This is a genomic window from Haloechinothrix alba, assembly GCF_900188115.1.
Classification (GTDB): Bacteria; Actinomycetota; Actinomycetes; order Mycobacteriales; family Pseudonocardiaceae; genus Haloechinothrix; species Haloechinothrix alba.
This window is the reverse complement of sequence record NZ_FZNW01000011.1, coordinates 114,056-171,726: the sequence shown is the minus strand read 5'-3', so window position 1 is coordinate 171,726 and position 57,671 is coordinate 114,056. Positions and strand designations below refer to the sequence as shown.

The following is a 57,671-nucleotide window of genomic DNA, read 5'->3' as shown; positions in this document are numbered from 1 at the left end:
GACCGGGAAGTATCGCGCGGAACATGCGCTGCCTGCGATGGATACGCTACGAGCGCAGGATCGCTCCGGAAACGGACCGTCCTGCATATCAGGACGTGAGCATGAGTGCGCTCGGCAGACTCCACGTCATGAGGAGCGGATGACGCGGTGTGGAGCACGACTGCAGGGAGCGGCACGCAGAATGCAGACGGACGCAGCATCCGGGAGTCGGTTCCGGTGTCATCGAAACGAACCGGACGTGACGAGCCTTCGTGACCGTATGAAAAGTCGATACGCTGAATACGGGTCGAAGGCTTGGTTGCATTTGATCGAATCCGGGTCGTACCGCGTATCGGCGTGGACGTTCGCCGGCGGCGTCGATACATGCTGCGCCGGGTCAGGCATTGCCGACCGGTGTCGACGGTCTCTGCGTCCTCCGGTCATTCGTTCGTAACCATATCGAGTACTGAGTCAGGGACTGTATATGAGGGTAAGGCAAGTCGACCAGCGAGAGCAGGGTGCGCGCGGCATCAGCCGGCGGGGCGTGGGCGGTGTTCCAGAACCGGTACGCTCCATCGTCGTACAGGTCGGGGAGATCATCCAACTCGCCGCGCGTGTATTACACAGTGCACTGCGATATCCACGCGGATACTGGCGGGATGTGGTCGACGAATGCTATGTACTCGTGAAGAAGGGGCTCGTACCGTCGTTCGCTACCGTGGGGTTCTTCACGTTTGTCGTATCGGCCGGTGCGTATGGAATCCTGTCGAGACTGGGTGCGGAACACCTGATGGCGCAGTTTACGCTGACTATTTCGATCAGAGAAGTAGTAGCATTCATGGCGGCCATGGTTGTCGCGGGAATCATGGGAACGGCTATAACCGCGGATCTCGGTTCACGGGTTATTCGGGAGGAGATCTCGGCGTTTCGCGTTCTGGGTTTGGATGCCGAACGGCTGCTGGTCGTTCCCAAAATGTTGGCCCTGGTTGTGATGACAGCCCTTCTGGCAGTCGTATCGGTTGCCGCGGTGGTTGCGTGTGGCGCACTGGTGGGAACCGTTGCGGGCGACGTGTCGTTCGCAGCGTACTGGGATAGTCTGCTCCGTAATATTACGGCACCGGACTTGGTGAATCTAGCTGTCAAGACAGCGCTGATGGGTTTCGTGATCGGTGTAGTGCACAGCTACAAAGGTCTGAACGTCAGCGCCGGACCGGAGGCCGTCGGGCGTGCGGTAAACCAGTCAGTCGTGATTACCTTCATAGGAATCTTTATCGTAAACCTCGGTATGAACGCGTTTAGTCTAGCAATGTATCCCGATATGAACGTGTTGCGGTGAGAGGCATGTGCCATGAGTAATTCACGGAGTGTGGGAGGCGCTTCGGCAGCAAGGGAGCGAATAAACCAGGAAGGCAATGCATCGGACCCGTTGGACAAATTGGCGGCGTCCACAGTATCTGGACTGGATACTCTCGGTAAAATAGCCATATTTGGCTTCGGAATGTTTGCGGATCTGCCGTTCGTAGTACGGCACTACTTTTCGGAGGCGATCAGGCAAGCGGGAATATTGGTAGTTTCCAGTAGCGTGGTGCTGTGGGTATTCACGCTGACCATAGGGCTGGAAGCGGCGCTGCTGGCGCACTATATCCTGGGCAATGTCGGTGCTCAGGATTACGCGGGAATGTTCATCGCGTTCGCGGTTATGCAGGCGACGAGCGCATCTACCTTCGGCTGGATATTTGCGGCGAAGGTAGGTTGTGGTTATGCCGCCGAGCTCGGAACCATGCGCATTACTGAGGAGGTGGATGCACTTCGGGTGATGGGGATGCACCCCCGCGCATATTTGGCCGGCACGCGGCTGCTGGCGTGTCTTTTGGCTGTACCGTTCATTTTTGTCGTCACATTGACAATGATGTTGGCCGGCGGGTGGGTTATGGCGGTGCAGATATTGGGTACGACATCTAGCGGTGGTTTTCTGGACGTTCTGTGGACATTTATGACACCGTTAGATGTGTTGTTGGCATTGGTATGGTCCATGGCCACTGTGGTCGCGATAGTCGTCGTCAGTTGCTACTTTGGTTATAACGCGTCCGGAGGGCCGGTCGGTGTCGGTACTAATACTGCACGTTCGATGGCGCTTAATCTGATCGTGGCGAGTGCGTTCACGGGATTATTTTACCAGGTGTTTTTCGGTATGAACGTAGCCTTTCCCATTGCGAACTAGAATGTCACATAAGAGCCGTTTCATCACGGTTGATGAAAATTCATACAGGATCAGGTGCGTGGTATGAGTACTAATTCGGGTTTCGGGGACGGGAACACGCTGCCGCTCGGACGGTCATCCGGGACATCCACGGTACACCGGGGAGAGCTTGATCGGGAGCGGAACGTCAGCGTGCGAGATCTTCGTAAATCGTTCGGCGATGCGACGGTGATGAATGGGTTGACACTCGAGTTCGAGGACAACGCTGTCACGACGGTGCTGGGCCCGTCGGGTACGGGTAAGAGCGTGTTGCTGAAGCACATCGTAGGGTTACTGGAGCCTGATTCGGGTCGTGTGGACGTGTTCGGCAAAAACATCTGGAGCATGAACGAGAACGCTCGTGCGGAAATGCGGAAACGGTTCGGTGTCCTGTTTCAGGACGGGGCATTGTTCGGTTCCATGAACGTGTTCGATAACGTGGCGTTTCCCTTGCGTAAGCATACCGAGATGATGGAAGAGGATGTTCGGGATGTGGTGTGGAACAGTCTGCGGGAGGTAGGTCTGGAGGCGGCGGCGAATCGGGAGCCGGGCGCTTTATCTGGGGGAATGCGCAAGCGGGCGGGTTTTGCGCGGGCACTGGTGATGCAGCCGGAGGTGGTCATGTTCGACGAGCCGGATTCCGGGCTGGACCCTGTTCGTACAAGTCTGCTGAATGATTTGATCTTGCAGGTGCATGAGCAGCATCAGGGAACATACATACTGGTTACGCACGACATCGAGACAGCGCGGAAAGTCAGCGACTACGTCGCGTTGGTGTGGCAGGGAACGGTCATACACTACGGACCCACGGCGGAGGCGTTTGAATCGGACGATCCGTTCGTGCAGCAGTTTCTGACGGGATCGTCCGCTGGACCGTTAGGAATGGATTGAAGATGGCGCTGACGAAGTGGGCTGCGAGCGCGGCCGTATCGGCATTGGTACTGGTCGGTGGCGGGGTGGTGCTGGCCACGGGTGTCGGGGACGAGAGTTACGAGCTCCGGACGGTTATGGGCAACGCAGCCACACTCAAGAAGGGGACTCCGGTACGGATCGATGGATTCGATTCCGGGATGGTGACCTCGGTATCCACCAAGGATGGCGAGGCCGTCGTTGATCTTGCTGTGGACGACGAGCACGCGCCGGTGCCGAGTGGTACGGAAGTCGAGGTTCGCTGGAAGGCCGCATTAGGGGAGCGGGTCGTGGAGTTGGTGCCGGGCCCGGAGGGGAATGCGGAAATGCCTTCTGGGTCGATGGTTCCGGTCGCACGGGAACAGGTGGACGTCGATGACGTGCTGGCGACGTTGGACCCTGAGACGCGTGAGCACGTGGCCTCCATGGTGCAAGGTCTCGATGAGACGACGGGTGGCCGGGCGGAGGAAGTCAACTCGCTACTGGAAGAAGGCGGTCCGGCGGTGGACGCCTTGGGTGAGGTGCTTAAGGCGGTCGGTGAGGACGGTCATGCGATTCGGGAGCTTGTGTCGAACGTGCGAGACATGATGGAGCCACTGACGGAGCGTCAGGACGAGCTGCGCACGACGGTTACGGATCTGGCGAGCACTACGGACGCGATGGCCGTGCACCACGAGCAATTGGGCGAGGGTCTGGAACAGTTGCCCGCCACCATGGAGGAGGCATCGCGCACGCTGGATGCGGTTCCTTCCGCGGTGGACGAGACGGTTCCGCTTCTTGAGGACCTGCAAGCGGCAACGGCACAGTTGCCGTCGGCCGCGCAGCAGCTCAGTCCGTTGCTCGAGGAGCTGCGACCGGCGGTAGGCGAGCTCCGCCCCACGTTGGAGTCGGCCAGTTCGCTTTTGCAGCGGACTCCGACGCTGTTGGATAGCTCGCATGACGTGCTGCCGGGTCTGAACGAGACGGTCGATCAGGCGAACCCGGCTGTCGACTTCGTTCGGCCGTACACACCGGACCTGATGGGATGGCTGAGCAACTGGGCGGGCGCCTTCGGAAACTATGACGCCAACGGCAATGTCGCTGCGGCCGTGATTCGTGCCGGGGTGAGTAGCTTCGATGAGAATCCCGGTTTGGGACTGACGATGAATCTGGATCCCGCCCCGCCGCCAGGCAAGGCGTCGGATGAACCTTGGACGGACGCGCACGGAAGTGAGATGCGATGACCGTGTCAGTATCGAGCGGGTGGCGAAAGACGATCGGTACGGGTGTGTTGGTGGCGCTCGTCGTTGCGACAACTTTTGCCGTCGTGAGTACGAACGGCGACGATCAGGTTATGGTGACGGCAACATTCGCGGACGCGAACCCGCTCGTCGAGCAGAATCGTGTGCAGATGGATGGCGTGGTGGTTGGTGAGATCTCGTCCATCGATCTGGTGGATGAGGTCGCGGAAGTCCGGATGACCGTCGAGGACTCGGTTCTGCCACTGCACGCGGACGCCGGCGCCAAGATCAAGCCGCGAACACTGCTCGGTGAGCGATATGTCGAGCTGGATCGCGGTAGTGAGAGTGCCCCGCGCTTGGACGAGCCCTACGCGATTCCGGAGAAGTCCACGAGCAGGTCGGTTGATCTGGAGGATGTTCTCAACGAGGTCGATGATCCGACGGGCACGGCGCTGGCATCTCTACTGACGACGCTGGGAGAAGGTACCGCGGGACAGGGCGAGAATGTCGATGCTGCGTTGCAGGCACTGGAACCTGCGATGCGGGACACCGAGAAGCTTGGCAGTGTCCTGGACGAGCAGAACGAGGTGCTTGGCGAGCTCGTCGACAAGACCGCTCCGGTAGCCGAGTCGCTGGCCGGCGACCGAGGTGAGCATCTGGACCAGCTGGTCGAATCGACGGAAACGTCCTTGTCGGCCGTGGCGTCGGAACACGCCGCGGTGGACAGCACACTGCGTCAGCTTCCTGAGACTCTGCGGCAAGCTCAGAAGACGCTGGCAGAGCTCTCCGGAATGAGCGAGGAGACGACCGAGACCCTGCGAGATGTCCGTCCGGTTACGGGCAATCTGGAGGAGATCACAGCCGAGCTGGACCGGTTTGCGGAAGCCGCTGATCCCGCCCTGGCGGCGCTACCACCGGTGCTGGACCGGGCGGAGACGTTGTTCGAGCAGGCACGGCCGCTGGTGGAAGACCTACGCCCCGGTGGACAGGCGTTGGAGAGCGTGAGTGGCTCCACGGACGAGTTGACCGCGGCACTGACACCAGAGATCACTACCGTGCTCGATTTCGTCAAGTTCTGGGCGCTGAGCACGAATGGGCGCGATGGTGTCGGGCACTATTTCCGTGGCGTTGTTGCGAATACGCCCCAAGTGCTGCAGCAGATTCCCGGCACGCCGCTCGGCTTGGGTAGCTCGGGTGAAGATGCTCAGCACACCGCGGCAGGAGCGACAGACAGCGAGAGTTTCTCCGCCGAAGATGCGGGTCAGGACCGTTCCGACCATCAGTCGGCAGATCGTGACAAGGAAGACGCGGATAGTGCGACCGGGCTGGGTGAAAAGCAGGAAGAGGCCCTGCTGGAACAGTTCCTGGGAGGTAACTGATGGCGGCGGTTACGGGGCGAACGACGCGGTCGTTCATGGTCGGCGCTCTGGGCTTGGTGGCTGTACTGGTCCTCGTGTACGTGGCGGGATCGGCGCAATCAGGACTGCCCTGGCAGGAGACCAGCAACGTCGAAGCCGAGTTCGACGACGTGGCCACACTCGAACCAGGGTCCGAGGTCCGAGAGAACGGTGTGCGTATCGGGCAGGTCAGTGATGTGTTCCAAGATGAGGTCACAGTGGCAACGCTCCAGCTTGACGGGGATGTGCCGGTCTACAAGGACGCCCGCGCGATCATTGCCGACGAGTCCGCCCTGGCGAACCGCTTTGTCGAGCTTCATCGCGGCAGCGAACAGGCCGGCGAGCTCGGGAACCATCGGATCCCGGTCGACCAGACCGTGGGTGCGACGGATCTCGCCGATCTCCTGGACGTTTTCGATAAGCAGACGCGGGACCAGATGACCAGCGCATTGCGCGAGCTCGGCGGCGGCGCGGCAGGGCATAGCGAGAACCTGCACGACCTGCTCAGCGCGGCACCCGACCTGCTCGAAGACGGCGGGGAAGTGACCGCAGCGCTGGCAAGTCCCGAAGCGGAGTTGCCAGCGCTGCTGCACAACGTGGAAAACCTGGCGAATGAGTTTCACGGGCGCGAGCACCAGATATCCGGAATGGTCACGCAGCTCGACGACACGCTCCGTGCGGTCAACGTCGACAGTACTGAACCCTTGCGGGACACACTGACGGAGCTCCCGGACACCCTCGAAGACGTGCGCACCGAGGTGAGTACGCTCGACCAGCCGCTGACTGATGCCCGGGTGGCGGTGAGCGGAATGCGCGAGGGTACCGAGTCGCTCGGGCACGCAACACCGGATCTTCGGGGCTTGTTGACAGAGTCGATCGAACCGCTGGACAAGATCCCCGGTGTGGCCAGCAAGGCGACACCCGCAGTCGAGGATCTCACCCAGACAGTGGCAGACCTGCGACCGCTGGCGCCGCGACTGTCCGAAGGACTGCTCGACGCGGCACCACCGCTGGAAATCCTAGCGCCGTACAGCCAAGACATCGTTACGTTCTTCCAGCGTATCAAGAGTTTCGTATCGCAGTCTGTCGGCGACGGTCGGCACGTCGCACGGTTGGGTCTCGGGTTCTCTCATCTCTCGACGGTAGCCGGGGGTGCCATCGAGGATCCCACGTTGCGGCGCAACGTCTACCCCGAGCCGGGCGAAGTCGACCACAACCAAGCCGAATCGCTCGTCGAATCGGAGACAGGAGGATCCAATTGATGCGTGGCCTCCGACAGCCAACGTTGCCCCGGTCGTCCTTAACGCTCGGCGTCGTACTCGTCGTTGCGCTGGCTGCTGCGTACGTTCTGGCCTACTCGAAAGACCAAATAGGGATGACGTTACGTACAGGCGAGACTGTGACCGCCGAGTTCGACGGTGCTCCGGGCCTCGATCCGGGCGTGAGCGACGTGAAGGTGGCCGACGTCATCGTCGGGACGGTCGGGGACGTCGACCAGACCGAGCAAGGCGGGGCCCTGGTGTCGATGGACGTGGATGCCGGAGTGGTGGAGAAGCTCGGGCGTGCGCCGTCGGCGCGCATCCGTGCGACAACCTTGCTCGGCGGCAGACATTACGTGGACCTGCAACCGAGTGGCGACGGCGAGGTGTTCACCGGGGAGACGATCCCGTCAGAGCGCACCAAGCTCCCCGTCGCACTCGACGACGTACTGAGTGCTGTGCCGCCACCGGCGCAAGACGGTGTGCGGACAACGGCGCGACAGCTGGACCGGACGTTGGAGCAGGGCGGTACGGAGGCCATGCAGCGGGCGTTCGACGAGGCGCCTGAGGTGCTGAGCCCAGCGGGTTCGGTGCTGTCCGCGGCTCAAGGCCGGCGACCAGGACGGGACTTGAGTGAACTGGTCACCAACACCAACGCCATGGCCGACGTGCTGACCCAACACGATGGGCAACTCGGGGAGATCGTCGACTCGTTCGCCGGCGTGAGCTCTTCGCTGACAAGCGAGAGTGAATCGTTGGCCGAGGTCACGCGAGGCATGCCGGACACCTTGTCGAGCACGAGGGCTGGACTCCGCTCGCTACGTGGGACACTCGGCCGCCTCACCGACACGGCAGGCAAGGTGCGGCCGGCGGCGCGGGAACTAGAACCGTTCCTGCGTGAGCTGGACAGTGTGTCCCGGCAAGCTCGTCCGGTCGTCAACGATCTCGTGCCGGTACTGGAGCGAGCACGCCCGGTCGTAGATGAGCTCGTACCGACATCCGAACATGCGACGGAAACCTTCGATAACATCAGCGGACCGGTTCTGGAACGGGTACGAGGACCGATCATGGACGCGACGACCTCGTCATGGCAGGGAACCGGCCACTATGAGGGTGGTGGCAACGGGCACAAGTTCTACGAGGAACTCGGCTACCTTGCCGCGCGGACCGCACACCTGTCGCACTATGGGGACAACAACAGCCAGATAATCGCGCTGGGCGGTGGCACCGGAATCAGTGGTGTCGGTGGCACAGGCCTCGGACTCCAGGACTTCCTTCAACTCACGGGGTCGATGCCTGTCGCCGGTGATGAAGGTGTCGCGGAACAGGACGTCGCCGGCGACGCTGTCCCGCGCCCGGACGAATCATCATTGCCCCTTCCGGACGGTACCTCACCGCTGCTGGGCGGCGAAGGCGGAGCGAGTGAATAGGAGATGGCATCATGAAGACGAGATTCTCACTTCGCCGCAGCTGGCAACGCCTTCGCACCATTCCCGGTCTGGGCCGCAATGTGACTGCATTGGCGAGCCTCGTGGTGTTGGGGCTGGCGGCACTGACGTTCCTTCTGGGAAATCTGAGCTTCATACCCCCCGGGGCGGACAGGTACGAGTTCTCGGCTGACTTCGCGAAGGCATCTGCCGTCAACGTGTCCCACGACCCGCCGGTACGTATCGCCGGAGTCGAAGTCGGCGTCGTGACAAACAGTGAGGTGACGTCCGACGGGAACGCACGATTGACATTCTCGCTGGAGCCGGGGCACGAGATACACGCCAACGCGCGGGCTGTACTGCGTTCTAAGAATCCGGTCAACGAAATGTATGTCAATATCGACCCAGGCGGGCCGCCGGCTGAGTCGCTCGAGCAGGGCGAAGTCATACCGGTCGGGCAAACTGAGCGACCAGTGCAGCCGGACGAGGTACTCGAGCATCTCGATACCAGAACACGCGACGCGGTAACCAACCTGCTGGCGACATCAGATGTCGCTCTTGCCAACGCACCGGAAACCCTTCCGGACGGCGTGAACGCGACGACAGACGCCATGATCTCGTTCAAGCCCGTGGTGGCGAAACTCGACGAGCGGCGGGACAAGATCAGTAAGCTCGTCACCGCGTTGTCGCGTATCAGTACCGCGGTCGGTGGCAACAACGAACGGCTGACGGAACTGGCGAACTCGTTGCAACGGACGTTGGGAACATTATCGGAACGCGACCAGGAACTGCGGAAGACGCTCGCGGAGCTTCCGGGAACGACGGACGAGCTGTCCCGTGCCATGACGAGTGTGGACAGCTTGGCGGGAGAACTCGATCCGACATTGGAAAGCATTGATGATGTCGCCGATGAGCTTCCGAATACCCTGGGACGGGTCCGGGAAACGTTGGATACGGCGGGCAACACGGCCGAAGCCGCCGGGCCGGCGATCGACCAGGCAGAGCCGCTGCTAGAGGATCTCGATCCGCTGGTCCGTGACGTTCACGGTGCTCTTGACCACTTGGAGCCGGTATCGGGCAACCTCGACCCGGTCACGGAAGCGGTCGTTCCCTATCTCAATGACCTGCAAGCCTTCGTGTACAACACCTCGTCGGTGTTCAAGTATGCGGACGGCCAGGGTGGTTTGGTTCGCGGCCACGTGACGGTCCCGCTGCCGGATGGAGGGGTCATTCCCGGATCGCAGGGTGGCGAGCCCGGGCCGGACGCCGAGGAAGGGGGTCAATGATGGACGATAGTCGAGCGAGCCTGGCGTGGAAGAGCGGAGCCCTGGTGGCCTTCGTCATTGGCTGCGCACTCGTGTTCGGGTTCCTGTTGTCCGGTACCGGCTCCAAGTTGCCCCTCACCGGAGACGATTATCGTGCCTCGTTCGTGACCGAGGATGTTCTGAATCTGGTTCCTGCCGGCGAAGTCCGGCTGGCCGGCGTCGATGTCGGCCAGGTCGAGGAGGTTGAGAACCTTAGCGACGGCGGAGCCCGCGTAGAGTTCAGCCTGGACTCTGAGGCAGCACCGTTGCATGAGGGTGTTGAGGTGCGTGTGGGCGAGCGATCGCTCGTCGGCGAGGGCTACGTCAAGGTGACGGCGGGGGACGGGGCGGAATTGGATTCCGGCACGCAACTTCCTCCGTCGGCCGTGCAGCCGAGCGTACAGCTGCACGACGTGCTCCGTAGCCTGGATTCCGAGACGCGCGAATCCTTGGGCGGTCTGTTCCGGACGTTAGGTGAGGCAACTGACGGCTCGCACGGGGATGTTGCGAAGATGCTTGAAGGCATGGGCGATCTCGGCAGAGAAGGGCACACGGCGATCGATGCGATCGCTGCACAGTCCGAGGACCTGACGGCTCTCACGCGTGAAACCTCGGCGGTACTGGAGGCGCTGAATACGGGTGAGGGGCAGATACAGACTCTGGTGGAGAGTGCTGACCGGCTGACCTCGGCGACCAGTGGGCATTCGGAGCAGCTTGAGCAGACCATGCGGAGATTGCCTGGTGTTCTGGAACGAACACAGGTCGCGTCGACGGAACTGGCTGATCTTTCCGGAGCGCTCGTGCCGGTGGCCGCGGACTTGAGGTCAGCGGCTCCGGACGTCAATACGGCGCTGAAGCAGCTCCCGGAAACGACGGAGGACTTGCGGGGCTTGCTTCCAAGTCTCGATTCGACGTTGGTGGATGCGCCGGCGACACTCGAACGTCTACCGCGGTTCAATCAGGATCTGCGTTCGATGGTGCCCCAGCTGGAGACGATGCTGTCGCACGTGAACCCGATGCTGGACTACATCGAACCGTACGGCCATGAGCTAGCCGCCTTCTTCACCAACTTCAGTGGGATCCTTGCGCATACGGACGAAGAAGGTATCAACTATCTCAAGATTCAACCGTTCGCAGGCCACGCTCAAGCGCCAGTAGGAAGTCCTTTCACGCTCCCCGATCCTCTCAGTGACCACACACCGTACCCGGCCCCCGGGACGCTTGAGGAGCCAGGAACGGGACAGGGTTTCGAAAAGGTGCGTTCGCAGTCCGACGAAGAGTGACGCAATCAAGAGGACGATTGATCTCCGGTGAAGAAGCGCGGCCTGCTTCCGACGATCTCCTGCGCTCGAGGCCGGGCTATGGGTAGTGGAGGCACGTTGGTGGAGCCTCGTGATTCGAGAGCGTAAGGACCCAGACACGGTCGTGGGCCGGGGTCCGCGTACAAGGGGCCGGTTAGTGGCCGTGGTGGCACTCGTGTTGTTGGTTTCCGGCACAGGGTTGGCCGGCCTGCTGCGCTTCCAGGTGGATACTGACGCGAAGTCGTTTCTCCCGGCGGGTGACCCATCGGTTGAGGCTCTGGAGGAGCACGCGAGGTCGTTCGGTGGTGAACCGATCGTGGTTATCCTCGAGTCGGGTAACGCGCGGGAGCTGTTGCTCGACCAGGAGCGGATCGGTGCGTTACTCGGTCTGGAAGGTCAGCTGTCGGAGCTGCCAAACGCTGCGGCCGTGTACGGTCCCGCGACAGTGCTGAATCAGACGGCTGTCTCGGCGCAGCAGATGCTCGCGCGGATAGCGGGACGACGGGATGTGATCCGTGTCGAGGCAGAGGAGGAGGCGCGTTCGGAGGGACTTGGTGCCGAGGAGGCGGGCGAGCGGGCGGATCGTGCTGTGGCCGATTTCGAGGCCCGTTACGGCTCGCTGCTGCTGAAGGGCTTGCCCGCCGGTCTCCCGACGCTGCACAATGCTCAGTTCGTCGACAACGTCGTCTATAACGATTCGGGTGAGCCGCGTTCGCAGTGGCGGTTCGTCGTTCCTGGTGCGGACAACCTGGCTGTGTCGATTCGCCCTCGCGAGAATCTGGATCAGGGCAGTACGCAGGAGCTTGTCTCCCGGGTCCGGTCGGCCGTCGAGGATTCGGACCTGGAGTTCTCCGACGTCACGGTCACCGGAACGCCCGCTGTGACGGCGGGTGTGGCTCACCAGGTCACGCGGGAGCTGCCCTTACTCGGTGGGTTGGCTGTGGTCTTGTTGCTGGGACGGTTCCTGCTGGTTCCCACCCAGTCGGGCTGGATGCGCCGGCTGTGGCCTCTTGCCGCCGGGCTGATCGGTACCGCGGCCACGCTGTCCATCTTCGGGTGGCTCGGGATTTCGATGTCGTTCGGAGCGATCGCGCTACTGCCACTTCTGCTGGGTGTTGGCACCTCGTTCCCGCTCTATCTCCAGACGCGCACCAGCCGACGCCGCGTACTCGTGACGGCGTGCGCGACCGCAGCCGCGTTCGCCTCCCTGCTCCTGTCGCCACTCCCGTTCGTCCGGGAGCTGGGCATGGCGTTGTCGGCCGGTGTGCTCTTGACGGCTCTCACGGGGCTTGCCGTCGGTCCGCAGCACGATGGCTCAACTGTCGATCGCGCCGGCGACGAACCTGCCCTGAGTCGGGCATCTTCGCTGCGAAAGTGGCGCAAGTGGTCGGTACTCGCCGGCGTGCTCGCCCTTGCGGGGGGTGGTTGGGCGACGCTGCCCGGAGCATCGATCGAGGCCGACCCTCGAGAGCTGGCGAAAGGAGTGCCCGCGATCGAGGATGCCCAGCACGCTGAGCAAGTCCTCGGCTCGTCCGGGGAGCTCAACGTGGTGTTGCGTGGCCCGGATGTGCTCAGTACCGAGGCGCTCGACTGGTCGAGGAAGGCCGAATCCGAGCTGCTCGCCGCGCACGGTGACAGTATCAGTCCCATACTCACGGTGTCCGGGCTGTTCCAGTTCCTCGGCGCCTCTCCGACTGCGGACGAGATCCGGGCGGGGATGGAGATCGTTCCGCAGTACCTTACCAGCGCGGTGGTTCGCGGCGACGGCAAGAAGTCCGTGATGAACTTCGGTATCAAGATCCAGGACCTCGGGCAGCAAGGAGAGTTGCTCGCCGATATGCGCGAGACGTTGCCGCCCCCACCACAGGATTACACCGTGGAGCTCGTGGGGTTGCCGGTCGCGGCCGACCGCGCGTACACGCTGTTGTCCGAGAATCGGTACATCTCCAATACCGCTGGTATCGCCGCTGCGGGTGTGGTGCTGCTGGTGGGTCTGCGTAGACGCGTCGACGGCTTGCGCGGTGTACTGGCAGCGACGATCGCCACGGGCTGGGCATTGGGAGCGCTGTCCGTAACGGGTATCGCACTCACCCCGCTGACGGTGATGCTTGGTGCGATCGCGGCGGTGTCGGCGTGCGAGTTCACGGTGTTGCTCGCGGCTGGGCGTCGACTCGCGTCGTCGAGGACGCGGCGGTTGGTGACGTGGGCCGCGGTGACCTCGGCGGTGGGCTTCCTGGCGTTGGTTCCGTCCTCACTGTGGTTGTTGCGGGAGTACGGGCTCGTGCTCACCGCAACTGTCCTGCTCTCCTACGTCGCTGCCAGCGCCGTTGTCCGGTTGCTGCCCGTATCCGTGGATCGGGGTCGTGCCACTACCGTGCCGGCGTTGGCACACAAGGAGGTTTCCGCATGAAGTTCCTGAGGGGTCCGCGTGGCCGTGCCGGTGGCGCCGAGGCATCGGAGCCGGAGAGGGTCGGAGATGACGGCATCCGTGGGCAGGAGACCGATGGCGCGGACACTGGCATCGACACTGCAGGGGTCACCGCCGGTCAGGAACGGACGGCTGCCTGGTGGCGGTCGACACTTCCGGGGTCCTTCCGCGTGCGCGTGGCTTTCTGCACGTTGCTCGTCCTGGTCATCGCTGCTGGGAGTGCCGTCGTCGTCCATGATGTCGTCAACCGGCTACCCGGCGACGCCGCGCTCCGGGTAGGCGAGGAGGTCGTCACCGAACAAGAGCTTCAGCAACGCGTTGAGGTCCTCGGTGGGCTGTATGGCGTCCAACCGCCCGAGGACCCGGACAAGCGCGACACGTTCAACCGAGACGCCGCCAAGTCCGTCGCGGTCAGCAAGATCCTGGACCGCACGGCCCAGCAGGAAGGTATCGAGGTCGGGGAGAAGGAAGCTCGCGACCAGTTGGCGACAGTCATCGACGAGAACTTCCAGGGCAAGCGGGAGGCCTTCACACAGATGCTCGGCGAGCAGGGAATCTCCGAACAGGATGTACTCGACGAGATCTCGCGGCAACTGCGCAATACGCGGATGTTCGCCAAGGTGACGGAGTCGGCGGAACAGGCAACGGACGAGGACGCGCGCACGTACTACGAGGAGAACGACAAGGAGATGGTCTCCCCGGAGCAGCGGCGCATCAGCAATATCGTACTCGAGTCACAGAAGGCTGCCGAGGACGTCGCGAAGCAGGCCAGAGGGGGAGCGGACTTTGCCGCGCTCGTCGAGGAATACACCATCGACGAACAAACCAGGAACGAGGGGGGCGACCTTGGTTGGGTGAAGAAGCAGGATCTCGAATCTGACTACGCCGGGGCCGCGTTCGGGGCCGAACCCGGCGACGTGTTCGGACCGGTCCAGAGCCAGGGCGGATGGAATGTCGGCAAGGTCACCGAGGTCGAGGAGGCCACACAGTTGTCTTTCGAGGAGGTCCAAGACGACCTCAAGGCGCGACTGGACAGGAATGCGCAGGTCGAGCTGTGGCGCGAGTGGCTGGGCGACAAGATCGCAGCCGCTGATGTCGAGTACGCATCGCAGTACCGCCCGGACGACCCCGAGGCACCCCCAGAGGATCTCACCAATCGCTGAGCGCGTGGATACGGACACGAGGAGAGAGCAGCCATGGTCATCGCTGTAGCATTCGTGCTGTCCCTGGCGGCTGTGACAGCCGCGATCCTGACTGGCACGACCGTGTTCGCCTACGTCGGCATCGCACTCGCGCTACTCGCCCTGCTGCCACTGGCGTGGCGAACCTGGCAGGACGCGGCGCGTCGACGTTCGTCGCAGCGACAGCAGAGGCCGAACGCGGATGACGATCAGGATGCCGACAACACTCACGACGTGCCCCAGGACAGCGAAGACCAGGCCTCGGCCGCAGCGGACATCGAGCCGACGTCCGATACGACCACGACGGCCCCGCCAGCCGCGGATACACAGGTCCAGATGCAGGGTGTCACGACCGTAACCGCCGGTGGCGTCGAGCCGGCAGACCCCGACGCTGCCACGCTCGTGCACGTCATACCGGGCCGCAAGAGATTCCACCGCGAAGGCTGCGCCCTTCTCGAAGGGCATTCTCGTGAAAAGCTCACCCTTGTGGAGGCGCGCGAAGAAGGATTCAGCCCGTGCAGCCGCTGCGCGACCGTGGGCGCCGCATCCGCCTCACCTGGGAACGAGGAAGGGTAGACCACGTACCCATTCCTCAATCCGGCCGAACAGCCACCCCCAGGCCTCCTGGATGAAAGTTGCCCACTGCACTGGGGCCACCAGGGCGAACACGACGGCCGACAACACGACAACCAGGTACATGCCGAACAGGACGTCCCAGCGATCGAAATAGATCCTCGTCGTTCCCGGAAACCGCACGCTTCGCAGGATACAACCTTCGTCACTTGTGTTCGTGACTGTCCGACGGCTGGCTCTGTCCCGTATTCGGTGGTTGCGGTGGGTAGGCGTTGGCCGAGCAGGATGCGGTGGAGGTGGGGAGGCCTGCGGTCCGTGCATCTGCCGTTTGATCATTCTCGTCTTGGTGTTCACTTCTCTGGTGCGTCTATTGTGGAGTGGTGAAGTGACTGCAGCGCGCAGGGAGTTCTGGTCGAACTCGAGCCCGCGGGTGAACGTGTGCAGGCGGGGGCGGATTCCCGAGCCAGGCGTGGTCGATCCAGTCCGTGAGGTGCTCGTTGTTGCTGGCGTCGGGGGTGAGTAGGGCGGCGAAGTTGCCGATGCGGGGCAGCGAGCCCCGTCAGCTCGGGCCAGGCAGTCGTAGATGCGTCGAGCCGTTCCCGCTGGTGGTCTGTGAGCTGGTCAAGTTGGGTGAGTAGGTCACGAGTGAGCCGCTCGGGAGAGATCGCTGCCAGTCGGACTCGATGCGTCCGTGGATGCTGTAGCGATACAGCAGGGTCTGACCACCGGTGTAGCCGCGCTGCTCAATCGCGTCCAGTAGCTGCAGCACAGGCACGGCTGGGTCTTGTTCGCGCCGGAGCCGTTTCGGCAGGCCACCTGCACGCCGCGATGCTCGCGGGCCACGCGGCTGACCTGCGTCCTCCGCCGGGCAGTGCGCCGCTGATGGCGCTCCAGTACTGCTACCAACTGCTCACGCACGGTCCGCCGAGAGCACACCGGCCTCGGGCAGCGCATTCGACGCACCCGCACCCCACCCCGTCGCCCATCCATCGAGCGCCGGCGACCCGGCGCTCGACATCGGCGTGCACCCGCCCCGATTCGACGGCGCCGCCCGGGCACGCCACCGGACAGCCCAGTTCCTGAGCCGCTGGGATGCCCTGGTACGAATCCGAGATTCGTACTGCATACGTCTCATCCATAGGTAGTAGCGCTTCGTTGCGTCATCCCTGGTCAAGCCAGTGCCCCCGGCAGGACTCGAACCTGCGACCTAGAGATTAGAAGGCTCTTGCTCTATCCAGCTGAGCTACGAGGGCATGACGTTGCGGCATCCGTGCCGCGACCAACAGCATTTTAACGTCCGGCCTGTGTGTGATCGTCACAGCTAGGGCGTTGCGTTAACCGCTGGTGGTCATCGGCGGGTGTGTCGCTACCGGGAACGCTGTGCTGGAGTGGGAGCGTCACGAAGGGAGCCATGAGATGAGTCGTTGGGCCGATCAGGTGGGGGAGGGGCACGGTGCCCGGTATGCGTCCCGGTTCGCCGACCTCGCCGAGTCCGGGGTCGATGTGCACGGCGAGGCCCGGTTGTGCGCGTCGCTGGTGCCGGAGGGGTCGCGGGTGCTCGACGCGGGATGCGGCACCGGCCGGGTGGCGGCGTGGCTCGCCGAGCACGGATACGACTGCGTGGGCGTGGACCTGGACGCCTCGATGCTGGCCCAGGCCGAGCGCAGCACGCCAGCAGTGCCGTGGGTGCGCGAGGACCTGGCGACCCTCGACCTCGCCGAGCACGGAATCGAGGCAGGCTTCGATCTGGTGGTGGCCGCGGGGAACGTGATCCCGCTCGTCGCGCAGGGCAGCGAGCACGTGGTGGTGCGCAGGCTGGCCGCGCACCTGCGCTCGGGCGGGCTACTCGTCGCCGGGTTCGGTCTCGACGCCGCGCACCTGCCGCTCGCCGAGCCCACCGTGACGCTGGCCGACTACGACACCTGGTGCCGCGACGCCGGTCTCGAGCTGCGGCAGCGCTACGCCACGTGGGAAGGTGACCCGTACGACGGGGGCGGGTACGCGGTCAGCGTCCACCTGTGCCGGTAGTAGCGCCGGTGCGCGGATGGCCAGTAGCGTCCGCTGGTACCGCGTCGAACCCGTCGCTCTGCCGACGACCGGACACCGCAGGAGGCCAGAATGTTCGTACCGTTCAGCGCTCGCGACTTCCTCGACCGTGCCGTCACCGTCTACGGCGGGCGAACCGGAGTCGTCGACGAACCCGACCAGCCTGCCGAGCCGCTCGGTGAGCTGACCTATGCCCGCCTCGGGGAGTACGCCCGGGCCCAGGCCGCCGGGCTGGACGCGCTGGGTATCGGGTTCGGTGAACGGGTAGCGATCGTCTCGCACAACAGCGCGCGGCTGCTCACCTCGTTCTTCGGCGTGACCGGGTACGGCAGGGTCCTCGTGCCGATCAACTTCCGGCTGACCACCGAGGAGATCAGCTACATCGTGGAGCACTGCCAGGCGAGCGCGCTGCTGGTCGACCCCGAGCTGGCCGACTCGCTGGCCGGTATCGACGTGCCGCACCGCTTCATCCTGGGCAGCGACAGCGACGCCCAGCTGTACCGCTTCGGAACCGAACCGGAGCCCTGGCAGCACGACGAGCACGCGGTGGCGACCATCAACTACACCAGCGGGACCACGGCCCGGCCCAAGGGCGTCGAGCTCACCCACCGCAGCATCTGGGTCAACGCCACGACGTTCGCGCTGCACGCCGGGGTGACCGACCGGGACGTCTACCTGCACACCCTGCCGATGTTCCACTGCAACGGCTGGGGCATGCCCTTCGCGATGGCCGGCATGGGCGTCCCCCAGATCGTGGTACGCAAGATCGACGGTGCGGAGATCCTGCGCCGGATCGACCGTTACGGGGTCACGGTGCTGTGCGCCGCCCCCGCCGTGGTCAACGCCGTGCTGGATGCCGCCAAGAACTGGGACGGCGAGATCCCCGGTCGCGACCGGGTCCGGGTGATCGTCGCGGGCGCCCCGCCACCCACCACGACGATCGAGCGGGTGGAGTCCGAGCTCGGGTGGGAGTTCATCCAGATCTACGGGCTCACCGAGACGTCACCGCTGCTGACGATCAACCGCGCGCCCGCGGAGTGGGACGGGTTGCCCGCCGAGCAGCGCGCGGCCAAGCTCGTGCGCGCGGGCGCCCCGGCGCTGGGGGTCACGCTGCGGACGTCGCAGTCCGGCGAGGTACTCGCCCGGTCGAACGTGGTGCTCGAGGGTTACTGGCGGCAGCCGGAGGAAACCGAGAAGGTGCTCGGCGACGGCTGGTTCCACACCGGGGACGGGGGCGTGCTCGACGACGAGGGCTACCTCACGATCAGCGACCGCAAGAAGGACGTGATCATCACCGGCGGCGAGAACGTCTCGTCGATCGAGGTCGAGGACACGCTGTTCAGTCACCCCGCCGTGGCCGAGGTCGCCGTGATCGGTGTGCCCCACGAGAAGTGGGGCGAGACGATCAAGGCTCTCGTCGTGCTCGAACCGGGCGCGCAGGTGACCGAGGACGAGCTCATCCGGCACTGCAAGCAGCGCATCGCCGGGTACAAGGCGCCGACCTCGGTCGAGGTTCGCTCGGAGCTGGCCCGCACCGCCACCGGCAAGCTGCAGAAGTTCAAGCTGCGCGAGCCGTACTGGCAGGATCGGTCCCGTAGCTGAGCCCTCGGACGAGGTGAGCGGGGCCAAAGTCGGGCCAACCCGCCGTACGCGGATGGTTGTCCCGGTTCTACGCTGCTGATGTGCCCCCTGAGCAGCCACGATCCGCCGAGGAAGCGCCCGCGCCGGCACGGCGCCCGTCCAGCGCCCTGCCGTTGCTCGCGGCGGGTGTGGTGCTCGCCACATTCGTGGCGATCGGCCTCGTCGCGCTGACCGGGGTCGCCGACTACTCCGTCCTCGGTATCGAAGGCCCGGAGGTGCTCACCGGCTACGGCACGGTCGTCACCCGGCTTCTCGCGGATATCGCGGCCGTGGTGTGTATCGGTTCGCTCCTGCTGGCGACGTTCCTCGTCCCGCCGCAGCGGACAGGCCTCGTCGGCGCCGACGGTTTCGCGGCGCTGCGCACGGCGGGGGTTGCGGCCTGGGCGTGGTTCATCGCGGCTGTGGCAGCCGCGCTGTACTCCGCGGCCGACGCAGGCGGGCGCGGTGCCCACGAGATGTTCGACCCGACGGTGCTCGTCGGGCTCGTCTCCGCGGTCGAGCAGCCGAAGGCGTGGCTGATCACCGCGTCCATCGCGCTGGTGCTTGCGCTCGGCTGCCGCCTGGTACTGAGCTGGCAGTGGACGGCGTTGCTGTTCCTGTTCTCCATCACCGGCGTGCTCCCCGTGGCGTTCACCGGGCACTCCGCCAGCGGCGGGGCGCACGACCTCGCCACCGACAGCCTGGTGTTCCATCTGGTGGCGGCAGCGCTGTGGGTGGGAGGGCTCATCGCGGTCGTGGCGCTCGGCTGGCGCCGCAGCCCGCACATCGGGTTGGCCGCCCGCCGCTTCTCCTCCGTCGCACTCGCCTGCTGGGTCGCCATGGCGCTGTCCGGGCTGGTCAACGCGTTCGTGCGGGTCTCACCCGCCAGCATCCTCGAAACGCAGTACGGCTTGCTGCTCGTCGGCAAGGCGACCGCTCTCGCCGTGCTGGGTGTGTTCGGCCACCAGCAGCGCAGCCGGGCCGTGCGTGCCGTGGTCGAACGTGGCGACCGGCGCCAGCTCCTGCAGCTCGGCGGGGTGGAAGTGCTGATCATGTTCGCCACCCTGGGTATCTCGGCGGCACTGTCCCGCACTCCCTACCCGGCCGAGGGCACGGAGGAACCGGGCACCGCCGAGGTGCTGATTGGTTACGACCTGGCCGGGCCACCTACGCTGGCGCGTCTGCTTTTCGACTGGCGCCCGGACCTGATCTACGGCACGGTCGCGATCGCGCTTGCCGTTCTCTACCTCGCAGGCGTGCGCAGGTTACGCAGACGTGGGGATCCCTGGCCGGTGGGTCGCACCGTGGCGTGGCTGAGCGGCTGCGCTTCCATCCTGATCGCCACCTCCTCGGGGATCGGCCGCTACGCCCCCGCAATGTTCAGTGTCCACATGGGCCTGCACATGATCATGTCCATGGTCGCTCCCATCCTGCTCGCGCTCGGCGGTGCGGTCACACTCGCGCTACGGGCATGGCGACCGGCGGGCAAGGACAACCCGCCCGGCCCACGGGAGTGGCTGCTCACCCTTGTCGAGTCGCGCCTGGCCAGGATACTGACGCAGCCCGTCGTGGCGCTGGTGCTGTTCGTCGGGTCGTTCTACCTGCTGTACTTCTCCGGCCTGTTCGGCTTCGCGCTGAACTACCATTCGGCGCATGTCGTGATGAACGCGCACTTCCTGCTTGTCGGCTACGCGTTCTTCTGGCCGCTGATCGGCATCGACCCCGCGCCCAGGCGGCTGCCGGCGCTCGGCCGGCTGGGTGTGATGTTCGTGTCGGTGCCGTTCCACGCCTTCTTCGGCGTGATCCTGATGAACGCGACCACCGTCGTCGGGCGCGAGTTCTACACCAACATCGGGCTGCCGTGGGTGACCGACCTGCTCACCGACCAGCAGCTCGGCGGCGGGATGGCGTGGGCACTCGGCGAGATACCGGTACTGCTGGTCTTCACGGCGCTGATGGTGCAGTGGGCACGCGCCGACGCCAGGGAGGCCAGGCGTATCGACCGGCGAGCCGATGCCACCGACGACGAGGACCTGGCCGCCTACAACGCGATGCTGCGACAGCTGGCCGAGCAGGAACAGCACCGGCAGCGGTAACGCGCCGGTGGCCGGGTGGTCAGCGGCAGGGTGGCGCGGTGCCGCTGACCACCCGGTGCTAGTGCGGGTCCAGCTCCCGGACCTCCTCGTCGGTCAGCAAGCGGGAGCGGATGAGAAAGCGCACTCCCTCCGGCGCCTCCAGTGAGAAGCCGCTGCCGCGCCCGCCGACCACGTCGATCGTCAGGTGCGTGTGTTTCCAGTACTCGAACTGCGATCCGGACATCCAGACCGGGATCGGCTCGAGCCCGTCCACCTCGAGGTCGCCCAGGTGTACATCGTTGCCGCCGACGCGGAACTCACCGAGCGGGTAGCACATCGGAGCGCTGCCGTCGCAGCAGCCGCCCGACTGGTGGAACATCAGGGGCCCGTGGGTGTCCCGAAGGCGGCGGAGCAGCTGTGCCGCCCCCGGGGAGACATCGACGCGTCCGGTCATCGTCAGAAGAACCCGAGCGCCTGCTCGGAGTAGCTCACCAGCAGGTTCTTCGTCTGCTGGTAGTGGTCGAGCATCATCTTGTGGTTCTCCCTGCCGATGCCCGACTGCTTGTAACCGCCGAACGCCGCGTGGGCGGGGTAGGCGTGGAAGTTGTTCACCCAGACCCGGCCGGCCTCGATGTCGCGTCCGGCGCGGTAGGTGGTGTTGCCGTCCCTCGACCACACCCCCGCGCCGAGGCCGTACAGGGTGTCGTTGGCGGTCTTCATCGCGTCCGCGTAGTCGTCGAAGCCGGTGACCGACACGACGGGCCCGAAGATCTCCTCCTGGAAGACACGCATCTTGTTGTCGCCTTCGAACACGGTGGGCTGCACGTAGTACCCGCCTGCCAGCTCGCCGCCGAGGTCGGCGCGCTCGCCACCGGTGAGCACGCGGGCACCCTCGGCCTTGCCGATGTCGATGTACGACAGGATCTTCTCCAGCTGGTCGTTGCTCGCCTGGGCCCCGATCATCGTTTCGGTGTCCAGCGGATGACCCTGCCGCACCGCCCTGGTCCGCTCGAGCGCGTCGGCAAGGAACGAGTCGTAGATGCTCGACTGGACCAGCGCGCGCGACGGGCAGGTACACACCTCGCCCTGGTTCAGGGCGAACAGGGTGAAGCCCTCGAGCGCCTTGTCGTAGTAGGCGTCGTTGCGCGCGCAGACGTCCTCGAAGAAGATGTTCGGGCTCTTGCCACCCAGCTCCAGCGTCACCGGGATCAGGTTCTCGCTGGCGTACTGCATGATCAGCCTGCCGGTTGTGGTCTCGCCGGTGAACGCGACCTTGCGCACCCTGCTGTTGGAGGCGAGCGGCTTGCCTGCCTCGACGCCGAAGCCGTTGACCACGTTGACCACGCCCGCCGGAAGCTCCTCGCCGATGATCGACATCAGCACGTGGATCGAGGCAGGGGTCTGCTCGGCGGGTTTGAGTACCACGGCGTTACCCGCGGCCAGTGCGGGCGCCAGCTTCCACGTCGCCATCAGGATCGGGAAGTTCCACGGGATGATCTGGCCGACCACCCCGAGTGGCTCGTGATAGTGGTAGGCGACCGTGTCGTCGTCGAGCTCGGAGATGCCGCCTTCCTGGCTGCGGATGGCGGCGGCGAAGTAGCGGAAGTGGTCGACGGCCAGCGGGATGTCGGCGTTGAGCGTCTCCCGGACGGGCTTGCCGTTCTCCCAGCTCTCGGCCACCGCGAGCGCCTCGAGGTTGGCCTCCATCCGGTCGGCGATCGCGTTGAGAACGTTCGCCCGCTCAGCGGCGGGTGTCTTGCCCCAGCCGGGCGCGGCCCCGTGCGCGGCGTCGATGGCCCGCTCGACGTCGGCCCCGGTGCCCCTGGCGATCTCCGTGAACGGCTGCCCGGTCACCGGTGTGGGGTTCTCGAAGTACTGCCCCTTGGCAGGCGGGACGTACTCGCCGCCGATGTAGTGGTCGTAGCGGGACCGGTAGCTGACCAGGCTACCGTCCGTGCCGGGTGCTTCGTATCGCGTCATCGCATGCTCCTTCGGTCGCTGCGTGCTCGACGGGTTCTGCGCCGTGACGCTAGGAACTGCGGCGTTGCAGCGACGTTGCACGCCTGTGACCGCCCTCACTAGTGTCAGCGGGTATGAACGGGCACGCCCTGTCCGAGCTCCTGCACGACCCGGACTCGTACACGAAGATGCTGCAGCGGGTGCGTGAGGCCGTGCTGTCGGGCTCACCCGCGCCGCACGCGCCGCGACCGGTGATCTCCGAGTCGTGGCAGCGGTCCCTGGCCGCGAGGGTCGACCCGGACGACCGGCTGCCGCCCGTGGTGTTCGCGCCCGATGAGCTCGACGAGGTCAGGCAGTGTCACCCGCTCTCGGCTGTACTGCCGTTGCTCCGCCAGAACCTCGTCAGCATCGCCGACGAAGCCGAGCACATCATGATCGTCACCGACGCCCAGGGGCACATCCTCTGGAGGGAGGGCGCGACGGGCGTGTGCCACCGGGCCGACGATGTCCTGCTGACCGAGGGCGTGCGGTGGTCCGAGGACGTGATCGGCACCAACGCGATGGGCACGGTGCTGGCCACGGACGAACCCGTGCAGATCCACTCCGCCGAGCACCTGGTTCGCACCTATCACGAGTGGACGTGCGCGGCCGCGCCGGTCCACGACCCGGACAGCGGGGAACTACTCGGCGCGGTCGACGTGAGCGGCCCCCTGCACACCGTGCATCCGGCGATGCTGGCGCTGGTCTCGGCGACGGCGAACCTCGCGGAGGGCCAGCTGCGGGCGCGGCTGGCCCTGCGGGAGGAGCAGCTGCGCCGCGCGCAGATGCCGCATCTGGACGCACTGCACGGCGAACCGGGTGCGTTGCTGTCCTCGCGAGGCCGGGTACTGGCCACACGGTCCTGCGATTCACTTCCCTCTACTGTGGACATTCAGGACAGTGCAGGGGATGTGGTCCTTCCGGACGGGCGGCACGGCACGCTGGAGCCTCTCGAGGAGGGCTTCCTGCTGCGTTTCGCCGATCGGGGAGCCCGGAGCCGAGTATCACCCCGGCGCCTGTCGCTGACGTTCCTGACCGACGGCGCGCCGAGTGTCACTGTGGACGGCCGGGAAGTTCCGGTCACACTGCGGCATGCGGAGATCTTGACGTTGCTCGCGCTCAACCCGGGTGGGATGAACGCGGAGAAGCTCGCGTTGCGCCTCTACGGTGAGACCGGGAACCCGGTCACGGTTCGTGCGGAGATCCACCGGCTGCGCACCTACCTCGGCGCCGACGTGATGGGGACCAAGCCGTACCGCATCCTTGCCGATGTCGATGCGGACTTTCTCACGGCGCGGCGTGCGTTGCGTGACGGCTCGGCCGCCGAGGTCGTCGCCGCGTTCGACGGACCGCTGTTGCCGGACTCGGAGTCTCCCAGCGTGCTCGAGGAACGGGAGTCACTGACGGCGCTCGTGCGCCGTACGGTCCTGCACGGCGGCGACGCGGACGCGCTGTGGGACTACTGGGCGACCTCCTGCGGAGCCGATGACGGGGAGATCGTCGACACGCTGTGCAGTCTGCTGGCGTGCGACGATCCCCGGTTCGGTGTCGCTCGGCATCATCAGCGGCGCCTGCGGCGGGCCTCGTCGTAGCGACCAGCCGATACCTGTGCCCGAACCCGGCCCGTGGGCGGGTCGAGCGCCGCCGGCGATCCCTCCACATGCGCAAGCGCTGTACACAGATTCGCGCCGGACCCCCGCGCACGGCCGCCGAGAGCGCAAGCTGGTCGCACCGGTACACCAGCGGCGAGCTGAGCGAGAGGTGAGCGAGATGGCGGTGGGTGAGACGATACTCGGCCTCAACGGCACGATCGGATCCGAGCTGCACAGGCGCGTGGCGGACGACGGTACCGAGTCGGTCGGCTTTCGCCTGGTCAGCGCCGAGCGCCGGTTCGACAAGGAACGTGGCGAGTGGGTCGACGGCAGGCGCTGCGTGATCTGGGTGACCTGCTGGCGCCGGTTGGCCGCCAACGTCTGCGCCTCCCTGCGCAAGGGCGACCCGGTCCTGGTTACCGGCAGGCTCTACACCCGTGAGCGGGACGCGGGCGACGTGCTGCACCAGAGTGTCGAGCTGGATGCCTTCGCGGTGGGGCCGAACCTGGCACGGGGAGCGGTGCAGCTCCGGCGGCGCCGGGACGTCGGTCCGGGCCGTGCACAGCTGCCCGCCGCGGCGTGAGGGGCCGTATCGCGGTCGGAAACGTGACTACACAGGGTTAGCCGGAGGCTTCGTTGGCGCGAGCGGGCACACCGCCGTCAGGTCGCTGAGGCGACGGCTCTACGATCGCGGGCATGGCCGAGTTCATCTACACCATGAAAAAGGTGCGTAAGACCGTCGGGGACAAGGTCATCCTCGACGACGTCAGCACCGCGTTCTACCCGGGCGCCAAGATCGGCGTCGTTGGGCCGAACGGAGCAGGCAAGTCCACCGTTCTCAAGATCATGGCAGGGCTCGACAAGCCCAGCAACGGGGAGGCTTTCATCCAACCGGGGGCGTCGGTCGGGATCCTGCAGCAGGAGCCACCGCTGAACGAGGCCAAGACCGTGCGGCAGAACGTCGAGGAAGGCCTCGGCGAGATCAAGGTCAAGCTCGACCGGTTCAACGAGATCGCCGAGCAGCTGGCGACCGACTACACCGACGAGCTCATGACCGAGATGGGCAAGCTCCAGGAGGAGCTGGACCACGCCGACGCCTGGGAGCTGGACTCCCAGCTCGAGCAGGCGATGGACGCCCTGCGCTGCCCTCCGGGCGAGGAGCCCGTCAACCACCTCTCCGGTGGGGAGCGTCGCCGGGTCGCGCTGTGCAAGTTGCTGCTGTCCAGGCCCGATCTGCTGCTGCTCGACGAGCCGACCAACCATCTCGACGCGGAGAGCGTGCTGTGGCTCGAACAGTTCCTGGCGAACTATCCGGGAGCGGTACTCGCGGTCACCCACGACAGGTACTTCCTGGACAACGTCGCGGGCTGGATCATGGAGCTCGACCGCGGCAAGGTGATCGGCTACGAGGGGAACTACTCCACCTACCTGGAGAAGAAGCGGGAGCGTCTGGACGTCCAGGGCAAGAAGGACGCGAAGCTCGCGAGGCGGCTGAAGAACGAGCTCGAGTGGGTGCAGTCCAACGCCAAGGCGCGGCAGAGCAAGTCCCGCGCGCGGCTGGAGCGCTACGAGGAGATGGCCGCCGAGTACGAGAAGACCCGCAAGCTCGACTTCGAGGAGATCCAGATCCCGCCGGGGCCGCGCCTTGGCAACGTGGTCGTCGACGTCGACGACCTCAAGAAGGGGTTCGGCGACACGACACTGATCGACGGCCTGTCGTTCAAACTGCCCCGCAACGGCATCGTCGGGGTGATCGGTCCGAACGGTGTCGGCAAGACGACCCTGTTCAAGACCATCGTCGGTCTGGAAGAGCCCGACTCGGGTTCCGTCAACGTCGGCGACACCGTCAAACTGTCCTATGTTGATCAGGCTCGCGCGGGGATCGATCCGGACAAGACCGTGTGGGAGGTCGTCTCCGACAGGCGCGACTACATTCACGTCGGCCAGGTGGAGATGCCCTCGAGAGCTTACGTGAGCGCGTTCGGCTTCAAAGGACCCGACCAGCAGAAACCGGCCGGAGTGCTCTCCGGCGGTGAGCGTAACCGGCTCAACCTTGCGATGACGTTGAAGCAAGGCGGTAACCTGATCTTGCTCGACGAGCCGACCAACGACCTCGATGTGGAGACGCTCGGCTCGCTGGAGAATGCGCTGGAGCAGTTCCCCGGCTGTGCTGTGGTCATCTCGCACGACAGGTGGTTCCTTGACAGGGTGGCGACCCACATCCTTGCGTGGGAAGGCACCGAGGAGAACCCGGGTAAATGGTTCTGGTTCGAGGGCAACTTCGAGGGATACGAGAAGAACAAGGTCGAACGGCTCGGGGTCGACGCCGCCCGGCCGCACCGGGTGACGCGTCGGAAATTGACCAGGGATTGACGCGGGCAACGACCGAGCGGAGGGCGCGTGGCAGCCAGCAAGCACAGGGCCGGCAGTCGACCTGCCGACCCGACCTCGCAATCGGATCCGGAAGCCGGTTCTGTCGAGGCGCTCCTCGACCAGGGCACGCGGCTTCGCCTGCGCGCACCCGAGTTGGCGATGGTGTGCGGCGAACGGGCCGCATCCCTGGCCGAGTCGGCCGACATGGAACGCCTGTGGATTCACGCCGAGGCGCTTGCTGTGTTCGCGCGCGTCCGCCTCGGTCACCGCGCCAGCGTCGTCGACCGTGCGATGGCGGCGTTACGCGCCGCCGAGGCAGGCGGGCATCGTGACCTGATCGCGCTGCTGCGTACCGACCTCGCGCTGTGCTCGCGCAGCATCGGCGTACCGCTGACCGGGTTCGCCGCGTTGCGGCCCGTGCTCACCACGCGGGACACGGCACCGGTGGACAGGGCTGTCGCGCTGGTACAGCTCGTGGGCTGCCTCAGCGCGCTGGGGCGCCGTGGTGCGCTGGATCGTGCGCTCAACGAGGCCGAGGAGTTGGTCGACAACGATCCCTCCCTCGACGAGGACGGTCGGCTGACCCTGCACGCGGCAATCTGTGGACGGGCCGCGGCGCACCTGCGCCGCCACGGCGACATCTCGGCGTCCATGGACTTCGCGCGCCGCGGCCTCGACACCATCGGCGGGCTCAGCGACACCTCCGCCGACGGGGGTCAGCTGGGTGTGCGGCTGACCCTGGAACTGACCTGCGCGTTGCTGGACTCCGGCGCACGGGACGACGCGGCGGCGCTGGCCGAGCCCGTGCTGCGTGAGCCGCCACGGGCGGCGGCCATCTCGCCGATGGCGTGGCTGCGGCTGGCCGTGGCGACCCGCATCCACCTGCCGTCCGGTTCCGCCGAAGCCGCGGCCGGGTTGGTGCGGGAGGCGCTGTACTACGCACGGCGGCACGACCTGTACGCCGTGGTCGGCCGGTTGCTGCACGAACTCGCCCATATCGAGCAGCAACTCGACCGGCCGAGCGAGGCGGTGGTCTGCCTGCAGGAGGCCCGCATCGCCGAGCATTCCTACATCCGCGCGCGCAAGCAGGCTTCCGCGTTGCTGACCGGGGAGTTCGGCAGGGGCGAACATGCGACGGTGGACATCGAGAGCCTGCTGAGCTCGGCCCACCCCCAACATCTCACCCCGGGACGCAGGCAGCCCGCCCAGCCGACCCAGAACGCCCAGCCGACTCAGCCCACCCAGCCGGCGCACCATGCCCAGCCGGCGCACCATGCCCAGCCGGCGCAGGCAGCTGAGGCCACCCCGTTCCCGGCCAAGACGCGCAGCGCCGCCGGTTTCGCCGCCGCTCGGGCCGCCCAGGCCGGGCAGGAACGGCAACAGCCCGGGCAGGCCACTCCGGCCGCCCAGGCCGGTCAGGAGGGGCAGGCAGCCGGGCACGCGCAGCCGGGCGGCACCCACGGCCCGCGATGGCAGGACGCGGCGGCCCATCACGCGGCAGCCCAGAACGCCGGGGCCCAGCACACCGGCGGCCAATACACCGGGGCCCAGCACACGGGGGCCCAGCACACGGCACTGCCGTACCGGCAGGGACGTGAGCCGGAGAGCCCCGCGCAGCCGACCCACGCGGCACCGCCGGGCGGGGCGCCCCAGCCGGATGTTCCCGCGGCGTCGGCGGGAGCCGGCGATCAGGAACGCCAGCACGGCGACAGTTCCGCGACGGCACGGGACGTACTGGCGCGGCTCGGCGTGCACGTGGGCAGTGGCGGAAGCGGCGGCAGGCGCAGGGCCGACGACCGGGCAGCCGACACCGGAGGCGAGCCGGCTTCCTCGCGCGACCGCGGGCCCGGGAACGCCACCGCGGGGCCGCCAGGTCAGGGCCGTGCGGCGGACCGTTCCACGGGCTCGGGCGGGCCACCCTCCGCGTTCCCGCGGTTGCGCGTGCCGGAAGGTCTGGAGCCCCCTGGGACGAAGCAGGAGCCGATGGACGGGGCAAGCCGGTACGGCGACGCGGCACCCCCGTACGACCGGGTAGGCGATGCCGGGCTCGCATCGTTCGGGTCGGACCCCGCCTCGCGTGACACGGCCGCGAGCGGCGCGGCGGCAGGTGACGACCCTGCCGAGCAGGATCAGCAGAACTTCGACGAGATGGACAGCTTGCTGGAGGTCTTCAGCAGCTGGCGGGCCGGCTCAGGGGGCGCGGATGGCGCGGGGTCCGGCTACGGGCCCGGCTATGGCCAACGTGGCCGGGAAGGTCGTGCCGTGCCGTTCCGCGGCGCGGCCGAGGACGGCTCCGAGCGTACGCGGGGGACGAACGGTCGCTCGTTCGGGCCGAGGTCGACAGGGGGTCGCCACCGCGGCGAGGCGTGAGTGCGCGCGGTCGTCCGCGTTGCCCTCGGCGTCGATCGTGCGGATGGCTGGTCACACGCCGCACGAGGGCGGCGGCTGCGCGCCGCGTCACCGTTACCGGCATGCTCGGTGGAGCCCGCCGCCAGCTAGGGTGACCATGGATGTGACGCACATCGCATCCGTGTCGAGGGAAACGGGGAGTTGCCTGGTATGAGTACGGCGCGAGTATCGGACCGGTCGCGATCGCGCTCGACCGACGACGGCGTCACGCGAGAGATCAACCCGGAGCGGCAACGAGACGACCTCATCGAGGCGGCAGCGGGGCTGGCGCCGGACATCGCCGATCTCGTCCGGCTGTACTACCGGCACGTCCCCGCCGAGGACATCGGCGGGGACGAACCGGCCGATCTGGTGGGGGCGGTGCGTGCGCACCTGCGGCTGGCCGATCAGCGCGTGCAGGGGCGTCCGGTGATCCAGATCCTCAACCCGGACCCGGACGAGGACGACTGGTCGAGCGAGGCCACCGTGGTACAGATCGTCACGGACGACATGCCCTACCTGGTCGACTCGGTCGCCGCCGAGCTCGCCCGCAGCGGGGTGGAGGTGCAACGGATCGTCCACCCCATCGTCGTGGTGTCCCGCGACGTCACCGGCACACTCACCGAGGTGCTGCCCCGCGCGGACGCTGATGCACCTCCGGAGGGCACCCAGGCCGAGTCCTGGATGTGCATCGAGCTCGACCGTATCGGCGACGCATCGCGGGCGAGCGAGCTCGAAGGCCGCCTGGATTCGGTGATCAACGATGTGCGCGAGGTCGTCGAGGACACCGAGCGCATGGCGGAGACGGCTCGCAGCCTCGCCCAGGAGCTGGAGACGAGTCCCCCGCCGCTGCCCGAGGTCGAGGTTTCCGACGGCTCGGAGTTGCTGCGGTGGCTGGTCGACGGCCACTTCACCTTCCTCGGGTATCGCAGGTACGAGGTCGTCCCGGACCCCGACTCGGAGCGGGGCGAGCCCGCACTGCGCGCCGTGCTCGCCAGCGGGCTCGGCGTCCTGCGCCAGGACAGCATCGCCGCGCGCAGCCTGACGGCGGGACCGGACATGGCCGAGACCGCGCTCGCGCCCACGTTGCTCGTGCTGACCTCGGCCAGTGCTCCGTCCACTGTGCACCGGCCTGTGCATCCGTACTACATCGGTGTCAAGACGTTCGACTCCGATGGAAACGTCGACGGGGAACATCGCTTCCTCGGCATGTTCACCACCTCTGCGCTGCACGCCGACGTGCTGGACATCCCCGTCATCGCGCGCATGGTCCGGGAGGTCATCCACAGGGCCGGGTTCCCGCTGGAGTCGCACTCGGGGCAGCGCATGCTCGAGGTCCTGCAGGAATGGCCGCGCGCCGAGCTGTTCTCCACCGACATCGACTCGCTGTACACGATGGCCACCGGCGCGATCACGCTGGCGGACCGCCGCAGGCTGCGCCTGTTCCTGCGTAAGGATCCCTACGGCCGCTTCTACTCCTGCCTGGTGTTCGTGCCACGGGACCGTTACTCGACGCGCTCGCGTCAGGCCATGCAGGAGGTGTTGCTGCGGCAGCTGGGCGGCACCAAGGTGGAGTTCGCGACCCGGCTCGGGGAGGCGATGCTCGCGCAGGTGCACTTCACGGTCTACACCGACAGCGCGGACGAGGCCGAACCGGACTCGCTGCGGATCCAGGAACAGCTCAACGAGGCGGTGCGCAGCTGGGAGGATCATCTGGTCGAGGCGATCCTTCAGGAGCGGCGTGATCAGGGTTACCACGGCCAGCCACACGCCGAGGAGACGGCCAGCGAGCTCGGGCAGCGTTTCGCCGCCCGGTTACCCGAGGCGTACAAGGAGGACTTCGACGCGGCCGACGGCCTGGCCGACCTGCGTACGCTCGAGGGCCTGTCCGCCGACCACGACGTCACGATGCGCTTCTACGTTCCGCACGGAGCCGTCCGCGGGGAGAGCCGGTTCAAGATATACCTGCTGGATGAAGGCGTGACGCTGTCCAGCCTCCTCCCGATGTTGCAGCGTATGGGCGTGGAGGTCGTCGACCAGCGACCCTACGAGATCCACGGCGACGGGGGGAGCCGGTTCTGGATCTACGACTTCGGCCTGCGGATCGATCGCGACGTGTTCGACGCGGTACTCGCCGAGCCCGGGCTGGGCGGTCTGCGGGAACGGTTCCAGGAGGCCTTCTCCGCCATGTGGCACGGGCGGGCCGAGGTGGACGGGTTCACCGGGCTGGTACTGCGGTCCGGGTTGACCTGGCGGCAGGTGGCCGTACTGCGTGCCTACTCGCGGTACCTGCGGCAGGCGGGTACGCCCTACTCGCAGGCTTACATCGAGGACGCGTTGCTGGCCAACAGCGTGATCGCCACGGAGCTGGTGAACCTGTTCGAGGCCAAGTTCGCGCTCGGCGTCGACGAAGAACGGCGTACCGGGGCCGTCGAGGCCTGTCGCGCGGAGATCGCCGGCCGCATCGATGCCGTGTCCAGCCTGGACGAGGACCGCATCCTGCGCCGCCTCCTCACGGTGATCACTGCGACGTTGCGCACGAACTACTTCGTCACGGAGGCCGACGGCACGCCCCGGCCGTACGTGTCGTTCAAGCTCGACCCCCAGGTGATTCCCGACCTGCCGGAGCCGCGGCCGCAGTTCGAGATCTACGTGTACTCACCGCGGATGGAAGGTGTGCACCTGAGGTTCGGGCCGGTCGCGCGCGGTGGCCTGCGCTGGTCGGACCGCAGGGAGGACTTCCGTACCGAGGTCCTTGGCCTCGCCAAGGCCCAGGCGGTCAAGAACGCCGTGATCGTGCCGGTCGGCGCCAAGGGTGGCTTCATCGTCAAGCGTCCGCCCGCGTCGAGCGGGGACCGGGCGAGCGACCGCGAGGCTTACCACGCCGAAGGAGTGGCCTGCTACCGCATGTTCATCTCCGGCCTGCTGGACCTGACCGACAACCTCGTCGAGGGACGGAACGTCCCGCCCGCCGGAGTCGTGCGCTATGACGGTGACGACAACTACCTCGTGGTCGCCGCCGACAAGGGCACAGCGACCTTCTCGGACATCGCGAACGAGGTCTCGGCCGACTACGGCTTCTGGCTGGGTGACGCCTTCGCGTCGGGCGGTTCGGCCGGTTACGACCACAAGGCCATGGGAATCACCGCCAAGGGTGCGTGGGAATCGGTGAAGCGGCACTTCCGCGAGCTCGGTGTGAACACCCAGGCGCAGGACTTCACCGTCGTCGGAGTCGGCGACATGGGCGGTGACGTCTTCGGCAACGGTATGTTGCTGTCCGAGCACATCAGGCTGGTGGCCGCGTTCAACCACATGCACATCTTCGTCGACCCCGACCCGGACCCGGCGAACTCGTTCGCCGAGCGCAGGCGGTTGTTCGACATGCCACGTTCCACCTGGGACGACTACGATCGCTCGTTGATCAGCGAGGGAGGTGGGGTGTTCAGCCGCAGCGCGAAGTCGATCGAGGTCACGCCCCGGATGCGCGCGGCACTCGGCCTGGAGGACGACGTGCGGCGGCTGGCGCCGACCGAGCTGATCAGGGCCATCCTGCTCGCCCCTGTCGACCTGCTGTGGAACGGCGGCATCGGCACGTACGTGAAGTCCTCCCACGAGTCCCATGCGGATGCCGATGACAAGACCAACGACGCCGTGCGGGTGGACGGCGAGCAGCTGCGCGTGCGGGTGGTCGGCGAGGGCGGCAACCTCGGGTTGACCCAGCGTGGCCGGATCGAGTTCGCCCGGGCAGGCGGCAAGATCAATACGGATGCGGTGGACAACTCGGGCGGCGTGGACTGCTCCGACCACGAGGTGAACTTCAAGATCCTGCTGGAACGGCTCATCGCATCCGGGCAGCTGGCGCGCGCGGACCGTAACGCGTTGCTGGAGTTGATGACCGACGACGTCACGGCACTGGTACTGGCCAACAACTACCGGCAGAACAAGGTGCTGGGTATCAGCAGGCAGCACGCAGCGCCCATGGTCTCGGTGCACCAGCGGCAGGTCAGCTACCTCGAGTCGCACGCAGGGCTGGACAGGGAGCTCGAGGCCCTGCCGAGCAACGAGGAGTTCAAGGAGCTGGACAAGGCCGGGTGGGGACTGACCGCGCCGGAGCTGGCGAGCCTGCTCGCGCACGTCAAGCTCAATCTCGAGGACGAGCTGCTGGCCAGTGAGCTCCCGGACCAGGAGGTGTTCGCGCGCAGGCTGCCGGGTTACTTCCCGGAGGCCCTCCGCGCCCGCTTCGGCGATGCGATCTACACGCACCCGCTGGACAGGGAAATCGTGACGACGCTGATCGTCAACGAGGTCGTCGACGGTGCGGGGTTGAGCTACGCGTTCCGGTTGAACGAGGAGACACACGCGAGCGCTACCGATGCCGTACGTGCCTTCGCCGTTGTGACCGCCGTGTACGAGCTGCCGCAGCTGTGGCAGCGCATCGACGAGCTGGACAACGTGGTGGCCAGTGACGTGACCGACAGGCTCGTGCTGGAGACGCGGCGGCTGCTCGATCGAGCCTCCCGTTGGTGGTTGACCAACCGCCCGCAACCGCTCGCGGTCGGCTCCGAGATCAACCGTTTCGCCGGGACGGTCGCGCGGCTGGCCCCCAAGGTGCCCGGTTTCCTGCGGGGCAGCCATGCGGAGTCGTTGCGGGCCGAACGCGAGCAGCTGGACGAGTGGGGTGTCCCCGGCGACGTCGCCGAGCGGGTGTCGCTGCTGCTGCATGCCTACGGCCTGCTCGACGTCACGGAGGTGGCCGAGCTCGCCGAGCAGGACATCGACATCAGCGGGGAGCAGGCTCCGGAGGAGACGGCGGAGCTCTACTACGCGTTGTCCCACCATCTCAACGTCGACTCGTTGCTCACCTCGGTGAGCGAGCTGGAGCGGGGCAACCGGTGGCACGCGCTCGCCCGGCTGGCGCTGCGTGACGACATCTACTTCTCGCTGAGGGCCATCACGCTGGACGCGCTGCGCAGCAGCAACCCGGGCGACCCTGTCGACGACAAGATCGAGCAGTGGGAGACGGTGAACGCTTCCCGGCTGTCCCGGGCACGTGTGGCGCTCGACGAGATCAACCGCTCCGGCAGGCTCGACCTGGCCACACTGTCTGTCGCCGCGCGCCAGATGCGCAGTATGGCGGGATAGCCCACCGTGTCGGGCCACTCGGCACCCCGTGTCGGGCAGCGATCGTGTCCGAGCGCCCGACACGGGGTGTCCGATTGCCCGACACGCCTCCGCGTACGGTTGTTGACGTGACGAAGTTACAAGTTCCCGACGTCGGTGAGCGGGAGAGCCTGGGCACGTTCGTCGCACGGCTTGTCCGCCTCGACGCCCAGGCCGTCGTGCGCCTGCGCGCGCGTGGCGACGGCATCGTCGACGCGTGGGCGAAAACGCCGTTCGACGTGCTCGCCACGCGCAGCGTCGTCGGCGAGGTCGATCCGCGCGATCTCACCGTATCCGGCAACGAGCTGCTCGCGGCACTGTCGGTGGCCGGTGGCGAGCTGATGAATCCGGGCCGTCCCCAGGACCTGATGTGGCGCTCCGAGCTCCCCGGCGGGGCGGGTTTCCGATTCGTGGAAGAACTGCCGGTGCACGTCGTCACCGACGTCACAGATCGCGGTCTCGCTGTGGCAAGGGAGAACCTCGGCCCGAAGGGCACGCCGCCCACGTCGCTGCTCGATCAGGAGGTTCTCACCGTCAGCGACGAGGACACCGAGCTCAAGATCTCCCTGCGGTGCCTGTTCGCGCTGGCCGGCATGGGCTTCACCGGCTCCGCGGACGATCGGGTGCGGGTCAGCGCCAACAGCGGGTGGTTGCGCCTCGACGCCCGCTACGGCGCCGTGCTGCGCCAGCGCCGTAGCCTGCTTCCGCTGGTGTTCTGAGGGTCCTCCCGACGCGGCCGCCGGGGGCGTAGTCGGGCCTTACCGGATCCACGCCGCGGCGTCGGTCGGCAGCGTGCCGTCGGTGACCGTGGTACTGGCCAGCAGCACCTCCCCTTCGGGCAGCGGCACCGGCGCGCCGCTGGCATTCAGCACGCACACCAGGCCGCCGGCCCTGCGGAATGCGAGACACCCTGTGGGCGCTGTCGACCATTCGAGCGTGCCGTCGGTGGAGTCGAGCAAGGTGCGCCGCAGCTCGATCGCCGAGCGGTACAGCGACAGGACGGAGTCCGGGTCCTCCAGCTGGGCCGCGACGGTGCGGTCGGACCAGTCCGCAGGCATCGGCAGCCAGGCCTGTTCAGCGGTGGAGAACTCGTACGGCGGTGCCGTGCCTTCCCAGGGGATCGGGACGCGCGCGCGGTCACGCCCCCGCTCGTCGGTGCGGGTACGCGTCATCGGGTCGGCCGACGAGCCCGGAGGAAGATCCACATCCGGCAGGCCCAGCTCCTCGCCGTTGTACAGGTACACCGCGCCCGGTAGGGCGAGCTGGACGAGGGCCATCGCCCGCGCCCGGCGAGCGCCGACCTCACCGCCACCGTACCGGGTGACCTGCCGGGACAGGTCGTGGCTTGCCAGTGTCCATGCCGGCAAGCTGCCCGCGCGGCCCGCGGCGTCGAGCGACCTGTAGATCGCCTCCTGGATCGCGTCGGAGTCGAACGGGGCCTGCGACAGCAGGAAGTTGAACGCCTGGTGGAGCTCGTCGGGAGCGAGGTACCGGGAGAACCGGTCCTCGTCGAACGTCCAGACCTCACCGATCGCCATCCGGCCCGGGTACTCGTCGAGTACGGCCCGGATGTGGCGGTGGATGTCGTGCACCCCGTCATTGTCGAAGCGCGGGTCGAAGTAGGCGCTGGTATCAGCCGACCCAGCCGCCCGTGGGTCCATGTCCTCGAGAGCGGGCGGCTTGGCCATGCCGTGCGCCACGTCGATCCGGAAACCGTCCACGCCACGGTCGAGCCAGAAGCGCATCGTGCGCGCGAAGTCCTCACGAACCTCGCTGTTGTTCCAGTTCAGGTCCGGCTGCTCGGGTGCGAACAGGTGGAGGTACCACTGGCCGGCATTACCGGCCGAACCGTCGCTGATCTTGCTCCACGCGGGCCCGCCGAACGCGCTGACCCAGTTGTTCGGCGGCTGCTGCCCGTCGGGACCGCCGCCCGGCCGGAAGATGTATCGGTCCCGCTCCGGACCGGCTGCCCCGGCCGCGCAAGCCTGCACGAACCACTCGTGTTGGTCGCTGGTGTGGTTGGGTACCAGGTCGATGATCACTCGCATGCCGTGGGCATGGGCGTCCCGCACGAGCGAGTCGAACGTGTCGAGGTCTCCGAAGACCGGATCGACCGCACGGGGGTCGGCCACGTCGTAGCCGCCGTCGGCCATCGGTGAGACGTAGAACGGCGTCAACCACAGGGCATCCACCCCGAGCAGCTCCAGGTAGCCCAGGCGCGAACGGATTCCGTCCAGGTCGCCGACCCCGTCACCGTCGGAGTCGGCGAAGGATCGGACGTACACCACGTACACGACGGCGTCCTGCCACCAGGCAGTATGCCGGTCGGCCCCCGTGAACGCCTCCTGGCGTGGCTCCCGGTTCGCCTCCACCACGCCAGGCGAATCGCTTCTCACCCCTCGTCGCATGAGCAACCATCCTGCCATCCCGCCGCACGGGTGGGGTAGTACGGGCCAGGTCTGTCACACCCAGCTGTTCATCATGCTGTGGGCGGCCATTTCCAAGTAGTCCCACAGCCGTTGGCGGTACGGCTCGGCGATGCCTTCCTCGTCGACGGCGATACGCATGCACCGCAGCCACGCGTCCCGCTCGACCGGTCCGATGGAGAACGGCGCGTGCCGCATCCGGAGTCTGGGGTGGCCTCGCTGCTCGGAGTAGGTCTGCGGTCCTCCCCAGTACTGCATGAGGAACAGGCGCAGGCGCTCCTCGGCGGGGCCGAGATCCTCCTCCGGGTAAATGGGTCGGAGTACCTCGTCGGCGGCTACTTCCTGGTAGAAGCGGGAGACGATCCTGCGGAAGGTCGGTTCCCCACCGATCGCCTCGTAGAGAGTCTGCGGGGTCTGCTGCTCCGGCTGTGCTGTACTCACGTGACCATCCTGACGTATCGCCGCCGCCACGTGCGACCCGGCAGGGCAGAGGGCGCCCGGCGGGCGGGGGCCTGCCACGTGGGGTGGGTTCGTTGGCGCCTGTCGACGCTCCGCGGTGGTGCTCGCTAATGGGGACCGAACAGCCGGGGGAGTGGACGCTCGAAGCCCGCCTCGGTGAGCGCTGTGCTGATCTTGCCGGACAGTGCCCGCTGGACCATCCACTGGCTGCCCGGCTTCACCTTCACGGTGAGCCTCAGCTGGATGTTCTCCGGTGTCATTGCGGTCACCCCGAGCACCTCCGGTGGTTCCATCACCTCGTTGCGGACCGGATCCTCGCTCGTCACCTGCGAGGCGACCGTGCCGAGCAGCTCACTGGCGCGCTCGACGTCGGAGTTGTAGGCGATGGGCACGTCGACGACGGCAACGGCGAAGCTCTGGCTGTAGTTGCCGATCCGCATGATCTGGCCGTTGCGGACGTACCAGACGGTGCCGTTGATGTCGCGGAGGGTGGTGACACGCATACCGACGGCCTCCACGGTGCCTTCGGCCTCACCTCCGTCGACATAGTCACCCACCCCGTACTGGTCCTCGACCATCATGAAGAGGCCGGACAGGAAGTCCTGTACGAGGCTCTGCGCGCCGAAGCCGAGCGCGACACCGGCGACGCCTGCCGAGGCGAGCAGCGGGCCGAGGTTGATCCCCAGCTCGGCCAGGATCTGCAGCCCGGCGATCCCGCAGATCACGAAGCTGGTGATCGACCTCAGGACCGAGCCGAGGGTCCTGGCGCGTTGCTGCCTGCGCTCGATGAGCGTGTTGCTTGGCACGCCCTGAGCGCGTTCCCGCAGCGGGCGCAGCAGCGCCGGCGTTCTGCCGTTGTTCTCCCGGGGGAGCCGGGTGACCCTGTTGATCAGTTTGTGCAGCAGGTACCGGAGTACGAGTGCGGCGACGAGGACGACCAGTATCTTCAGCGGCTTGGCCACCAGCCAGTCCGCCGAGGCCGCGATCCAGTCGTTCCCGGTCAGCCGGTAGACGTTCGCGCACCACGTACCGGTCTCCGTCGCGCACTCGGGTTGGCTCAGAAATGCGTTCACGATCGGTGCGTCCTTGATCGTCGTCGGATAACGTGGTCGCTAATGAGTATGCGCGTGACACGACCCTCGATCGACGTGCTATTGAGGGGCAAGGTGTGGTCGACTAGGACTGCGCCGATGGAGGTGGTCGAGTGCGGGAGCGAGAACCGGTCCCGATAACCGACCCCGTTCCACACCGGAACGGGGACGTATCGGTACGCGAGCGCGGCACGACGCCCCGGGGTGCGCAGGAGCCTCGCCGGGGCGGACGCAGGTCGGGCGGGCACAAGCGTGCACGCTCCCGGGAGTCCGACGGTTCGCCCCCGAACTGGGCGCGCAGCAGGGTTCTCCTGCTCAACGCCACATTCGAACCGCTGACGGCGCTGCCTCTCAAACGCGCCATCGTGCTGGTCGTGTGCGGCAAGGCGGAGATCGTGCACAATGACCCCTCAGGGTTCGTGTTGCACTCCGCACGTACCGCGATTCCTGTCCCCTCCGTCATCAGGCTCGGCAACTACGTACGAGTACCGTACCGCGCCCAGGTGCCGCTGACGCGCGCGGGAATCATGCATCGTGACCGGTTTCGCTGTGCCTACTGCGGAAGCAAGGCGACAACGGTCGACCACGTGGTCCCGCGCAGCAGGGGAGGGGCGCACACCTGGCAGAACTGCGTGGCCTGCTGCTCGAAGTGCAACCACCGCAAGGCGGACCGGCTACTCGCCGAGCTGGGGTGGACGTTGCGCACGGTTCCGGAGCCCCCCCACGGCCCGTACTGGCGGCTGCTGACCCAGATCAACGACCGGGACGCCGATTGGCGCCCCTATCTGGGAGCGCCCGCCGCGTAACGGCCGCGCGCACACGCCTGGCCCAGCCGGTGGCCCAGCCGGTGACCCAGCCGGTGACCCAGCCGGCGCTCCTGCGCCCGCGTCCCTGTTCACGCGGGCCATCCAGGTGCGCAGCCTGGCGTGCTGATGCGTTCGTCGCGCTACTTCCAGGCAGCAGCGTCCGGCTGTCCGGCCGGGTGCGGGAGTGGCAGCCCTCAGGCGGCGGTGACGCGGGTCCCGCGGGTGACACGGGTCCCGCAGGTGACGCGGGTGCCTGCGGTGATGCGGGTACCGGCCGTGACGCGGGTCCCGCGGGTGACACGGGTCCCGCGGGTGACACGGGTGCCAGCGGTGACGCGGGTGCCACGGGTGCCAGCGGTGACACGAGTACCTGCGGTGACGCGAGTGCCACGGGTGACGTCGGTGGTCTCAGGGGCGAGAGGCGTGCTGAGCATGAGCGTGTCCTTCTGGTTGCGGCGTGTACATATCGACGACCGGGTCGCATAGTGCAACCCCCGTACAGGTGAAAAGTTACGAGGGATGCGTGTGGTGAACAAGGTGCCAGCGACGAGTGCGGGCCTATCGACGTTCAGTTGCCAACGTTCGCGCTACGCTCTTGGGCTCATCGTCGGAGACCGTCCCGCGACACTCGGCGGACGGTGTTTGTGGTGCGACGACCGGCTCGACGCGGGGACGGCATGGCCGCGACGAGCGCCGCATCGGATACGCTCACACCGTGAGTGTGCTCGAGACAGTGTTGTACCTAATCGTTATTCCCGGGGCCATCTACGGGCTGATCAGCCTGGTCGCGCTGCGGTCCAAGCTCGCGTCCACGACGCGCTACCGGCCTGGTCAGGAATGGGAGTACCCGCCGGTGTGGTGGAGCGCCAACCCCGAGGGGGTCGGTTCCCCCGCCGAGTACGGCGCCGAGCCGCGCGGGCCCGCACGGCAGGAAACCGCACGCGTACGGGGAGGTGCCCGTGGCACTTGGTGAACTGGCTCGTCCGGCCGAAGCCGTCAGTGAGACCGAGCTGCAGGAAGGTTCGGTCGTTACGGCGAGTGGACGCGTGTCTGTCGCCAGGGAGTACCAACAGACTACTCCATCCGGCCCATTCAAGCCGTGGCAGCTTGCCCGTATCGACGAGGCACTGACGCTGTCGAGTCGGGACACCGGCCTGGATTTCAGTGTCTACCTCGGCGAGCTCGGTGAGGACAGCCGCGCGGGTGCCGAGCGACTGTTCGACCGGATCGGTGAGCGCGAGCACGCGTCGGTACTGATCGCGATCTCCCCGGGTGAACGCGTCGTGGAGATCGTCACCGGGGAGACGGCGACCAGCCGCCTGTCGCAACGCGCGCTCAAGCTCGCCGTGATGAGCATGGTGGCCTCGTTCAAGGAAGGCGACCTCTGCCGCGGCATCGTCACCGGGCTGCGCATGCTCGCCGACCAAGCAGGCAGGGTCGGGTCCTGACCGGCACGCCGTGAGTGGTGGGGCGCACGCCCCACCACTCGACGCGCGCCGGTGCAGGCTGCCGGCGTCACGACCCCTGATCGAAGTCGCGGGCGGCCAGCGCGCGCACGATGCCGGCACGCCCTTCCGAGACCAACCTGCGCAACGCAGGCGGGTGATCCGCGGCGAGCCAGGCGTCGGCGACCTTCACGCTGCGCCGGTCCACCGACCACGACGGGTACAGCCCGACCACGATGGGCTGGGCGCGCTCGCTCGACCGCCGCTGCCACACAGTGTCGATCTCGTCGAAGTAGGTGTCCACGTAGCCTGCGAGCAGGTCCTTCTGCGCGGGATGGCTGAAGCCCGAGATGATCGCGTCATTGACAGCGTTGGGTAGCTCGTCGTCGTGCACGGCCCGCTCCCATGCCAGCGCCTTGGCCTCGGGGGTGGGACGCAGCGCCATCGCGCGCTCGTAATGCCTGCGCCCCGTCGAGGTGTTGTCCCGCTCCAGCTCGGACTCCACCTCGGCGTCGCCTGCTTTGCCGTGCGCGACAAGGGCTTGCAGCAGCCGCCACCGCAGATCGGTGTCGACGACCAGGCCCTGCAGCGGCGCGGACCCATCGAGAAGCCCGGCGAGCATCGCCAGGCAGTCCTCGTCGAGCACCGCCCCGGACAGCGAGTTGACGCAGGCCAGCTGGTGGTCCGAGCCGGGTTCGGCAGCTGCGGCGAGCTCGCGCAATCGTGCCGTGAACATCGGCCAGCCGTGCTGGGCCGCCCAGCCCGGGTCGGCGTAGGAGCTCAGCGCTGTCTGCGCCTGCAGCAGCACGCGCTGCACCACGCCGATCTCCTCGCCGAGGTGGATGCCGCGCGTCACCAGTGTCACGAAGTCACGCGCCTTGAGCTCGGCTTCTCTCGTCATCTCCCACGCGGCCGACCAGCACAGCGTGCGAGGCAGCGACTCGCCGATGTCTGCGATCCTGTTGATCACCGTCACCAGCGAGTCGGGGTCGAGGCGCATGGTGCAGTAGGTGAGGTCGTCGTCGTTGACCAGCACCAGCTTGCCGCGTGGCACGCCGACCAGCTCGTCGACGGTGGTGCGCTCCCCGGAGACATCCAGCTCGGCCCGGTGGGTACGCACGAGGCCGCCGCCGGCGTACTCGTCGTAGACACCCACGGCCAGCCGGTGCGTGCGCAGCTCGCCCGAGCCCGGTTGCGCCCCGGACTGCAGGATCGCGAAGTCGGTGAACGTCCCGTCCTCGTCGACGGAGTACGTGGGACGCAGGGCGTTGAGCCCCGTGGTCTCCAGCCACTGTGCGCTCCACCAGGACAGGTCACGGCCGGAGGCTTCCTCCAGCGCGGCGAGCAGGTCGCCGAGCGTGGCGTTGCCCCAGGCGTGCTTGTCGAAGTAGACGTTGAGCCCGGACAGGAAGTTCGACAGACCCACGTAGGCGACGAGCTGCTTGAGCACGCTGGCGCCCTTCGCGTAGGTGATCCCGTCGAAGTTCACCTCCACCGCCTGCAGGTCCACCATGTCGGCCGCGATCGGGTGGGTGGACGGCAGCTGGTCCTGGCGGTAGGCCCAGGACTTCTCGATGTTGGCGAAGCTCGTCCACGCGTGGGTGTACTCGGTGGCCTCGGCCTGAGCGAGCACGCTGGCGAAGGTCGCGAAGGACTCGTTCAGCCAGAGGTCGTCCCACCAGCGCATGGTCACCAGGTCGCCGAACCACATATGCGCCATCTCGTGCAGCAACGTCTCGCAGCGTCGCTCGTAGGCGTACCGGGTGACCCTGGACCGGAAGACGTAGTCCTCCAGGAACGTCACCGCTCCGGCGTTCTCCATGGCGCCCGCGTTGAACTCGGGGACGAACAGCTGGTCGTACTTGCGGAACGGGTAGGTCACGCCGAAGTTGCGGTGGTAGAAGGCGAAACCCTGCTTGGTCTCGGCGAACAGCCGCTCGGCATCCATGTACTCGGCCAGCGACGCCCTGCAGTAGATACCCAGCGGGATGCGGATGGGCTCGGCAGCTGCCGAGTCACCGTCCGCGCGCTCCTCGACGTAGGTGTCGTGCCAGCAGGCGTACGGGCCTGCGACGAGCGCGACGAGGTAGGTGGAGATCCGTTCCGACTCGCTGAACAGCGTGCGCACCGCGCCACCCGGAGCATCCTCCCGCGAGGCGACAGGGGCGTTGGAGACCACGTTCCAGTCGCGCGGGGCGGTCACCGCGAGTCGGTGCGTCGCCTTCAGGTCCGGCTGGTCGAAGCAGGCGAACATCCGCTTGGCATCGGCCGTCTCGAACTGGGTGTAGAGGTAGACGTTGCCGTCGACCGGGTCGACGAAGCGGTGCACGCCCTCGCCGGTGTTCATGTACGAGCACTCCGCGTGCACGGTGAGCTCGTTGTACTCGGCGAGGTCGCCGAGCGGGAGGCCCTTCTCCTCGGTGTAGCCGGAGACATCGAGCTCGACGCCGTTGAGCGTCGCGGAGTGCACCCTGGCGGCAACGATCTCGATCCAGGTGCTCGTACCCGCCTCGGCTGCCGTGAACGCCACCGTCGTGCGCGAGTCGAAGGTCTCCGAGCCCGGCTCGCCTGCACCGTCGGTGAGGTCGAGCTCGATGTCGTAGGAAACGACCTCGAGAAGGCGGGCACGTTGCTTGGCTTGGTCACGGGTCAGGTTCGGAGCGGCCACAAGCACCTCGGTTCACGGTATGGATCGAACTGTCGGGGGTCGTTACCGCATCCAATCATGCATGTGCATCACGCCTCGCACGACGGTATGCGGCGGGTACGTCCACCCGCCGACCGCGCGCGCCGCGTTCGTGGAACACAACGCTTCGCGGCGGTGTTGACCCTTCTGGACGCTCCATCAGACGTATACACGATCCCGAAAGGGGAACCGTTGACAACGGCACACGACGCGCAGGGCCCGACCAGGGTGGACTTCTACTTCGACCCGGCTTGCCCGTTCGCGTGGGTCACCTCGCGATGGATCCTGGAGGTCGAGCAGCTCCGCGACCTCGATCTGCGGTTCCGGGTCATGAGCCTGGCCGTGCTCAACGAGGGGCGTGACCTTCCGGACGACTACCGCGCGCTGCTCGATCGGGCATGGGGGCCGGTCCGCGTGGCGATCGCCGCGGCCGAGCACGCCGGTGAGCAGGTGCTGCGCGACCTGTACACGGCGATGGGAACGCGCCTGCACAACAGGGGGATGCAGGACTTCGACGCCGTGATAAGCGAGTCGCTCGCCGAGGTGGGGCTGCCCGAGGACCTCGCCAAGGCCGCCCACAGCACCGACTACGACGAGCGGTTGCGCGCCAGCCATCACGAGGGGATGGATCCCGTCGGGATGGACGTGGGGACCCCGACCATCCACATCGACGGGGTCGCGTTCTTCGGCCCGGTGCTGACCTCGATCCCGCGAGGGGAGGAAGCGGCGCGGGTGTTCGACGGTGCGCGGCTGCTGGCAGGCTACCCCGACTTCTTCGAGCTCAAGCGGACGCGCACGGGCGAGTTCGACTTCAGCTGATCGCCGAAGCCGCTGACGCGGACCAGTTCGCTGTGCCAGGGTGGTAACTCGAAGTCGGGATCAACGAGGCACGAGGAGGCCCTGTGGCGGCGCCAGCGACCACCAGGATCGGTCATTTCGTCGACGGGCAGACACGGTACGAGTCCAGCGAGTCCATCGATGTGTTCGACCCCGCGAGCGAGGAGGTGATCGGGTCGGTCCCGGCAGGGACGCGGGCCGAGGTGGACTCCGCGGTCGCCGCCGCACGTCGCGCGTTCCCGGAATGGTCCGCGCGGCCGGTGGCCGAGCGCGCCGAGGTGGTGCGCGCGATCTCGAACGGGATCGCGGCACGCCGGGACGCCATCGCGGCCGACATCACGGCCGATGTGGGGGCGCCGATCACCTTCGCGACCAAGGTGCAGGCCGTCTTGCCTGCCGCAACCTCGGAGGCGGTCGCCGACCTGCTCTCGTCGGGCGAGTTCTCCTTCCGCGAGGAGATCGGCAACTCGCTCGTCGAGCGGGAGCCGGTCGGTGTGGTCGCCGCGATCACGCCGTGGAACTACCCGCTGCACCAGATCATGGCGAAGATCGCTCCCGCGCTGGCAGCAGGCTGCACCGTGGTGCTCAAGCCGAGCGAGGTGGCACCGCTGTGCACCCGGCATCTGGTCGACGTGCTGACCGAAGCGGGTGTGCCTGCCGGTGTGGTCAACATCGTGCACGGCACCGGCCCGGAGGTCGGGGCGGCGCTGGCGGGCCACGAGGACGTGGACATGGTGTCGTTCACCGGCTCGACCCGTGGCGGGCGGGCCGTGTCGGCGGCAGCCGCGGACACCATCAAGCGGGTGGCTCTGGAGCTGGGCGGCAAGTCGGCGAACGTGGTGCTCGATGACGCCGACCTCGGCAAGGCGGTCAAGCTGGGCGTGGCGAACGCGTTCCTCAACGGCGGGCAGAGCTGCAACGCGTGGACCAGGATGCTCGTGCCCGAGTCGCTGCACGACGAGGCGGTCTCGCTGGCGTGCGAGGCGGCGGCGAAGTACGAGCCGGGCGATCCCACCGACGGCTCGACCCGGCTCGGACCGCTGGTCTCGGAGACCCAACGGGACAAGGTCGTCGGGTTCATCCGCTCCGGCGTGGAGTCCGGGGCGACCCTGGCGTTCGGGGGACCCGAGCGGCCGGATGACCGCGACACCGGGTACTTCGTCCGGCCCACCGTGTTCGCGGGGGTGCGGCCGGATGTGACGGTCGCGCAGGAGGAGATCTTCGGCCCCGTGCTGTGCGTGATCCCGTACTCCGACGAGGACGACGCTGTCCGGATCGCCAACAGCACCGTTTACGGGCTCGCGGGCGCGGTGTTCTCCGGGTCCGACGAGCGCGCCCTGTCGGTCGCGCGCCGGATGCGTACCGGTCAGGTGGACATCAACGGCGGCGCGTTCAACCCGCTCGCGCCGTTCGGCGGGTACAAGCAGTCCGGTACCGGACGCGAGTTCGGCAAGTACGGTATCGAGGAGTTCTGCGAGGTCAAGTCCATCCAGCGGTGATGTCGGGGGGCGGGTCGGTGCCCGGGTCGGGTACCGGCACCGACCCGCCCGGCTCGCTGATGACCACGCGGCTCGGCGTGCGCGCCCGGCGTACCGCGGCGGCGAACTCGCGAGGCGGCTCGACAAGCGCCCGCCGCATCCGCGCGCCCGGTCGCCCAGGGGCGCGGGGCAGACCCATCGGGGCGAGTGTTCCCCAATGCACCGGCACAGCGAGGCGAGGGCGGATCCTGCCGACGGCCACGGCGGCGTCCTGCGGGGTCAGGTGGCCGGGTCCGAGCGACGGGCCCCAGCCCCATACCGGCAGTGCCGCCACGTCCACCGGCCCCAGCGAGGACATCCCGTCGAACAGGTCCGTGTCGCCCGCGAGGTAGATCCGCAGCCCGTTCGCCTCGAGCATGTGCCCGATAGCCGGGGACTGGGGCCCGTGGGTGAGCCGCGGTCCCCAGCGGTGCCCGGAGTGCACGGCGCGGGTCGCCGTGACGCGCACGTCCCGCTCGGTCAGCTGCCCCCCGACGTCGAGCTCCTCCACCCGGCGGAAACCACGGTCGCGTAGCCACGCGCCTGCGCCGTGCGGCACCGCGATCCGCACGTCCTCGCCGAGCAGGCGCAGCGAGGGCAGGTGGAGGTGATCGGCATGCAGGTGGGAGATCAGGACCAGGTCCACACCCGTGTAGGAGGCCGCGTCGGGCGTCCGCGTGACCCTGCTCAGCGGGCCGACACGAGCGGTGAGTACCGGGTCGGTGAGCACCGTGGTGCCCCCGAGGTCCATGCGCACGGTCGAGTGCCCGATGAAGCGCATCGTCGGGTCGGTCACACCCCGAGTATTACGTGTCCCGGGCATCACGGGCCAGCATCGCGCGTTGCGCCGCGACGAACTCGGGCCCTACGGGGTCGCCGTGCCCGGGTACCACGATCCGGGGCCGCAGGGCGAGAACGGCGTCCACCGCGGAAGGCCAGTCCGCCGGGTGGGAGTCCTCGCCCACCGACGGAGGCCCGCTCTGCTCGACGAGGTCGCCTGCGAACACGACGTCGCTGTCCGGCACGTGGATGACCACGTCGTGGTCGGTATGGCCCCGGCCGGGGTGCAGCAGCCTCACCTGCCGGCCACCGAGATCGAGGGTGGCGCCGCGGGTGAACGTCTCGGTGGGCAGCTCCAGCCGTGCGCGCTGCAGGGCCTCGGCGAAAGCGTGTTTGGCCTCGTGCCGGTAGTGCCGCGTCCATTCGGCCCGTTGCGCTTCGGCGGTCCCGGTGAGGGCGGCGCCGCATCGCGCGTGGGCCCACACCGGGCACGGGGTGAAGGCTGCCGTGCCGAAGGCGTGGTCGAAGTGGGCGTGTGTGAGCACCACGTTCCAGGGCACGGTGGTGATCTCGCGTACGGCCGCGGCGAGCTCGGCCCCGTGCACCTCGTCGCGGCCGGTGTCGATCACGAGGCATCGCCGCGTGCCGGTCACCAGCCCGAGTGCCTGTTCCAGCTCGGCGTACCGGCGCACCAGCACCCCGTCGGCGACCTCACGCCAGACTCCGTGCTCACCCACCATCGCACCCCACCATGTTGTGCTGAATGACGCTTTCACTCCACCAGACGGACTGAAAGCGTCGTTCAGCACACCCCTGGGTCGTGTCCCGGTCACGATGGGCGGGATGGCAGACTCGTGCCCGTGCGCGTCTATCTGGGAGCCGATCACGCAGGCTTTGAGCTGAAGAACCACCTGTCCGGGCACCTGTCGGGTCAGGGGCACGAGGTCGTCGACGTCGGGCCGCACGTCTACGACGAGGTCGACGACTACCCCCCGTTCTGCATCGAGACGGCGCGCAGGGTCGTCGCCGACGAGGGCAGTGCCGGGATCGTGATCGGCGGCTCGGGAAACGGTGAGCAGATCGCGGCCAACAAGGTGCCCGGCGCGCGAGCGGGTCTCGCGTGGAGCGTGCAGACGGCCCAGCTGGCTCGCCGGCACAACCACGCCCAGCTCATCGGTATCGGTGCGCGGATGCACTCGACGGAGGAGGCCACCGAGATCGTGGAGTCCTTCCTGGCGACGCCGATCGACCACGACGCCCGCCACGCCCGCAGGGTGGAGCAGCTGCTGACCTACGAGCGCACCGGTCAGGCACCCGCGTTGCCGGATCCGTCCTGACACGACCCGATGCCGGAGGGCCACACGCTGCATCGGCTCGCGCAGCTGCACACCCGTCGTTTCGGTGGCCGGGTCGTGTCGGTGTCCAGCCCGCAGGGCCGGTTCGCGAGCGAGGCAGCACAGCTGGACGGAGCGGAGTTCCTGCGCGCCGAGGCCTACGGCAAGCACCTGGTGCATCACTACCGCGAGCGTGCCTCGGTGCACGTGCACCTCGGGCTGTACGGGACGTTCAGCGAAGCCGAACGACCCGAGAGCGAGCCCGTCGGCCAGGTGCGGATGCGCATCATCGGCCCGACGCACTGGACGGACCTGCGCGGCCCGATCCGCTGTGAGCTCGTCGACCCCGGCGAGCTGGACCGGCTGCTGGCCGGTCTGGGGCCCGACCCGCTGCGTGCGGACTCCGACCCCGGCGATGCCTGGAAGCGGATCTCGCGGTCCCGCACCTCGATCGCGGCGTTGCTGATGGACCAGTCGGTGCTCGCGGGCGTCGGCAACGTCTTCCGCGCCGAGTTGTTGTTCCGGCACGGCATCGACCCCGCGACGCCGGGGGAGCAGTTCGCCGAGCGTCGTTGGGAGCGGATGTGGACCGATCTGGTGGAGCTGATGCGCCACGGGGTACGGACCGGCCGGATCGACACGGTGCGCCCGGAGCACATGCCGGAGGTGACCGGCAGGCAACCGCGGGACGACCGGCACGGCGGCGAGGTGTACGTCTACCGACGGGCGGGCCAACCGTGCCACGTCTGCGGGAGCGAGGTGGCGCTGCGCGAGCTGGCCGGGCGCAAGCTCTACTGGTGCCCGCGCTGCCAGGGAGCGTGACCGGTACCGGGTGCCGCCCGGCGTGCGGGAGGGGCGACCGGTCAGAAACCGATATCGCCGATGTCGAATCCGGAGCCGCCGCCGAGCTCGCCACCGCCGGGGTCACCACCAGTGTCACCGGTGCCGGCGCCTGCCGAGTCGCCTCCGGAGCCGCCCTCGAGCGCGCCTTCCTGGTCCGCGTCGTAGCCTGCCTCCCACGCCTGCGCGCTGGGTATCCCGCCCATCCCGGAGAACAGTGCGCTGAACAGGAACATTGATCCCAGTCCCCACGCACCTGCCGTGAGGGCGGGTTTCCACCACGGTTCGCTGTACCACCCGGCGGGTACCGGCCTGCCCGCGACGCGGCCGCCGGGGAAGTAGTGCGGGGTGTCCTCGCCTGGACCGGGTGCCGCCGCGTAGCGGTGCCCTTCCACCTCGACATCCCGTGTCTCGGAAACCGCGCCTGCGCGTGCGCGCTCCGCCTCGTCGGGTAGGGTCGGGCCGGGGTCCATGCCCATCGCCGTACGCGCCGCGCACACGTAGTAAAGGCCTTCCACAGCGGTGTCGGTCACCAGCCCGGCCTGGTGCAGGCTCTCCGCCCGCTCGAGCTGTGCGCCTGCCGCCGTGTAGCGCTCGGAGGCGTCGCTGATCGCCTGCTGGGAGGCGATGTCGGTACCGGTCAGCGAGAGGACCTGGCCGCCGAGCCGCTCGACCCAGCGTCGCGCCTCTGCCTTGGCATCCTCCAGCTCCCGCTCACGGCGGCTCCTGCGTTGGCCGGAAACGTAGACCCAGGCGACGACGAGTGCGACGAAGGCTACGACACCGATCAACAGCTCGTTCATGTGGCACTCCCGGCTTGCTTCGCATCTGGACCCGGCACGCGACCACCGTCGACCGTGGCCTCGTACCGGCGCGCGCCGACCGTGCGGCCGTACCAGGTCGCGCCGGTGGGCCCGGTGTGGCGTGCCACACACTTTTGCCGCATCGTACCGTCCGGGTTCGGCATCGTGACCCGTTCGGCGCGGCTCACGTGGTGATCACCACGTGACGGGGTTGCCCGGACGTGGCGCGGCGCGGGGTGTCCCGCGCTACGGTCGTAGCCATGCGGAAGTTCCGGTCGTCCCGACCCGCTCGTGTGCGCAGGTTCCGGCGCGCAGGTTCCGTCGTACCCTCGACGATCGCCTCGCTGAACACCGTCGTCGCCGTGCGGCTGGCCGACCTCGTCGAGCAGGACCCGGAGTTTCGCGATCAGGCGCTCGAGATGGGCGTGATCGACCACAAGTGGCTGGAGGACCCGGCGGCGCGCCCCATCTCCAGGGTGGCGCCGGTGGAGGTGATGCGCCGGTTCCTCGAGCGCTCGGTGGAGCGGCGACCGTCCGCCCTCGCCCGCCTCGGGCTCAACGCCCTGCAGGTGCTCTCGGTGGATGGCGCCGCGATCGGGGGCTCAGGCAGGCAGGCGCGCGTGACGGTGGTGTTCACCGACATCGAGGGCTTCACCCGCTACACCTCGGCGCACGGGGACGAGGCGGCGCGCTCGCTGCTGGACGAGCATCACCGGGTGGTGGGCCCGATCGTGCGACGCTGGGGCGGTCGTGTAGTGAAGCGGCTGGGGGACGGGTTGATGTTGACCTTCGCCGACCCGGGCTACGCGGTGCGGGCCGCGGTGGAGCTGGTCGACGAGCGGCCGGCCGACCTGAAGGTGCGGGCAGGTGTGCACACCGGTGACGCGGTGGTGACCAGGGACGACCTTGTCGGCCACGTCGTCAACGTCAGCGCGCGGATCACCGACCTCGCCAGGGGCAACCAGGTGCTGGCCAGCGACGAGGCGATCGAGGCCGCGGGGGAGCTGCCGGGGCTGTGGCTGTCCAAGCCCGCGCGCAAGCGTGTGAAGGGGGTCGATCACCCGGTGTCGGTGTACCGGGTGCGCGCCGGCGAGCACACGTAGATCAGCGACGGACATGCTGACGCCCGCCGCGCACAGCGTTGCTGTCTCGAACGCGGGCGAACCGTCCCGTACCCCTACGGCAGGCAGATGTAGTAGGCGTTCTGCGGATCGTGCTCGAGGGTGCGTATCCGGATGTCGGTGAATCCTGCCGACTCGAACAGCTCGCGCGCCCGCTGACGGCCCCACATCGCGCCGAGCCCGGTGCCGCCCCTCGCCAGGGACACCGTCATGCAGTGCAGGCACGACAGCGTGTAGAGCAGTGGCCCGAGCGGGTGCTCACGGTCCCCGTGATGGGTGCTGCTCGCGTCGATGTCCTGGGCGAGGTAGACACCGTCGTCGGCAAGAGCGTGGCGGATGCCCCGTACCACCGCGGCCGGGTCGGCCTGGTCGTGCACGGCGTCGAAGGTGGTGACCATATCGGCCGATCCCGGCATTTCGATCTCGGCGAGTCGCGCGGCATCCTCCACGGAGAAGGAGACGTTGCCGAGCCCGCGCTCGGCCGCGGTGTCGCGTGCGTAGGCGATCGCCTCCGCGGAGAGGTCGTAGCCGACGAACGTGCTGCGCGGGAACCAGCTCGCCAACGCGTTGAGGGCCCGGCCCCTGCCGCAGCCGACGTCGATGACGCGGATGCCCTCGGCGAGCCGCTCGGTCAGTCCCGGTACGAGCGGGAGGATGTGGTCGTACAGCGCCGAGAGGACGGTCTGGGCGCTGTCTTCCTCCATGACCTCGTGGAAGCGGCCGAACTCGGCGTAGTCCACGCCACCGCCGCGGCGGAAGCACTCGACGATGCGGTCTTCGACACCGCCGAGCAGCGGGATGTACTGGGCGAACGCGGCGAGGTTGTCCCCGCCGGAGACGCGGGTCAGCAGCTGGGCGTGTCCGGCGGGAAGTGTGTAGGTGCCGGTGTCCGGATCGTGCTCGACGATCGCCCCGACGGTCATGGCTCCCAGCCACTCGGTGACGTAGCGCTCGTCGAGACCCGCGTGCTCGGCGAGCGCCCCGATGCCTGCGGGGCCGGTCTCGGCCATGGCATCGAGCAGGCCGGTGCGGTGCCCCACGGAGAGCATCAACGACAGCGCCCCATGGTTGAGTATGTCGACGAGCCGTTCCTCGACGTCGGTCGCCTGTTGCTCGCCTGCGGTTCCGGTGCTGGTAGCCGCGGTGGTCATCAGGTGCCCCTTTCTCTCGCGTGGCCGTTTCGGCTCCAGGGTGCGCGGTCGCGCTTGCGGCTCGGTTACAGATGGCGTACACGTCAGACCTGTCGGGCTACGGTGGTCGCGAGACAGGACGGAACCCCCGGCCGGGGCGGACACGGGAAGCGGGCGCGGGTCATGCGGTTTCGGGTCCTCGGGTCGCTGGAGGTCGATCGCGAGGGAACGGTGGTCGCACTCGGCAGCAGACGCCAGCGGGCACTGCTGGCGGCGCTGCTCGTCGACGCGGGCAAGGTGGTCCCTGTCGAGACGCTCGCGACGGCGCTGTGGGAGGACCGCCAGCCTGCGGACCCGCGCAACGCGATCCAGACGTACGTGGCGCGGCTGCGTGAGGCACTCGGCAGCGAGGTTCGCCTCGTCACCCGCAGCCCCGGTTACGCCATCCTCGTCGATCCCGACCAGGTGGATGCGCTGCGCTTCGAGCGGCTGCTGGCGCGTGCGCAGGAGCAGCGCGGGCAGCCTGCCGTCGCGTGGGAGCTGCTGGACGAGGCGCTCGGGCTGTGGCGCGGCACGGCGTACCCGGAGTTCGCGGGAGGTATCGCGCGCGGCGAGGCCGTGCGGCTCGCGGAGCGCAGGCTGGTCGCCATCGAGGAACGCGCGGAAGCGCGTATCGCGCTCGGTGAGTCGCGTGAGGTGGTCGGGGAGTTCGAGGCGCTGCTGACCGAGCATCCCTTGCGGGAACGGTTCGTGGAACTGCTCATGCGAGCGCTGGCCACTGTGGATCGGCAGGCCGAGGCGCTCGCGACCTACCGCCGTTACAGGGAACGCCTCGCCGACGAGTCCGGGCTGGACCCGTCCGGCTCGCTGGACGCCGTGCACGACCGGATCGTGCGGGGCGAGCTCACCGGATCGGCGACGGGGCCGGCCACGTGGCGCGGGACGCAGGAACGTGAGCCGAACACGGAAGCTGCACCGGCTGTGCCGGTCATGACCACGTCGCTCGTAGGGCGCGAGCACGAGATCGCCGGAGCGCGTACCGCGCTCGACCGGCATCCCGTTGTGACGCTCACCGGTCCGGGGGGCGTCGGCAAGACCCGGGTGGCAGCCGAGGTCGCAGGCGCCGTGCACCGGGACGCGCGCCACGAGGTGGTGTGGGTCGAGCTCGCCCCGGTGTCCGACCCGGCGGCCCTCGACCACGTCCTCGGCGCCGCGGCGGGTGTCGACGTGTCCGTGGGGCCGTCGCCGCGGGCGGCACTGCTGCGCGCGCTCGCCGCCCGCACGCTGGTTGTGGTGCTGGACAACTGCGAGCACCTGCTGGAAGCGGTCGCGTCCGTCGTCGACAAGGTGCGGCAGCGGTGCCCGAGGGTGCGGGTGCTGGCGACCAGCCGCGAACGGCTCGCCATCGAGGGCGAGCAGGTGTATCCCGTCGCGCCGCTGTCCACCCGCGCCGCTACCGGCGCCGAGGACGGCGCCGACTCCGTACGGCTGTTCCTCGACCGCGCGGCGTCGGTCACCGGGGGGAGGGACCTCTCCGACCGGTTGCCCGCGGTGCGGGAGATCTGCCTGCAACTGGACGGGTTGCCGCTGGCGATCGAGCTTGCCGCCGCCCGTACGGCCTCGCTACCGGTCGAGGACCTGTGTGCCGCGTTGCGGGACGGCGCGTCGGCCACCGTCGGTTACCGCCGCAGCGAGCCGGGACGCCACCGCACCCTCGGCGCCGTCGTGGAATGGTCCTACCAGCTGCTCGACGGGGATGAGCAGCGTCTGTTCGAGCGGCTCAGCGTGTTCGCGGGCGGGTTCACCCTGGACCAGGCCCACGCCGTGTGCGGCGCAGACGCGCAGAGCAGGACGGTGACCGTGGAGCAGGTCGCGGCACTCGTGGAACGCTCACTGCTCGGTCACGCCGCCGAACCGGCAGGAGGAGATCACCGGTACCGGATGCTGCGGCCGGTGCGGCGGTTCGCCCGCGAACGGCTGGCCGGCCACGGTGCGCTCGAGGCGACCCTCACCGGCACGCGGCGGTGCTGACCGGGTACGCGGAACGAGCAGCGGGTCCGCCGATGACGGACGAGGGGCGGCGCAGGCTGGATGCCTCACTCGACGACCTGCGCGAGGTGCGGCGCCGAGCCTGGGAGACCGGCGACGTCGCGCTGCTCGGCAGGCTCGTCGCGGCGCTGTACCGGTACTCGTACTGGCGGACGGTCGCCGAGCTCGGCGTGTGGGCCGACGAGGCGTTGACGATGGAGGGGGCCGACAAGGAACCCACGGCTCCGCAGATGCACGCGGCCGCGGCAGCGGCCGCGTGGATGCGGGGCGATCTCGAGCGAGCCCGGCGGCTCGCCACCCGCGGTGCCGGGCTCGGCGCGGGACCCGATGACCCGGCACGCACGCTCGTCTACGAGGCGCTCGGCGACGCGGTCTTCTTCGAGGGGCGACTGTCCGAGGCCGAGGCCGCCTTCGGCGAGGTCGTCCGGCTGTCATCGCTCAGCGGTGACCCCGACGGGGAGACGCTGGGACGTACCAGCGTCGCCATCGTGCTGGCCTGCATGGGACGTGCCATCGACGCGGTGCGGGAGGCGGACGCCGCGGGCCGCGCAGCCACCCGGGCCGGTCACACGGCGCAAGCCTTCGCGCGGTACACGCAAGGCGAGTGCCGCGCCGAGACAGCGCCCTGGGAAGCTGTGGCTCTGGTCGAGGAGGCCGCCGAGCTCGCACGCGACTGCCAGGCATGGTTCGTCGAGGGGGTCGCGCGGCTCACGGCGGCCAGCCTGCGGGGCCGCCACGGTGAGCCCGCGCGCGCCGTACCCGCCTACGCGGACCTGCTCCGGCACTGGCGCCGCAGCGGGCACCGGACCCAGCAGTGGACCACCCTGCGCAACCTTGCCGAGCTGCTCGTGCGGCTGGGCGCCGACGAACCGGCGCTGGTCATCGCGGGGGCGGAGGCGCAGGAAACGGCCAAACCGAGCTTCGGGATGGAGTCCGACCGGCTGAGCAAGGCCCTCGCCACGGCTGGGGCACGCCTGACAGAGCAGCGGTCCGAGGCCGCGCTGCGGCGCGGCAGGCTGATGGACCGAGACGACGTCGTCGACTTCGCGATCACGACGTGCGCCGAGTTGTCGGGCCGCTGAACGCGCACGCCCACGGGACGGCGTCGCTGGTCGTTCGCCGCACGACCGTTGCGTTGCCGTACCGCACGGTGCTCCTTGTCGAGCAGGCGGTTACCGGTGCGGCGGGATGTTGCGGTTGACGCGGAAGACATTGTCCGGGTCGTAGTGGGCCTTGACCTGCTGCAGGCGCTCGAAGGTGGTTCGGTAGGCGCACGCGGTCCTGGTGGTGTCGTCCTCGGCCATCTGGAAGTTGACGTAGTTCCCGCCGGTGGAGAACGGCCGGATCTTCTGCCATCCCTCGCGGACCGCTGCGACGATCCCGCCGCCGCTCGCCTGCGGTGACCACACGCCGGAGAACCCGCTGATGAACCGCGCGTCCCGGTTGCCGACCGCCCCCTCGTCGCGTTCGTTCAGCGCACCCGCGAGATGGAAGATGACGGAGAACGACAGGGGTGAGGCGACTGCCAGCGCGGCGTCCCGGAACGTGGCGAGGTACTCGCTGGACAGCTCGGGCAGGAACTCGGTCTTCCAGTACTGGTGCAGGCCCTTGGGCTCCATGTTGTCGATCATCGACTGCTGGACCACGTACGGCTTCTCGCCGACCAGGTCGAAGATCGGGTCCCCGAGGGCGCGAACAGGTGCGAGATCGGCCTCGGCGGTCGGGCCGCTGTGGCAGAGGAGCAACCCGACGACGGGCTTGAAATGCCATTCCTCAGGGACGAACGGCGCTGGTGGGGCGAGCCGGATCATCGCCACCGCCGTCAGCTCGCGCGGCGCCGACGCGGTGAGTTCGCGGTAGGTAGCGAGCACCTCGTCGGCGCGGTCGGCGCTCCAGGCGATCAGGCCTCCGGTCACGATGGGTCCGACTTCGTGCAGCCGGAACGTGAAGCGCGTGACGACGCCGAAGTTGCCGCCACCGCCGCGGATCGCCCAGAACAGATCGGAGTGCTCCGCCCGGCAGGCGGTCCGGAGCTTCCCGTCCGCGGTGACGATCTCGACCTCCTCGAGGTTGTCTGCTGCCCAGCCGAACCGGCGCGTCAGGTAACCGAAGCCGCCGCCGAGGGTCAGGCCGGCGACGCCGGTCTCGGACACGAACCCGAGTACCGTCGCGAGCCCGTGTTCCTGGGTGGCCCTGTCGACGTCCTGCAGCAGGCAACCCGGACCCACGTGCGCGAGCCGGGAGGTGGCGTCGACGGTGACGTCGCGCATCCGGGACATGTCCAGGGTGAGCCCGCCCTCGGCGATCGCGGTGCCCGCGATGTTGTGGCCGCCGCCCTTGACGCTCAGCAGGAGACCGTGCTCAGCGGCGAACCGGACGGACGCGGCGACGTCCCGTGCCGATGTCGGCTGCACGACAAGGGCTGGTTTCTTGGTGACCGTGGCGTTCCAGAGCACGGTCGCCTCGTCCCAGCCCGCGTCGCCGGCCGTGAGCAGCGGACCGTCGATCCTGGAGCTGAGCTGTTCGAGCTCGGTCGAGGTCAGGCTGATGTGGCCGCCTTCGAGACCGGTGACGTCGAATGCTGTCGTTCTCATATCGCGCTGCCCTTCTGCGTCCTCCGTGGCTACGGGGTAAGGGTCCGTGCCAGGCAGCTACGTCCGCATCGGCCGGATCAACCAATCCTGTGTTGCGTGGCGACGTGGGTAGATCTGTGTAGGTGTGGCGATTCGACGTATGCGGGGTCGTTCGGCTGAACCCCGACCGGGGCCCTGCCGGTAGGCCCGAGAACCCGCCCGTCCGCCCGGATCGTTCGGAGCTGCCAGCAGGGTCCTTTCCTGACATCTGGCGCGGGAGTCCGGAGTACGGTACGACAGGGACATGTCGCCACACGACGAAGCCGACCCCGCATACGACGTGGCCGCATCCGGTGCAGGCACGCACGCGCGCGATGAGCTCGCGGGCTCTGCCCGTGGCTGGCTGCGCGTCCAGCTCGCGGTGGTCGGCTTCATCGGGCTGTGCGGTGCCCTCTGGACCACCGGAGGGCCCGCTGGACCGGCGTGGCTGCAGTGGCTGGCCGCGGCGCTCGCCGTGCTCGCCTTCGCGCTCGGCGGCTCGGCGATATTCCTGGTTGCACGGGTGGCGTACCCGGTGCGGGAAACGGCGCCTGCGAGCGCGCTCGGTGACGGTGCGCAGTCCCGGACGTGGGGCCGGCTCCGTGGTGGTACCCGCCTCAGCTTCCTCGCATTACTGCTGGTCGTCGCCGCCACCCTGACCGCATGGTGGCCGGATACCTCCGGCGGCGGCGCGATCGAGGTGCGCGACGTGGGCGGTCAGGCATGGTGCGGCCGGCTCGGGGACGCACCCGCCGGAGCGGTCCGGGTGAACACCGCCGACGGCCCGGCGACGATCCCGCTCGATCGTGTCGCCGCGCTCCGTGAGGTGGACAGCTGCTGAGGCTCTCCGGAACAGGGGAGGCCGGCGGAGCTGCTGACGGAGCTGCCGCGGCTGGATGATCGGGGTTTCGGATCGCGGCGAATCGCCTCGCCGCGTTCGGCGGTACGCCTCATGCCTGGCTGCGTCTCGGCTCGATCGTTAGGAATCGGAATTTTCCGCCACGCCATGCTCGTCTAGGCTCGTTGGATGGAGACCAGCGACGTGCTGGTGGCGGCCCGCGAGGCGTACAGCCGTCACGACTGGCATTCGGCCTGCAAGGGGTTCGCGGCGGCCCGTGAGCAGGGTGAACTCTCGCCCGATGACTGTCATGCCGCGGCGAAATCGGCGTGGTGGCTCGGCCGAATCGCCGAATGCCTCGAAGGCTTCGAGGAGGCGTACCGCCGGTTCCTGGCAGCCGGACAACCCTTGCAGGCGGCGATGTCGGC

At 67.8% G+C, this 57,671-nt stretch carries 46 protein-coding genes and 1 tRNA gene (1 of these 47 cut by a window edge); 33 read left to right on the top strand and 14 right to left on the bottom strand.

Going from position 1 to position 57,671, the window contains the following annotated elements; genetic code table 11:
• Window positions 1-463 precede the first annotated feature (463 nt).
• The 12 genes from CHB84_RS12605 to CHB84_RS12550 all read left to right on the top strand — a co-directional run bounded on the left by CHB84_RS12605 (window position 464) and on the right by CHB84_RS12550 (window position 15,220).
• Window positions 464-1,315 carry an MlaE family ABC transporter permease gene (locus tag CHB84_RS12605; protein WP_089301772.1) on the top strand — a complete coding sequence of 284 codons (852 nt, stop codon included), beginning with the start codon at window positions 464-466 and terminating at the stop codon, window positions 1,313-1,315.
• A gap of 12 nt (window positions 1,316-1,327) precedes the next feature.
• Complete coding sequence (locus tag CHB84_RS12600) at window positions 1,328-2,200, top strand: MlaE family ABC transporter permease (protein WP_089301771.1); 873 nt, start codon at window positions 1,328-1,330, stop codon at window positions 2,198-2,200.
• A 63-nt stretch (window positions 2,201-2,263) separates the two neighbouring features.
• The gene (locus CHB84_RS12595; RefSeq protein ID WP_089301770.1) at window positions 2,264-3,109 is read left to right on the top strand and encodes an ABC transporter ATP-binding protein; all 846 of its coding nucleotides are present in this window, start codon (window positions 2,264-2,266) and stop codon (window positions 3,107-3,109) included.
• A 2-nt stretch (window positions 3,110-3,111) separates the two neighbouring features.
• Complete coding sequence (locus tag CHB84_RS12590) at window positions 3,112-4,350, top strand: MlaD family protein (RefSeq protein WP_089301769.1); 1,239 nt, start codon at window positions 3,112-3,114, stop codon at window positions 4,348-4,350.
• 50 nt (window positions 4,351-4,400) lie between these two features.
• A complete protein-coding gene (locus CHB84_RS12585) occupies window positions 4,401-5,726 on the top strand; it encodes an MlaD family protein (RefSeq protein WP_176439928.1) in 1,326 nt (441 codons plus the stop codon).
• Window positions 5,726-7,006, top strand: a complete 1,281-nt coding sequence (locus CHB84_RS12580; protein WP_089301767.1) for an MlaD family protein — start codon at window positions 5,726-5,728, stop codon at window positions 7,004-7,006. Before CHB84_RS12585 ends, CHB84_RS12580 begins: the two co-directional genes overlap by 1 nt.
• A gap of 113 nt (window positions 7,007-7,119) precedes the next feature.
• Window positions 7,120-8,433: an MlaD family protein gene (locus CHB84_RS12575; RefSeq protein WP_176439927.1), complete on the top strand. Its 1,314-nt coding sequence runs from the start codon at window positions 7,120-7,122 to the stop codon at window positions 8,431-8,433.
• Between the two features lie 11 nt (window positions 8,434-8,444).
• Window positions 8,445-9,716 carry an MlaD family protein gene (locus tag CHB84_RS12570; protein ID WP_089301765.1) on the top strand — a complete coding sequence of 424 codons (1,272 nt, stop codon included), beginning with the start codon at window positions 8,445-8,447 and terminating at the stop codon, window positions 9,714-9,716.
• Window positions 9,713-11,017 carry an MlaD family protein gene (locus CHB84_RS12565; protein WP_089301764.1) on the top strand — a complete coding sequence of 435 codons (1,305 nt, stop codon included), beginning with the start codon at window positions 9,713-9,715 and terminating at the stop codon, window positions 11,015-11,017. Before CHB84_RS12570 ends, CHB84_RS12565 begins: the two co-directional genes overlap by 4 nt.
• 193 nt (window positions 11,018-11,210) lie before the next feature.
• Window positions 11,211-13,445, top strand: a complete 2,235-nt coding sequence (locus CHB84_RS12560) for an RND transporter family protein (protein ID WP_141134666.1) — start codon at window positions 11,211-11,213, stop codon at window positions 13,443-13,445.
• Window positions 13,442-14,626 (top strand): peptidylprolyl isomerase, encoded by a 1,185-nt coding sequence (locus CHB84_RS12555; RefSeq protein ID WP_089301762.1) that lies wholly within the window; start codon window positions 13,442-13,444, stop codon window positions 14,624-14,626. The genes CHB84_RS12560 and CHB84_RS12555 overlap by 4 nt, the downstream gene beginning before the upstream one ends.
• 33 nt (window positions 14,627-14,659) lie before the next feature.
• Window positions 14,660-15,220, top strand: coding sequence for a hypothetical protein (locus CHB84_RS12550; protein WP_089301761.1), 561 nt, complete (start codon window positions 14,660-14,662; stop codon window positions 15,218-15,220).
• Here CHB84_RS12550 and CHB84_RS12545 read toward each other — a convergent pair.
• The 3 genes from CHB84_RS12545 to CHB84_RS12535 all read right to left on the bottom strand — a co-directional run bounded on the left by CHB84_RS12545 (window position 15,197) and on the right by CHB84_RS12535 (window position 16,470).
• On the bottom strand, window positions 15,197-15,400 hold the full coding sequence (locus CHB84_RS12545) for a hypothetical protein (protein WP_089301760.1): 204 nt from the start codon (window positions 15,398-15,400) through the stop codon (window positions 15,197-15,199). The two genes, CHB84_RS12550 and CHB84_RS12545, sit on opposite strands and share 24 nt — an antisense overlap.
• A 376-nt stretch (window positions 15,401-15,776) precedes the next feature.
• The gene (locus CHB84_RS12540; protein ID WP_141134665.1) at window positions 15,777-15,992 is read right to left on the bottom strand and encodes a hypothetical protein; all 216 of its coding nucleotides are present in this window, start codon (window positions 15,990-15,992) and stop codon (window positions 15,777-15,779) included.
• Window positions 15,993-16,396: 404 nt separating this feature from the next.
• Window positions 16,397-16,470 (bottom strand) — tRNA-Arg (locus CHB84_RS12535).
• 163 nt (window positions 16,471-16,633) lie between these two features.
• Here CHB84_RS12535 and CHB84_RS12530 point away from each other — a divergent pair.
• The 3 genes from CHB84_RS12530 (at window position 16,634) to CHB84_RS12520 (ending at window position 20,979) form a co-directional block, all read left to right on the top strand.
• Window positions 16,634-17,245: a class I SAM-dependent methyltransferase gene (locus CHB84_RS12530; protein WP_089301758.1), complete on the top strand. Its 612-nt coding sequence runs from the start codon at window positions 16,634-16,636 to the stop codon at window positions 17,243-17,245.
• A 90-nt stretch (window positions 17,246-17,335) separates the two neighbouring features.
• On the top strand, window positions 17,336-18,865 hold the full coding sequence (locus CHB84_RS12525; protein ID WP_089301757.1) for an AMP-binding protein: 1,530 nt from the start codon (window positions 17,336-17,338) through the stop codon (window positions 18,863-18,865).
• 80 nt (window positions 18,866-18,945) lie between these two features.
• Window positions 18,946-20,979 (top strand): bifunctional copper resistance protein CopD/cytochrome c oxidase assembly protein, encoded by a 2,034-nt coding sequence (locus tag CHB84_RS12520; protein ID WP_089301756.1) that lies wholly within the window; start codon window positions 18,946-18,948, stop codon window positions 20,977-20,979.
• A gap of 58 nt (window positions 20,980-21,037) precedes the next feature.
• Here CHB84_RS12520 and CHB84_RS12515 read toward each other — a convergent pair whose 3' ends face one another.
• Together CHB84_RS12515 and exaC are read right to left on the bottom strand one after the other, a co-directional pair.
• Window positions 21,038-21,412 (bottom strand): DUF779 domain-containing protein, encoded by a 375-nt coding sequence (locus CHB84_RS12515; protein ID WP_089301755.1) that lies wholly within the window; start codon window positions 21,410-21,412, stop codon window positions 21,038-21,040.
• A 2-nt stretch (window positions 21,413-21,414) separates the two neighbouring features.
• Window positions 21,415-22,938 (bottom strand): acetaldehyde dehydrogenase ExaC, encoded by a 1,524-nt coding sequence (exaC, locus tag CHB84_RS12510; RefSeq protein WP_089301754.1) that lies wholly within the window; start codon window positions 22,936-22,938, stop codon window positions 21,415-21,417.
• 113 nt (window positions 22,939-23,051) lie between these two features.
• Between exaC and CHB84_RS12505 the strand changes: the two genes are divergently transcribed.
• From CHB84_RS12505 to CHB84_RS12480, 6 genes are all read left to right on the top strand, one after another.
• Window positions 23,052-24,548 carry a GAF domain-containing protein gene (locus CHB84_RS12505; protein WP_089301804.1) on the top strand — a complete coding sequence of 499 codons (1,497 nt, stop codon included), beginning with the start codon at window positions 23,052-23,054 and terminating at the stop codon, window positions 24,546-24,548.
• A gap of 178 nt (window positions 24,549-24,726) precedes the next feature.
• A complete protein-coding gene (locus tag CHB84_RS22910) occupies window positions 24,727-25,131 on the top strand; it encodes a single-stranded DNA-binding protein (RefSeq protein ID WP_176439926.1) in 405 nt (134 codons plus the stop codon).
• Window positions 25,132-25,244: 113 nt separating this feature from the next.
• Complete coding sequence (gene ettA, locus CHB84_RS12495; RefSeq protein WP_089301752.1) at window positions 25,245-26,921, top strand: energy-dependent translational throttle protein EttA; 1,677 nt, start codon at window positions 25,245-25,247, stop codon at window positions 26,919-26,921.
• Between the two features lie 27 nt (window positions 26,922-26,948).
• Window positions 26,949-29,291, top strand: coding sequence for a hypothetical protein (locus tag CHB84_RS12490; RefSeq protein WP_089301751.1), 2,343 nt, complete (start codon window positions 26,949-26,951; stop codon window positions 29,289-29,291).
• A 189-nt stretch (window positions 29,292-29,480) separates the two neighbouring features.
• The gene (locus CHB84_RS12485) at window positions 29,481-34,451 is read left to right on the top strand and encodes an NAD-glutamate dehydrogenase (RefSeq protein WP_089301750.1); all 4,971 of its coding nucleotides are present in this window, start codon (window positions 29,481-29,483) and stop codon (window positions 34,449-34,451) included.
• 107 nt (window positions 34,452-34,558) lie between these two features.
• Entirely contained in the window at window positions 34,559-35,188 is a 630-nt protein-coding gene (locus tag CHB84_RS12480) for a DUF8010 domain-containing protein (protein WP_089301749.1), read from the top strand.
• 39 nt (window positions 35,189-35,227) lie between these two features.
• On the opposite strand, the gene CHB84_RS12475 is transcribed toward CHB84_RS12480, so the two are convergent.
• The 3 genes from CHB84_RS12475 to CHB84_RS12465 all read right to left on the bottom strand — a co-directional run bounded on the left by CHB84_RS12475 (window position 35,228) and on the right by CHB84_RS12465 (window position 38,427).
• On the bottom strand, window positions 35,228-36,841 hold the full coding sequence (locus CHB84_RS12475) for a glycoside hydrolase family 13 protein (RefSeq protein ID WP_245818712.1): 1,614 nt from the start codon (window positions 36,839-36,841) through the stop codon (window positions 35,228-35,230).
• A 90-nt stretch (window positions 36,842-36,931) separates the two neighbouring features.
• Complete coding sequence (locus tag CHB84_RS12470) at window positions 36,932-37,336, bottom strand: globin (RefSeq protein ID WP_089301747.1); 405 nt, start codon at window positions 37,334-37,336, stop codon at window positions 36,932-36,934.
• 125 nt (window positions 37,337-37,461) lie between these two features.
• Entirely contained in the window at window positions 37,462-38,427 is a 966-nt protein-coding gene (locus CHB84_RS12465) for a mechanosensitive ion channel family protein (RefSeq protein ID WP_089301746.1), read from the bottom strand.
• Window positions 38,428-38,558: 131 nt separating this feature from the next.
• Here CHB84_RS12465 and CHB84_RS12460 point away from each other — a divergent pair, with 131 nt between their 5' ends.
• The 3 genes from CHB84_RS12460 (at window position 38,559) to CHB84_RS12445 (ending at window position 40,699) form a co-directional block, all read left to right on the top strand.
• On the top strand, window positions 38,559-39,251 hold the full coding sequence (locus CHB84_RS12460; protein WP_245818704.1) for an HNH endonuclease: 693 nt from the start codon (window positions 38,559-38,561) through the stop codon (window positions 39,249-39,251).
• A 715-nt stretch (window positions 39,252-39,966) separates the two neighbouring features.
• Window positions 39,967-40,224: an aa3-type cytochrome oxidase subunit CtaJ gene (ctaJ, locus tag CHB84_RS12450; RefSeq protein WP_089301744.1), complete on the top strand. Its 258-nt coding sequence runs from the start codon at window positions 39,967-39,969 to the stop codon at window positions 40,222-40,224.
• Window positions 40,211-40,699, top strand: coding sequence for a DUF5130 family protein (locus tag CHB84_RS12445; protein WP_089301802.1), 489 nt, complete (start codon window positions 40,211-40,213; stop codon window positions 40,697-40,699). Before ctaJ ends, CHB84_RS12445 begins: the two co-directional genes overlap by 14 nt.
• Window positions 40,700-40,766: 67 nt before the next feature.
• Here CHB84_RS12445 and pepN read toward each other — a convergent pair whose 3' ends face one another.
• A complete protein-coding gene (gene pepN, locus CHB84_RS12440; protein ID WP_089301743.1) occupies window positions 40,767-43,364 on the bottom strand; it encodes an aminopeptidase N in 2,598 nt (865 codons plus the stop codon).
• 210 nt (window positions 43,365-43,574) lie between these two features.
• Between pepN and CHB84_RS12435 the strand changes: the two genes are divergently transcribed.
• Together CHB84_RS12435 and CHB84_RS12430 are read left to right on the top strand one after the other, a co-directional pair.
• Window positions 43,575-44,201: a mycothiol-dependent nitroreductase Rv2466c family protein gene (locus tag CHB84_RS12435; RefSeq protein ID WP_089301801.1), complete on the top strand. Its 627-nt coding sequence runs from the start codon at window positions 43,575-43,577 to the stop codon at window positions 44,199-44,201.
• Window positions 44,202-44,284: 83 nt separating this feature from the next.
• A complete protein-coding gene (locus tag CHB84_RS12430) occupies window positions 44,285-45,718 on the top strand; it encodes an aldehyde dehydrogenase family protein (RefSeq protein WP_089301742.1) in 1,434 nt (477 codons plus the stop codon).
• On the opposite strand, the gene CHB84_RS12425 is transcribed toward CHB84_RS12430, so the two are convergent.
• Both CHB84_RS12425 and CHB84_RS12420 read right to left on the bottom strand, forming a co-directional pair.
• Window positions 45,699-46,532 carry an MBL fold metallo-hydrolase gene (locus CHB84_RS12425; protein ID WP_089301741.1) on the bottom strand — a complete coding sequence of 278 codons (834 nt, stop codon included), beginning with the start codon at window positions 46,530-46,532 and terminating at the stop codon, window positions 45,699-45,701. The genes CHB84_RS12430 and CHB84_RS12425 overlap by 20 nt on opposite strands.
• Before the next feature lie 10 nt (window positions 46,533-46,542).
• The gene (locus CHB84_RS12420) at window positions 46,543-47,256 is read right to left on the bottom strand and encodes an MBL fold metallo-hydrolase (protein WP_089301740.1); all 714 of its coding nucleotides are present in this window, start codon (window positions 47,254-47,256) and stop codon (window positions 46,543-46,545) included.
• 120 nt (window positions 47,257-47,376) lie between these two features.
• Here CHB84_RS12420 and CHB84_RS12415 point away from each other — a divergent pair, with 120 nt between their 5' ends.
• Together CHB84_RS12415 and CHB84_RS12410 are read left to right on the top strand one after the other, a co-directional pair.
• Window positions 47,377-47,853, top strand: a complete 477-nt coding sequence (locus tag CHB84_RS12415; protein ID WP_089301800.1) for a ribose-5-phosphate isomerase — start codon at window positions 47,377-47,379, stop codon at window positions 47,851-47,853.
• Window positions 47,854-47,862: 9 nt separating this feature from the next.
• The gene (locus CHB84_RS12410) at window positions 47,863-48,672 is read left to right on the top strand and encodes an Fpg/Nei family DNA glycosylase (RefSeq protein ID WP_089301739.1); all 810 of its coding nucleotides are present in this window, start codon (window positions 47,863-47,865) and stop codon (window positions 48,670-48,672) included.
• 41 nt (window positions 48,673-48,713) lie between these two features.
• Here the strand turns inward: CHB84_RS12410 and CHB84_RS12405 are convergent, their stop codons facing one another.
• The gene (locus CHB84_RS12405) at window positions 48,714-49,493 is read right to left on the bottom strand and encodes a hypothetical protein (protein ID WP_089301738.1); all 780 of its coding nucleotides are present in this window, start codon (window positions 49,491-49,493) and stop codon (window positions 48,714-48,716) included.
• Window positions 49,494-49,753: 260 nt separating this feature from the next.
• On the opposite strand from CHB84_RS12405, the gene CHB84_RS12395 reads away from it, so the two are divergent.
• Window positions 49,754-50,596: an adenylate/guanylate cyclase domain-containing protein gene (locus CHB84_RS12395; protein WP_089301736.1), complete on the top strand. Its 843-nt coding sequence runs from the start codon at window positions 49,754-49,756 to the stop codon at window positions 50,594-50,596.
• Between the two features lie 74 nt (window positions 50,597-50,670).
• On the opposite strand, the gene CHB84_RS22385 is transcribed toward CHB84_RS12395, so the two are convergent.
• Window positions 50,671-51,765, bottom strand: a complete 1,095-nt coding sequence (locus CHB84_RS22385; protein ID WP_141134664.1) for a class I SAM-dependent methyltransferase — start codon at window positions 51,763-51,765, stop codon at window positions 50,671-50,673.
• Between the two features lie 162 nt (window positions 51,766-51,927).
• Here CHB84_RS22385 and CHB84_RS12390 point away from each other — a divergent pair, with 162 nt between their 5' ends.
• Window positions 51,928-53,775, top strand: coding sequence for an AfsR/SARP family transcriptional regulator (locus CHB84_RS12390; RefSeq protein WP_176439925.1), 1,848 nt, complete (start codon window positions 51,928-51,930; stop codon window positions 53,773-53,775).
• A 32-nt stretch (window positions 53,776-53,807) separates the two neighbouring features.
• Window positions 53,808-54,875 carry a hypothetical protein gene (locus tag CHB84_RS12385; RefSeq protein WP_089301734.1) on the top strand — a complete coding sequence of 356 codons (1,068 nt, stop codon included), beginning with the start codon at window positions 53,808-53,810 and terminating at the stop codon, window positions 54,873-54,875.
• A 90-nt stretch (window positions 54,876-54,965) separates the two neighbouring features.
• On the opposite strand, the gene CHB84_RS12380 is transcribed toward CHB84_RS12385, so the two are convergent.
• Entirely contained in the window at window positions 54,966-56,387 is a 1,422-nt protein-coding gene (locus tag CHB84_RS12380) for an FAD-binding oxidoreductase (RefSeq protein ID WP_089301733.1), read from the bottom strand.
• 283 nt (window positions 56,388-56,670) lie between these two features.
• On the opposite strand from CHB84_RS12380, the gene CHB84_RS12375 reads away from it, so the two are divergent.
• Both CHB84_RS12375 and CHB84_RS12370 read left to right on the top strand, forming a co-directional pair.
• Window positions 56,671-57,246 carry a hypothetical protein gene (locus CHB84_RS12375; protein ID WP_089301732.1) on the top strand — a complete coding sequence of 192 codons (576 nt, stop codon included), beginning with the start codon at window positions 56,671-56,673 and terminating at the stop codon, window positions 57,244-57,246.
• A gap of 186 nt (window positions 57,247-57,432) precedes the next feature.
• Window positions 57,433-57,671 carry the beginning of a helix-turn-helix transcriptional regulator gene (locus tag CHB84_RS12370; protein ID WP_089301731.1) on the top strand. 1,405 nt of this gene lie beyond the right edge of the window, so only the first 239 of its 1,644 coding nucleotides appear in the window; the start codon lies at window positions 57,433-57,435; its stop codon lies off the right edge, out of view.

Bases quoted from the DNA above. Each gene is read 5' to 3' on its own strand.
- exaC (WP_089301754.1), bottom strand. From the start codon at position 22,938: ATGACGCGATACGAAGCACCCGGCACGGACGGTAGCCTGGTCAGCTAC.
- CHB84_RS22385 (WP_141134664.1), bottom strand. From the start codon at position 51,765: ATGACCACCGCGGCTACCAGCACCGGAACCGCAGGCGAGCAACAGGCG.
- CHB84_RS12580 (WP_089301767.1), top strand. From the start codon at position 5,726: ATGGCGGCGGTTACGGGGCGAACGACGCGGTCGTTCATGGTCGGCGCT.
- CHB84_RS12405 (WP_089301738.1), bottom strand. From the start codon at position 49,493: ATGAACGAGCTGTTGATCGGTGTCGTAGCCTTCGTCGCACTCGTCGTC.
- CHB84_RS12380 (WP_089301733.1), bottom strand. From the start codon at position 56,387: ATGAGAACGACAGCATTCGACGTCACCGGTCTCGAAGGCGGCCACATC.
- CHB84_RS12575 (WP_176439927.1), top strand. From the start codon at position 7,120: ATGACGTTACGTACAGGCGAGACTGTGACCGCCGAGTTCGACGGTGCT.
- CHB84_RS12515 (WP_089301755.1), bottom strand. From the start codon at position 21,412: ATGACCGGACGCGTCGATGTCTCCCCGGGGGCGGCACAGCTGCTCCGC.
- CHB84_RS12600 (WP_089301771.1), top strand. From the start codon at position 1,328: ATGAGTAATTCACGGAGTGTGGGAGGCGCTTCGGCAGCAAGGGAGCGA.
- CHB84_RS12385 (WP_089301734.1), top strand. From the start codon at position 53,808: ATGACGGACGAGGGGCGGCGCAGGCTGGATGCCTCACTCGACGACCTG.
- CHB84_RS12420 (WP_089301740.1), bottom strand. From the start codon at position 47,256: ATGGTGGGTGAGCACGGAGTCTGGCGTGAGGTCGCCGACGGGGTGCTG.
- CHB84_RS12505 (WP_089301804.1), top strand. From the start codon at position 23,052: ATGAACGGGCACGCCCTGTCCGAGCTCCTGCACGACCCGGACTCGTAC.
- CHB84_RS12375 (WP_089301732.1), top strand. From the start codon at position 56,671: ATGTCGCCACACGACGAAGCCGACCCCGCATACGACGTGGCCGCATCC.
- CHB84_RS12525 (WP_089301757.1), top strand. From the start codon at position 17,336: ATGTTCGTACCGTTCAGCGCTCGCGACTTCCTCGACCGTGCCGTCACC.
- CHB84_RS12570 (WP_089301765.1), top strand. From the start codon at position 8,445: ATGAAGACGAGATTCTCACTTCGCCGCAGCTGGCAACGCCTTCGCACC.
- CHB84_RS12605 (WP_089301772.1), top strand. From the start codon at position 464: ATGAGGGTAAGGCAAGTCGACCAGCGAGAGCAGGGTGCGCGCGGCATC.
- CHB84_RS12530 (WP_089301758.1), top strand. From the start codon at position 16,634: ATGAGTCGTTGGGCCGATCAGGTGGGGGAGGGGCACGGTGCCCGGTAT.
- CHB84_RS12565 (WP_089301764.1), top strand. From the start codon at position 9,713: ATGATGGACGATAGTCGAGCGAGCCTGGCGTGGAAGAGCGGAGCCCTG.
- CHB84_RS22910 (WP_176439926.1), top strand. From the start codon at position 24,727: ATGGCGGTGGGTGAGACGATACTCGGCCTCAACGGCACGATCGGATCC.
- CHB84_RS12390 (WP_176439925.1), top strand. From the start codon at position 51,928: ATGCGGTTTCGGGTCCTCGGGTCGCTGGAGGTCGATCGCGAGGGAACG.
- CHB84_RS12395 (WP_089301736.1), top strand. From the start codon at position 49,754: ATGCGGAAGTTCCGGTCGTCCCGACCCGCTCGTGTGCGCAGGTTCCGG.
- CHB84_RS12595 (WP_089301770.1), top strand. From the start codon at position 2,264: ATGAGTACTAATTCGGGTTTCGGGGACGGGAACACGCTGCCGCTCGGA.
- ettA (WP_089301752.1), top strand. From the start codon at position 25,245: ATGGCCGAGTTCATCTACACCATGAAAAAGGTGCGTAAGACCGTCGGG.
- CHB84_RS12485 (WP_089301750.1), top strand. From the start codon at position 29,481: ATGAGTACGGCGCGAGTATCGGACCGGTCGCGATCGCGCTCGACCGAC.
- CHB84_RS12410 (WP_089301739.1), top strand. From the start codon at position 47,863: ATGCCGGAGGGCCACACGCTGCATCGGCTCGCGCAGCTGCACACCCGT.
- CHB84_RS12590 (WP_089301769.1), top strand. From the start codon at position 3,112: ATGGCGCTGACGAAGTGGGCTGCGAGCGCGGCCGTATCGGCATTGGTA.
- CHB84_RS12555 (WP_089301762.1), top strand. From the start codon at position 13,442: ATGAAGTTCCTGAGGGGTCCGCGTGGCCGTGCCGGTGGCGCCGAGGCA.
- CHB84_RS12550 (WP_089301761.1), top strand. From the start codon at position 14,660: ATGGTCATCGCTGTAGCATTCGTGCTGTCCCTGGCGGCTGTGACAGCC.